At 65.5% G+C, this 55,294-nt stretch carries 58 protein-coding genes and 1 pseudogene (1 of these 59 cut by a window edge); 37 read left to right on the forward strand and 22 right to left on the reverse strand.

Features of this window, described 5'->3' with window-relative positions:
- Positions 1-405: 405 nt before the first annotated feature.
- The 4 genes from ACFQ24_RS09325 to ACFQ24_RS09340 all read right to left on the reverse strand — a co-directional run bounded on the left by ACFQ24_RS09325 (position 406) and on the right by ACFQ24_RS09340 (position 3,115).
- Positions 406-597, reverse strand: a complete 192-nt coding sequence (locus ACFQ24_RS09325) for a hypothetical protein (RefSeq protein WP_380910586.1) — start codon at positions 595-597, stop codon at positions 406-408.
- Positions 598-1,335: a BglII/BstYI family type II restriction endonuclease gene (locus ACFQ24_RS09330; RefSeq protein ID WP_380910588.1), complete on the reverse strand. Its 738-nt coding sequence runs from the start codon at positions 1,333-1,335 to the stop codon at positions 598-600. It abuts the gene before it with no gap.
- Positions 1,336-1,347: 12 nt separating this feature from the next.
- Positions 1,348-1,995, reverse strand: coding sequence for an MT-A70 family methyltransferase (locus ACFQ24_RS09335; protein ID WP_380910590.1), 648 nt, complete (start codon positions 1,993-1,995; stop codon positions 1,348-1,350).
- 67 nt (positions 1,996-2,062) lie between these two features.
- Positions 2,063-3,115, reverse strand: coding sequence for a ribonucleotide-diphosphate reductase subunit beta (locus ACFQ24_RS09340; RefSeq protein WP_380910592.1), 1,053 nt, complete (start codon positions 3,113-3,115; stop codon positions 2,063-2,065).
- Positions 3,116-3,216: 101 nt separating this feature from the next.
- On the opposite strand from ACFQ24_RS09340, the gene ACFQ24_RS09345 reads away from it, so the two are divergent.
- Entirely contained in the window at positions 3,217-3,480 is a 264-nt protein-coding gene (locus tag ACFQ24_RS09345; RefSeq protein ID WP_380910594.1) for a DUF2171 domain-containing protein, read from the forward strand.
- A gap of 49 nt (positions 3,481-3,529) precedes the next feature.
- Here ACFQ24_RS09345 and ACFQ24_RS09350 read toward each other — a convergent pair whose 3' ends face one another.
- Complete coding sequence (locus tag ACFQ24_RS09350) at positions 3,530-5,440, reverse strand: ribonucleoside-diphosphate reductase subunit alpha (protein WP_380910687.1); 1,911 nt, start codon at positions 5,438-5,440, stop codon at positions 3,530-3,532.
- Between the two features lie 491 nt (positions 5,441-5,931).
- Between ACFQ24_RS09350 and ACFQ24_RS09355 the strand changes: the two genes are divergently transcribed.
- The 3 genes from ACFQ24_RS09355 (at position 5,932) to ACFQ24_RS09365 (ending at position 8,580) form a co-directional block, all read left to right on the forward strand.
- Positions 5,932-6,591 carry a glutathione S-transferase family protein gene (locus ACFQ24_RS09355; protein WP_380910596.1) on the forward strand — a complete coding sequence of 220 codons (660 nt, stop codon included), beginning with the start codon at positions 5,932-5,934 and terminating at the stop codon, positions 6,589-6,591.
- Between the two features lie 82 nt (positions 6,592-6,673).
- Positions 6,674-8,194: a fumarate hydratase gene (locus tag ACFQ24_RS09360; RefSeq protein ID WP_380910598.1), complete on the forward strand. Its 1,521-nt coding sequence runs from the start codon at positions 6,674-6,676 to the stop codon at positions 8,192-8,194.
- A gap of 137 nt (positions 8,195-8,331) precedes the next feature.
- Positions 8,332-8,580 (forward strand): hypothetical protein, encoded by a 249-nt coding sequence (locus ACFQ24_RS09365; RefSeq protein WP_380910600.1) that lies wholly within the window; start codon positions 8,332-8,334, stop codon positions 8,578-8,580.
- Positions 8,581-8,667: 87 nt separating this feature from the next.
- Here the strand turns inward: ACFQ24_RS09365 and ACFQ24_RS09370 are convergent, their stop codons facing one another.
- Positions 8,668-10,962, reverse strand: a complete 2,295-nt coding sequence (locus ACFQ24_RS09370; protein WP_380910602.1) for a TonB-dependent receptor — start codon at positions 10,960-10,962, stop codon at positions 8,668-8,670.
- A 255-nt stretch (positions 10,963-11,217) separates the two neighbouring features.
- Between ACFQ24_RS09370 and ACFQ24_RS09375 the strand changes: the two genes are divergently transcribed.
- The 3 genes from ACFQ24_RS09375 to ACFQ24_RS09385 all read left to right on the forward strand — a co-directional run bounded on the left by ACFQ24_RS09375 (position 11,218) and on the right by ACFQ24_RS09385 (position 15,039).
- Positions 11,218-12,285 (forward strand): DUF3667 domain-containing protein, encoded by a 1,068-nt coding sequence (locus tag ACFQ24_RS09375; RefSeq protein WP_380910604.1) that lies wholly within the window; start codon positions 11,218-11,220, stop codon positions 12,283-12,285.
- 93 nt (positions 12,286-12,378) lie between these two features.
- Positions 12,379-13,740 (forward strand): methyl-accepting chemotaxis protein, encoded by a 1,362-nt coding sequence (locus ACFQ24_RS09380; protein WP_380910606.1) that lies wholly within the window; start codon positions 12,379-12,381, stop codon positions 13,738-13,740.
- Positions 13,741-13,821: 81 nt separating this feature from the next.
- A complete protein-coding gene (locus ACFQ24_RS09385) occupies positions 13,822-15,039 on the forward strand; it encodes an MBL fold metallo-hydrolase (RefSeq protein ID WP_380910608.1) in 1,218 nt (405 codons plus the stop codon).
- 11 nt (positions 15,040-15,050) lie between these two features.
- Here ACFQ24_RS09385 and ACFQ24_RS09390 read toward each other — a convergent pair whose 3' ends face one another.
- The 3 genes and pseudogenes from ACFQ24_RS09390 to ACFQ24_RS09400 all read right to left on the reverse strand — a co-directional run.
- A complete protein-coding gene (locus ACFQ24_RS09390; protein ID WP_380910610.1) occupies positions 15,051-15,554 on the reverse strand; it encodes a DUF3617 domain-containing protein in 504 nt (167 codons plus the stop codon).
- 73 nt (positions 15,555-15,627) lie between these two features.
- A complete protein-coding gene (locus ACFQ24_RS09395; protein ID WP_380910612.1) occupies positions 15,628-15,906 on the reverse strand; it encodes an HNH endonuclease in 279 nt (92 codons plus the stop codon).
- Positions 15,907-16,110: pseudogene (locus ACFQ24_RS09400) on the reverse strand (DUF3617 domain-containing protein); the annotation flags it as partial. It lies immediately after the preceding gene.
- Positions 16,111-16,181: 71 nt separating this feature from the next.
- Between ACFQ24_RS09400 and ACFQ24_RS09405 the strand changes: the two are divergent.
- The 4 genes from ACFQ24_RS09405 (at position 16,182) to ACFQ24_RS09420 (ending at position 19,885) form a co-directional block, all read left to right on the forward strand.
- Entirely contained in the window at positions 16,182-16,970 is a 789-nt protein-coding gene (locus tag ACFQ24_RS09405; protein ID WP_380910614.1) for a hypothetical protein, read from the forward strand.
- 160 nt (positions 16,971-17,130) lie between these two features.
- The gene (uvrB, locus tag ACFQ24_RS09410) at positions 17,131-19,314 is read left to right on the forward strand and encodes an excinuclease ABC subunit UvrB (RefSeq protein WP_380910616.1); all 2,184 of its coding nucleotides are present in this window, start codon (positions 17,131-17,133) and stop codon (positions 19,312-19,314) included.
- A gap of 65 nt (positions 19,315-19,379) precedes the next feature.
- On the forward strand, positions 19,380-19,667 hold the full coding sequence (locus tag ACFQ24_RS09415) for a type II toxin-antitoxin system HicA family toxin (protein WP_380910618.1): 288 nt from the start codon (positions 19,380-19,382) through the stop codon (positions 19,665-19,667).
- A complete protein-coding gene (locus tag ACFQ24_RS09420; protein WP_380910620.1) occupies positions 19,664-19,885 on the forward strand; it encodes a type II toxin-antitoxin system HicB family antitoxin in 222 nt (73 codons plus the stop codon). The genes ACFQ24_RS09415 and ACFQ24_RS09420 overlap by 4 nt, the downstream gene beginning before the upstream one ends.
- Before the next feature lie 4 nt (positions 19,886-19,889).
- Here ACFQ24_RS09420 and ACFQ24_RS09425 read toward each other — a convergent pair whose 3' ends face one another.
- From ACFQ24_RS09425 to ruvA, 3 genes are all read right to left on the reverse strand, one after another.
- The gene (locus ACFQ24_RS09425; RefSeq protein WP_380910689.1) at positions 19,890-21,632 is read right to left on the reverse strand and encodes an AMP-dependent synthetase/ligase; all 1,743 of its coding nucleotides are present in this window, start codon (positions 21,630-21,632) and stop codon (positions 19,890-19,892) included.
- A gap of 141 nt (positions 21,633-21,773) precedes the next feature.
- A complete protein-coding gene (ruvB, locus tag ACFQ24_RS09430) occupies positions 21,774-22,796 on the reverse strand; it encodes a Holliday junction branch migration DNA helicase RuvB (RefSeq protein WP_380910622.1) in 1,023 nt (340 codons plus the stop codon).
- A complete protein-coding gene (gene ruvA / locus ACFQ24_RS09435; RefSeq protein ID WP_380910624.1) occupies positions 22,793-23,401 on the reverse strand; it encodes a Holliday junction branch migration protein RuvA in 609 nt (202 codons plus the stop codon). Before ruvA ends, ruvB begins: the two co-directional genes overlap by 4 nt.
- 129 nt (positions 23,402-23,530) lie before the next feature.
- Here ruvA and ACFQ24_RS09440 point away from each other — a divergent pair, with 129 nt between their 5' ends.
- Both ACFQ24_RS09440 and ACFQ24_RS09445 read left to right on the forward strand, forming a co-directional pair.
- Positions 23,531-24,109 carry a peptidase S14 gene (locus ACFQ24_RS09440; RefSeq protein ID WP_380910626.1) on the forward strand — a complete coding sequence of 193 codons (579 nt, stop codon included), beginning with the start codon at positions 23,531-23,533 and terminating at the stop codon, positions 24,107-24,109.
- A 41-nt stretch (positions 24,110-24,150) separates the two neighbouring features.
- Complete coding sequence (locus tag ACFQ24_RS09445; RefSeq protein WP_380910628.1) at positions 24,151-24,777, forward strand: DUF1345 domain-containing protein; 627 nt, start codon at positions 24,151-24,153, stop codon at positions 24,775-24,777.
- 6 nt (positions 24,778-24,783) lie between these two features.
- Here ACFQ24_RS09445 and thiL read toward each other — a convergent pair whose 3' ends face one another.
- The 4 genes from thiL to hisG are packed head-to-tail and all read right to left on the reverse strand — an operon-like array spanning position 24,784 to position 28,157.
- Entirely contained in the window at positions 24,784-25,698 is a 915-nt protein-coding gene (thiL, locus tag ACFQ24_RS09450) for a thiamine-phosphate kinase (protein ID WP_380910630.1), read from the reverse strand.
- A 50-nt stretch (positions 25,699-25,748) separates the two neighbouring features.
- Positions 25,749-26,195: a transcription antitermination factor NusB gene (gene nusB, locus ACFQ24_RS09455; protein WP_380910632.1), complete on the reverse strand. Its 447-nt coding sequence runs from the start codon at positions 26,193-26,195 to the stop codon at positions 25,749-25,751.
- Between the two features lie 20 nt (positions 26,196-26,215).
- Positions 26,216-27,505, reverse strand: coding sequence for a histidinol dehydrogenase (gene hisD, locus ACFQ24_RS09460; protein ID WP_380910634.1), 1,290 nt, complete (start codon positions 27,503-27,505; stop codon positions 26,216-26,218).
- Positions 27,495-28,157, reverse strand: a complete 663-nt coding sequence (gene hisG / locus ACFQ24_RS09465; protein WP_380910636.1) for an ATP phosphoribosyltransferase — start codon at positions 28,155-28,157, stop codon at positions 27,495-27,497. Before hisG ends, hisD begins: the two co-directional genes overlap by 11 nt.
- Positions 28,158-28,297: 140 nt before the next feature.
- On the opposite strand from hisG, the gene ACFQ24_RS09470 reads away from it, so the two are divergent.
- Positions 28,298-28,633: a hypothetical protein gene (locus ACFQ24_RS09470; RefSeq protein WP_380910637.1), complete on the forward strand. Its 336-nt coding sequence runs from the start codon at positions 28,298-28,300 to the stop codon at positions 28,631-28,633.
- A 73-nt stretch (positions 28,634-28,706) separates the two neighbouring features.
- Here the strand turns inward: ACFQ24_RS09470 and mnmA are convergent, their stop codons facing one another.
- Positions 28,707-29,828 carry a tRNA 2-thiouridine(34) synthase MnmA gene (mnmA, locus tag ACFQ24_RS09475; RefSeq protein WP_380910638.1) on the reverse strand — a complete coding sequence of 374 codons (1,122 nt, stop codon included), beginning with the start codon at positions 29,826-29,828 and terminating at the stop codon, positions 28,707-28,709.
- A 162-nt stretch (positions 29,829-29,990) separates the two neighbouring features.
- Between mnmA and ACFQ24_RS09480 the strand changes: the two genes are divergently transcribed.
- The 3 genes from ACFQ24_RS09480 (at position 29,991) to ACFQ24_RS09490 (ending at position 31,169) form a co-directional block, all read left to right on the forward strand.
- The gene (locus ACFQ24_RS09480) at positions 29,991-30,332 is read left to right on the forward strand and encodes a hypothetical protein (RefSeq protein ID WP_380910640.1); all 342 of its coding nucleotides are present in this window, start codon (positions 29,991-29,993) and stop codon (positions 30,330-30,332) included.
- A 62-nt stretch (positions 30,333-30,394) separates the two neighbouring features.
- Positions 30,395-30,694 carry a CtrA inhibitor SciP gene (gene sciP, locus ACFQ24_RS09485; RefSeq protein ID WP_066763818.1) on the forward strand — a complete coding sequence of 100 codons (300 nt, stop codon included), beginning with the start codon at positions 30,395-30,397 and terminating at the stop codon, positions 30,692-30,694.
- Positions 30,695-30,914: 220 nt separating this feature from the next.
- Positions 30,915-31,169: a GlsB/YeaQ/YmgE family stress response membrane protein gene (locus ACFQ24_RS09490; RefSeq protein ID WP_380910691.1), complete on the forward strand. Its 255-nt coding sequence runs from the start codon at positions 30,915-30,917 to the stop codon at positions 31,167-31,169.
- A gap of 69 nt (positions 31,170-31,238) precedes the next feature.
- Here ACFQ24_RS09490 and ACFQ24_RS09495 read toward each other — a convergent pair whose 3' ends face one another.
- Positions 31,239-31,487, reverse strand: coding sequence for a GlsB/YeaQ/YmgE family stress response membrane protein (locus ACFQ24_RS09495; RefSeq protein ID WP_380910642.1), 249 nt, complete (start codon positions 31,485-31,487; stop codon positions 31,239-31,241).
- Positions 31,488-31,694: 207 nt separating this feature from the next.
- On the opposite strand from ACFQ24_RS09495, the gene ACFQ24_RS09500 reads away from it, so the two are divergent.
- From ACFQ24_RS09500 to ribH, 9 genes are all read left to right on the forward strand, one after another.
- On the forward strand, positions 31,695-32,864 hold the full coding sequence (locus tag ACFQ24_RS09500; RefSeq protein ID WP_380910644.1) for an efflux RND transporter periplasmic adaptor subunit: 1,170 nt from the start codon (positions 31,695-31,697) through the stop codon (positions 32,862-32,864).
- A 90-nt stretch (positions 32,865-32,954) separates the two neighbouring features.
- Positions 32,955-36,116 carry an efflux RND transporter permease subunit gene (locus ACFQ24_RS09505; protein ID WP_380910646.1) on the forward strand — a complete coding sequence of 1,054 codons (3,162 nt, stop codon included), beginning with the start codon at positions 32,955-32,957 and terminating at the stop codon, positions 36,114-36,116.
- Between the two features lie 68 nt (positions 36,117-36,184).
- Positions 36,185-37,450, forward strand: coding sequence for a DUF445 domain-containing protein (locus ACFQ24_RS09510; protein WP_380910648.1), 1,266 nt, complete (start codon positions 36,185-36,187; stop codon positions 37,448-37,450).
- Between the two features lie 210 nt (positions 37,451-37,660).
- Positions 37,661-38,344, forward strand: coding sequence for an energy transducer TonB (locus ACFQ24_RS09515; RefSeq protein WP_380910693.1), 684 nt, complete (start codon positions 37,661-37,663; stop codon positions 38,342-38,344).
- A gap of 53 nt (positions 38,345-38,397) precedes the next feature.
- A complete protein-coding gene (locus tag ACFQ24_RS09520; RefSeq protein ID WP_380910650.1) occupies positions 38,398-38,901 on the forward strand; it encodes a hypothetical protein in 504 nt (167 codons plus the stop codon).
- Positions 38,898-39,884: a bifunctional diaminohydroxyphosphoribosylaminopyrimidine deaminase/5-amino-6-(5-phosphoribosylamino)uracil reductase RibD gene (ribD, locus tag ACFQ24_RS09525; protein WP_380910694.1), complete on the forward strand. Its 987-nt coding sequence runs from the start codon at positions 38,898-38,900 to the stop codon at positions 39,882-39,884. The genes ACFQ24_RS09520 and ribD overlap by 4 nt, the downstream gene beginning before the upstream one ends.
- A 34-nt stretch (positions 39,885-39,918) precedes the next feature.
- The gene (locus ACFQ24_RS09530) at positions 39,919-40,530 is read left to right on the forward strand and encodes a riboflavin synthase (RefSeq protein ID WP_380910653.1); all 612 of its coding nucleotides are present in this window, start codon (positions 39,919-39,921) and stop codon (positions 40,528-40,530) included.
- Between the two features lie 71 nt (positions 40,531-40,601).
- Positions 40,602-41,885: a 3,4-dihydroxy-2-butanone-4-phosphate synthase gene (gene ribB, locus ACFQ24_RS09535; RefSeq protein WP_380910655.1), complete on the forward strand. Its 1,284-nt coding sequence runs from the start codon at positions 40,602-40,604 to the stop codon at positions 41,883-41,885.
- Positions 41,886-41,897: 12 nt separating this feature from the next.
- Positions 41,898-42,323 (forward strand): 6,7-dimethyl-8-ribityllumazine synthase, encoded by a 426-nt coding sequence (gene ribH, locus ACFQ24_RS09540; RefSeq protein WP_380910657.1) that lies wholly within the window; start codon positions 41,898-41,900, stop codon positions 42,321-42,323.
- 38 nt (positions 42,324-42,361) lie between these two features.
- Here the strand turns inward: ribH and ACFQ24_RS09545 are convergent, their stop codons facing one another.
- The gene (locus ACFQ24_RS09545; protein WP_380910659.1) at positions 42,362-43,444 is read right to left on the reverse strand and encodes an alkene reductase; all 1,083 of its coding nucleotides are present in this window, start codon (positions 43,442-43,444) and stop codon (positions 42,362-42,364) included.
- Between the two features lie 80 nt (positions 43,445-43,524).
- Between ACFQ24_RS09545 and ACFQ24_RS09550 the strand changes: the two genes are divergently transcribed.
- The 6 genes from ACFQ24_RS09550 to ACFQ24_RS09575 all read left to right on the forward strand — a co-directional run bounded on the left by ACFQ24_RS09550 (position 43,525) and on the right by ACFQ24_RS09575 (position 48,163).
- Complete coding sequence (locus ACFQ24_RS09550) at positions 43,525-44,406, forward strand: DMT family transporter (RefSeq protein ID WP_380910661.1); 882 nt, start codon at positions 43,525-43,527, stop codon at positions 44,404-44,406.
- Between the two features lie 10 nt (positions 44,407-44,416).
- Positions 44,417-45,079 (forward strand): COQ9 family protein, encoded by a 663-nt coding sequence (locus ACFQ24_RS09555; RefSeq protein ID WP_380910663.1) that lies wholly within the window; start codon positions 44,417-44,419, stop codon positions 45,077-45,079.
- A gap of 90 nt (positions 45,080-45,169) precedes the next feature.
- Positions 45,170-45,439: a FeoA family protein gene (locus ACFQ24_RS09560; protein WP_380910665.1), complete on the forward strand. Its 270-nt coding sequence runs from the start codon at positions 45,170-45,172 to the stop codon at positions 45,437-45,439.
- Positions 45,436-47,286 (forward strand): ferrous iron transporter B, encoded by a 1,851-nt coding sequence (gene feoB, locus ACFQ24_RS09565; protein WP_380910667.1) that lies wholly within the window; start codon positions 45,436-45,438, stop codon positions 47,284-47,286. The genes ACFQ24_RS09560 and feoB overlap by 4 nt, the downstream gene beginning before the upstream one ends.
- Positions 47,287-47,312: 26 nt before the next feature.
- A complete protein-coding gene (gene ssb / locus ACFQ24_RS09570) occupies positions 47,313-47,900 on the forward strand; it encodes a single-stranded DNA-binding protein (RefSeq protein ID WP_380910669.1) in 588 nt (195 codons plus the stop codon).
- A 131-nt stretch (positions 47,901-48,031) separates the two neighbouring features.
- Complete coding sequence (locus ACFQ24_RS09575) at positions 48,032-48,163, forward strand: hypothetical protein (protein ID WP_380910671.1); 132 nt, start codon at positions 48,032-48,034, stop codon at positions 48,161-48,163.
- A 7-nt stretch (positions 48,164-48,170) separates the two neighbouring features.
- Here the strand turns inward: ACFQ24_RS09575 and ACFQ24_RS09580 are convergent, their stop codons facing one another.
- The 3 genes from ACFQ24_RS09580 to ACFQ24_RS09590 all read right to left on the reverse strand — a co-directional run bounded on the left by ACFQ24_RS09580 (position 48,171) and on the right by ACFQ24_RS09590 (position 49,900).
- Positions 48,171-49,049 (reverse strand): UTP--glucose-1-phosphate uridylyltransferase, encoded by an 879-nt coding sequence (locus ACFQ24_RS09580; RefSeq protein ID WP_380910696.1) that lies wholly within the window; start codon positions 49,047-49,049, stop codon positions 48,171-48,173.
- 73 nt (positions 49,050-49,122) lie between these two features.
- Positions 49,123-49,596: a hypothetical protein gene (locus ACFQ24_RS09585; RefSeq protein ID WP_380910698.1), complete on the reverse strand. Its 474-nt coding sequence runs from the start codon at positions 49,594-49,596 to the stop codon at positions 49,123-49,125.
- Positions 49,597-49,726: 130 nt separating this feature from the next.
- Positions 49,727-49,900 carry a DUF1674 domain-containing protein gene (locus ACFQ24_RS09590; protein WP_380910673.1) on the reverse strand — a complete coding sequence of 58 codons (174 nt, stop codon included), beginning with the start codon at positions 49,898-49,900 and terminating at the stop codon, positions 49,727-49,729.
- A 103-nt stretch (positions 49,901-50,003) separates the two neighbouring features.
- On the opposite strand from ACFQ24_RS09590, the gene htpX reads away from it, so the two are divergent.
- From htpX to ACFQ24_RS09615, 5 genes are all read left to right on the forward strand, one after another.
- The gene (gene htpX, locus ACFQ24_RS09595; protein WP_380910675.1) at positions 50,004-50,927 is read left to right on the forward strand and encodes a zinc metalloprotease HtpX; all 924 of its coding nucleotides are present in this window, start codon (positions 50,004-50,006) and stop codon (positions 50,925-50,927) included.
- Positions 50,928-50,985: 58 nt separating this feature from the next.
- Entirely contained in the window at positions 50,986-52,296 is a 1,311-nt protein-coding gene (locus ACFQ24_RS09600) for an RsmB/NOP family class I SAM-dependent RNA methyltransferase (protein WP_380910677.1), read from the forward strand.
- A gap of 31 nt (positions 52,297-52,327) precedes the next feature.
- On the forward strand, positions 52,328-52,819 hold the full coding sequence (locus ACFQ24_RS09605) for a diguanylate cyclase (RefSeq protein WP_380910679.1): 492 nt from the start codon (positions 52,328-52,330) through the stop codon (positions 52,817-52,819).
- 89 nt (positions 52,820-52,908) lie between these two features.
- The gene (gene rpe / locus ACFQ24_RS09610; protein ID WP_380910681.1) at positions 52,909-53,571 is read left to right on the forward strand and encodes a ribulose-phosphate 3-epimerase; all 663 of its coding nucleotides are present in this window, start codon (positions 52,909-52,911) and stop codon (positions 53,569-53,571) included.
- Positions 53,568-55,294, forward strand: the 5' portion of a protein-coding gene (locus ACFQ24_RS09615; protein ID WP_380910683.1) for a heparinase II/III family protein. The gene runs 40 nt beyond the window's last position; only the first 1,727 of its 1,767 coding nucleotides appear in the window; the start codon lies at positions 53,568-53,570; its stop codon lies off the right edge, out of view. Before rpe ends, ACFQ24_RS09615 begins: the two co-directional genes overlap by 4 nt.

The following is a 55,294-nucleotide window of genomic DNA, read 5'->3' on the forward strand; positions in this document are numbered from 1 at the left end:
CGCAGTCCTTTGCGGCTATGCTCATCTCGAGCAATGCCAGTCCATGCCATTGATCACTCCATCTCTCGCAAGGACGGCGTGAATCATAACATGCTGGTATTGCTCAACAACTTTTGGATCGGGCTCTGAGGGCAAGAACCCGCAGGTGTGATCTATGTTGCATGAACGGAACAAAACCGGCCGTTCAGCCCAATGTCAGGGAGCAACGCGGCGGCCACGAAAATAGGATTTCCCCCGCTTAACTTCGCATAGTTCCCGCAGGATCGTGGCTTTTCTTTCCTACCGGCGCATCATTGTTGCGCGGACGGAGCTTTGGCCGATCCGCGTTCTCCGACACATTATTTGCCATTGAAAGGGCGGAATAGGACAGGGGGCAGCGTCGGGATGCCCCTCGTCGCGCGAGCGTCAGAGCGCGTTGGCGATGGCAGCGCGCTGGTCGTTGGTGAGGCCATCGGCGGCGGGCACGTTGGGGGCATCGGCGGGCTTGTCCTCAGCCGTTCCCACGAAGTTGATCGCCGTCAGGATCACCAGCACCGCCCGGATCAGCGCGAACCAGCGGCTGGTGAAGAGGGTGCGGAGACGGGGTGTGGGGAGCAATCAGGCCGCCATATCGATAATGGAGCCAGGCAAACCGATCAGGATCAATGGGCAGGGATTCCCAACGCCCCTGGCGATCCGATCTTGCAACTTTGACCAATGAGTCGTTGCTTGGCCGAATTTGTCAGACGTAAACTTGCGTGACCATGCCTTGGCGAACGGGAGCCCGCGCTCTAAGTCCTTACAGATTTGATCTCTTTGCGGTTTGGTGGGTGAACCTGCACCAAACTGCTCCAAGCCATTGAAATCTAGGATTGTGCGATCTGAAGCAAATTGCTCTATCCGTTCTCGCATGGTGGCCTGCATTTCAGAGCCGCGTGTCACGATACCACCGACACTGATGGCTCCTTCAGCGTGAAGTCGTTTGAAATTTTCAAGATCGCGGTCAAAGAACGGATCTTTGTTATTCCATTCTATTTCGAAAGCGATCGTGCCCTTCGCGGCCCGCCTCACATGATCGATCTCGTGGCTGATGGACTCCTTTGGCACTCCATCGACCGTTTTGGTCATTTCAAAGTTATGCTTTGTCCAATTGAGCGCAGCCAACCCTCGGCGAAGCCGCTGCGTCATTTTTGCCTCCCCGCCGCCTCCGCCGATAACCTCGGAGATCGGTAGCGATATATTCAGAAGCGCGCTCTCTAACTCGCCAATCTGTTCATGAAAGTCATGAAGCATGATCGCTTCCGCATGACTGGTAAATTGTATTTCGAAACCACTATCTCGGAGGCGCTCAAGCATGGATCAAAGCAATCATTCAGCTGCAATAGCACTATTATAACTATAGGTGTCCCACGTCGGCCTATAGCTCTCGTCCGCCTGATTGCCCCACACGTCCCATCCCTTACGAGCGCCTCGACTGAACATTTCGAGCCGGGGTCCCCAGGAACAGGCCTCGATGACTTCATATTGCTCGTCTGGTTTGCGGCTATGCTCGCGCTTGCGGGTCTGGATCATATTCACTTGGCTTCGGCCAGGAGAAAGCGTTCGGGCGTTTTTTCCACGAACGCCGAACAGCAGCAGTTCGGTCACATTACGGAAGTAAAAACCCACGCCGCGCCCATCCGATCCCCCATCTTTGCGGACCTTGTGCCAGACGATGTTTGAAATATAGCGGAAGCCCCAAGCGTTCATCACCTGAAGCCCTTCCGGCAGCAGCGCATTTGGCACCCAGAGATAAAGATGCGAAGGATCGGCCGCGATATCGCATACCGGCAGCGCGCAAATCTCATCCAGCGTCATTGTACCATAGCGGTTCAGGCGCTTATGTTCCGGCGCAACCTTGCCGGTTCGGTTTTGAAACTGCCACGGAGGATCGGCGAGGATGGTGCCATATTGCTTGGCCCGCGCGGTGGCGAGAAGATCGACGTGAGAGTCGGGAAGGTGGGCGGATGAGAACATAAGGAGATCTTGGCAGAAGCGGAGGGGCGGATCAATCCGCAAATGCGGACTGATCCAAATTCGCGACCTACTCCGCCGCGATCCCCGCGGCCTTGAACATGTCCGGGCCTTCTTCGTCAGCGTTGGCGGCTTCTGTGCCCTTGATCTTCTGGCGGCGGTCGAAGGCATCCCAGACGTCGTTCCACTGGCCGCGGGTCGCGGCCTTCGAATATTCGGTGGCGCGGGTTTCGAAGAAGTTGGCATGCTCCACGCCGTTCAGCAGCGGGGTGAGCCAGGGGAGCGGGTGCTCCTCAATCATGTAGATGGGCTTCAAACCCAGCTGCCCCAGCCGCCAGTCGGCGATGTAGCGGACATATTTCTTGATGTCCTTGGGCGTCATGCCAGGCACCGGCCCCATTTCGAAGACGAGGTCGATGAAGGCGTCCTCGATCCGGACGGTCTTCTGGCACATGTCCATGATGTCGTCCTTGACCGCCGGGGTCAGGCAGTCGCGTTCCTTGACGAAGGCGTGGAACAGGCGGACGATCCCTTCGCAATGGAGCGTTTCGTCGCGGACGGACCAGCTGACGATCTGGCCCATGCCCTTCATCTTGTTGAAGCGCGGGAAGTTCATCAGCATCGCGAACGACGCGAAGAGCTGCAGCCCTTCGGTAAAGCCGCCGAACATCGCCAGCGTCTTGGCGATATCCTCGTCCGTATCGACGCCGAACTGGGCGAGATAGTCGTGTTTGTCCTTCATCTCCTTATACTGCATGAAGGCGCTATATTCGGTTTCGGGCATCCCGATCGTGTCGAGCAGATGGCTGTAAGCGGCGATGTGCACCGTTTCCATGTTGCTGAACGCGGTCAGCATCATCTTGACCTCGGTCGGCTTGAACACGCGGCCGTACTTCTCGTGGTAGCAATCCTGCACCTCCACGTCCGCCTGGGTGAAGAAGCGGAAGATTTGCGTGAGCAGGTTGCGCTCGTGATCGGAGAGCTTCTGCGCCCAGTCGCGGCAATCCTCACCCAGGGGCACTTCCTCGGGCAGCCAGTGGAGCTGCTGCTGGCGCTTCCAATATTCATAGGCCCAGGGATATTCGAAGGGCTTGTAGACCTTGGAGGCTTGGAGAAGAGGCATGACGGATACTCCGGGCGAATTCGTTACGAATGAAGGGCGGTTGCAACCGGGCCGAGGGCGGGACGTTCAGTCGCCGTCCCCTCAGCAACAGGAGAGCAATGATGGTCGACCTCAGCCAAATCAAGGAACATGCCGAAGTCATCGGCGCCGACGGCGTCCATGTGGGCACCGTCGACCATGTCGATGGAGACCGCATCAAGCTGACCAAGAAGGACAGCGGGGCGCAGATCGAGGGCGCTACGGGCAGCCATGAAGGGCATCATCACTATATCAGCCAGGGCCTGATCGCGGAGGTCGAGAGCGACGGCACCGTGCGCCTGAGCGCCAATGCCGACGTCGCGGTGACGTTCGAAGAGGAAGAATGAGGCGGCAGGCGCGGCGGATCGCTCCGCCGCGCCGCTCACCGCGCCATGCTTATTGGCAGGCGAGACATTCATCATAGTCGGTGGTCTCGCCGATTTCGAACTTGGGGGCGTCGATCGTGTTGTCCGCTTCCACCCCGCCGGCAAAGCCCGCGCGCTGCACCGACTTCGACCGCAGATAGTAGAGCGACTTGATGCCCAGTTCCCACGCGCGGAAATGGAGCATGAGCAGGTCCCATTTCTCCACATCCGCCGGGATGAACAGGTTCAGTGACTGCGCCTGGTCGATATAGGGTGTGCGGTCGGCCGCGAGTTCGAGCAACCAGCGCTGGTCGATTTCGAAGCTGGTCTTGAACACGTCTTTTTCCTCGGGCGTCAGGAAGTCGAGATGCTGGACCGATCCGCCCCGCTCCAGGATGGAGTTCCAGACGGCCGTGCTGTCCTTGGCCTTGGCGACCAGCAGCTTTTCGAGGTACGGGTTCTTGACCGCGAAGCTGCCCGACAGCGTCTTGTGCGTGTAGATGTTGGCCGGGATCGGCTCGATGCAGGCCGACGTGCCGCCGCAGATGATGCTGATCGACGCGGTGGGCGCGATCGCCATCTTGCAGCTGAACCGCTCCATCACGCCCTGATCGGCGGCGTCGGGGCACGGGCCGCGCTCATGCGCCAGCAGCATCGACGCTTCGTTCACCTTGGCATTGATATGCTTGAAGATGCGAAGGTTCCACGACTTGGCCATGGCCCCTTCGAACGGGATGTTGCGCGCCTGAAGGAAGCTGTGGAAGCCCATGACGCCCAGGCCCACCGAGCGTTCGCGGCTGGCGCTGTACTTGGCGCGCGCCATTTCGGGCGGGGCGCGGTCGATATAGTCCTGAAGCACATTGTCGAGGAAGCGCATGATGTCTTCCGCGAAGGTCGGGTGATCCTTCCACTCGTCCCAGGTTTCGAGGTTCATCGACGACAGGCAGCAGACCGCCGTGCGATCGTTGCCGAGGTGATCGCGCCCGGTGGGGAGCGTGATTTCCGAACAAAGGTTCGAGGTCGAGACCTTGAGGCCCAGGTCGCGATGATGCTTGGGCATCATCCGGTTCACCGTGTCGGAGAAGACGATATAGGGCTCGCCGGTCGCGAGCCGCACTTCGACCAGCTTCTGGAACAGGGCGCGGGCGTTGACCGTGCCGCGCACCGACTGGTCCTTGGGGCTGCGCAGGTTGAATTCCGCGCCGTCGCGCACCGCCTCCATGAACTCGTCGGTCAGCAGCACGCCATGGTGCAGGTTCAGCGCCTTGCGGTTGAAGTCGCCGCTGGTCTTGCGGATTTCCAGGAACTCCTCGATCTCCGGGTGGGAGATGTCGAGATAGCAGGCGGCGGACCCACGACGCAGGCTGCCCTGACTGATCGCGAGGGTCAGCGAATCCATCACCCGGACGAACGGAATGATGCCGCTGGTCTTGCCATTGAGGCCCACCGGCTCGCCGATGCCGCGCACATTGCCCCAATAGGTGCCGATGCCGCCGCCGCGCGAGGCGAGCCAGACATTCTCGTTCCAGGTGTTGACGATGCCTTCCAGGCTGTCGTCGACGCTGTTCAGGTAGCAGCTGATCGGCAGGCCGCGCCCGGTGCCGCCGTTCGACAGGACCGGGGTGGCCGGCATGAACCAGAGCTTCGAGATATAGTCGTAGACGCGCTGGGCATGGTCGGCATTGTCGGCATAGGCGGCGGCGACGCGGGCGAAGAGATCCTGATAGCTTTCGCCGGGCAGCAGGTAGCGATCGTTCAGCGTGTCCTTGCCGAATTCGGTCAGCAGCGCGTCGCGCGAGCTGTCCGTCTCCACATGGAAGCGGCGCGCCTGGATCGCCGAGGAGGAAATGACTTCCGCCGTTTTCTTGCTAGGCTTCGCAGGCGCGGCCGGCGCATTGCTCTTTGCCGTTTCCAGCGGGGCCGTTTCCAGCAGGTCATCCATCACAGTCGCCACGTCGCCACCTTGTCCACTATCTCGAAAATCCATCGCAGCCCCCGAATGTTCCTGTTTCGTTCGATTCGGTCAAGCGGGTCGCGGAGTGAGCCGCGCATCCTATCATGAACCGCACCGCCCGGGGGACGGAAAAAGGCCCAACTGAAGGTATCGCGGGGACGAAAGTCCGGTCGCCAAGATAATGTCCTGACGCTGCGATCACAATCTATTGGGTAACCCCCGTTAACCCGATACAAGGGATAGTGCCATAGCCGCTCAAAGGCGCAAGAGGGTAAATGACGGTTCAGAGACTCGATTCATCGACAGAATGACTCCGTTAATCGAGCTGCGGCGCAGCGACGCGCGGACTTCCCTGCCCCCTGCAAAAGGCAAGAGGGATTGCGCGAAGAAAAAATAAATTGAGCCTTGCCACGCAAAAGGCGGCATGTCCGATTCTGCCGATACACCATGGCTTGGGGATGCCTACCGATGGAGCCGCTATGATCCTCTATTATCATCCCCTTTCCTCCTATTGCTGGAAGGTACTGGTCGCGCTCTACGAAAGCGGCGTGCCCTTCGAGCGGCGGATATTGGCGGACGAAGCGGCCGCGGCGGAATGGCAGGCGCTCTGGCCGCTGGGGAAGTTCCCGATCCTGCGCGATCCGGTGCGCGGCGAAACGGTCGCCGAAGCGAGCATCATCATCGAATATCTGGCGCTGCACGATCCCGGCTCCTTCCGCCCCATCCCCGCCGATCCCGACGCGGCGCTGGAGGTACGGCTGATGGACCGGCTGTTGGACAATTATGTGATGACGCCGGTGCAGGCGCTGGTGGCCGACCGGCTGCGGCCGGAGGACCGGCGCGATCCGATGGCGGTGGAGCAGGCGCGCGCCTTGCTGGAAAGGGCCTATGCCCTCATCGAGTCGCGCATCGAAGGGCGGGTGTGGGCGGGGGGCGATGCCTTCACCCTGGCCGACTGCGCGGCGGCGCCCGCGCTCTTCTACGCCGACGCGATCGTTCCGCTGGGCAAGGATTGCCCCGCGCTCACCGCCTATCTCGACCGACTAAAGGCCCGGCCTAACGTCGCGCGGGTTCTGGAAGAAAAGCAGCCCTATTGGTCGATGTTCCCCTTCGCGGACGGGCCGCTGGCGGCGCATTGACCCGATCGGCCAAAACCCTATAGCCGCGCCTTGCGACGACCCGCCGTGCAGGGCGGGCGGCAAGCTATAGGGAATGGGTAAGATGACCGTCATCAAGACCGCAGATCTGATCGAGAGCGTGGCTGACGCGCTCCAGTTCATCAGCTATTATCACCCGATGGATTATATCCGCGCGCTGGGCAAAGCCTATGAGGCGGAGGCCAATCCGGCGGCGAAGGACGCCATCGCCCAGATCCTGACCAACAGCCGCATGTGCGCGGAAGGGCACCGCCCGATCTGCCAGGACACCGGCATCGTCAACGTGTTCATCAAATGGGGCATGGACTGCCGCCTGGACGACAATGGCCGCTCCATGCAGGAGGTCGTCGACGAAGGCGTGCGCCGCGCCTACCTCAACCCCGAAAACCGGTTGCGCGCTTCCATCCTGCGCGATCCCGCTTTCTCGCGCCAGAACACCAAGGACAACACGCCCTGCGTCCTGAACGTCGAGATGGTGCCGGGCAGCAAGGTGATCGTGGATGTCGCGGCCAAGGGCGGCGGGTCCGAGAACAAGACCAAGTTCAAGATGATGAACCCGAGCGATTCGATCGTCGACTGGGTGCTGGAGATGGTGCCGCAAATGGGCGCCGGCTGGTGTCCGCCCGGCATGCTGGGCATCGGCATCGGCGGCACCGCGGAAAAGGCAGTGGCGCTCGCCAAGGAAAGCCTGATGGACCCCATCGACATGGGCGAACTGAAAGCCCGTGGCCCCCAGAGCAAGATCGAGGAACTGCGGATCGAGATTTTCGACAAGGTGAACGCGCTCGGCATCGGCGCGCAGGGCCTTGGCGGGCTTGCGACCGTGCTCGACGTCAAGATCCACGACTATCCCTGCCATGCGGCGGGCAAGCCGGTGGCGATGATCCCCAATTGCGCCGCCACCCGCCACGCCCATTTCACGCTGGACGGCTCTGGCCCTGCCTATCTGGAAGCGCCCAAGCTCAGCGAATGGCCGCAGGTCGACTGGAAGCCGAGCAAGGAAGCGATCCGCGTCGATCTCGACACGCTGACGCCGGAGCAAGTCCAGAGTTGGAAGCATGGCGACCGGCTGCTCTTGAATGGCAAGATGCTGACCGGACGCGACGCCGCGCACAAGCGGATCGCGGACATGTTGGCGGCTGGCGAGAGCCTGCCGGTCGATTTCAAGGGACGCGTCATCTATTATGTCGGGCCGGTCGATCCGGTGCGCGACGAGGTGGTTGGCCCCGCCGGCCCCACCACCGCCACGCGCATGGACAAGTTCATGGACATGATGCTGGAACAGGGCCTCGCCGCCTGCGTCGGCAAGGCTGAGCGCGGCCCCGCCGCGACCGAATCGATCGCAAAGCACAAGAGCGCCTATTTGATGGCCGTGGGCGGCGCGGCCTATCTGGTCGCCCGCGCGATCAAGGAGGCGAAGGTCGTGGGCTTCGAGGATCTGGGCATGGAGGCGATCTACGAATTCACGGTCGAGGACATGCCCGTCACCGTCGCGGTCGACAGCGAAGGCCAGAATGTCCACCGCCTCGCCCCGCTGGTGTGGCAGGAGAAGATCAAGCGCGAGGGACTGCTGGAGCAGGCCTGATCGCCGGGACGCGCTCCATCGCCAAATGGAGCGCGTCGCAGGAACTGCCTAACCTCGATCAGTCCCTCCTGATTCAGCGGAACGGGGGCTGATCTTCCGCATTGTGTCCGGCATCCCCTAGCCGGAGCCTTTGCCTCATGCCCTTCACCCAACTCGACCCTCCCCTGCCCGTCGACATAGAGGGCAAGGGAAAGGGCTTCGCCTTCGCCGTCATCGATTACGGCCAGGAACATAATCTGATCTGGGTGACGGGCCTGTCCGACAGCGGCGAGATCTGGTGTGCGCCCAATCCGAAGGTGCGGCTGCAGACCAACTGGACGATGGGTCGGACCCCGCCCGCGCCGGATTGGGAGAGCGTGACGCTCGCCCCCATCAATCCGAGCTGACGCCTGAAAAAAGCGCGCCGCCCAGGCTGGACGGCGCGCTGACTTGTTTCTCGACTTCGCTCGAAACGAACGCAGTGAAGAACCGCGTTACAGCTTGCCGCTCAGCGACACGCCGATGATGCGCGGTTCGTTGAACACCGCCGCCATATAGTTTTCGATCACGCCCTTGAGATTCTTCTCGCCGGTGATGTTCCGGGCGAAGGCGGCGATCTCATATTTGCCGTCCGGCGCGGTGTAGCCAAGCTTCAGGCCGCCCTCGAAGTCGCCCTTCGAATAGAACTCCTTCGTCCGGTAGAGCACGAAGTTGGTATAGCCCTGGATGTTCCAGTCGGTCGACGCGAACAGCTTGCCGCCGTTGCCGAGCGGGATGTCGTAGCGCGCCGCGACGTTGGCGGTATATTTGGGCGCATTGGGCAGCGGATTTCCGTCGATCTGCGCGAAGGTGTTGGCGCCGACGCGGATCGTCGGATCCTCGACCGTGCAGACCACCACGCCGTTCAGGATGCACACCTGCGCATAGACATTCTTGTCCTTGATCTTCGTGTGCAGCAGGCTGAGGCCTGCCGACAGCGTCAGATTCTCGAACGGGCGCGCTTCCAGATCGGCTTCCATGCCATAGGCGTCGGCCTTGTCCGCGTTGAACAGCACGCCGTTGCCGTTGACGTCATTGCCGTTCAGCTGGATGTCCTTCACCCGCCAGGCGAAGCCAGTCAGGTTGAAGCGCAGGCGATTGTCGAACAGGTTGGTCTTGATGCCGCCTTCGTAGGACATGATCGTTTCCGAATCGGCGGTGGTGAAGTCGCTGTTGAACACGGCGGAGCGGCCCTGGATGGTGGGACCGCGGAAGCCCCGCGCCACGCGGGCGTAGAGGCTGACTTCCGGGCTCACTTCATAAAGCGCGCTCAGATCCCAGCTCGGCTCCTTGCCGGTGAGCTTCACATAGCGACGGCCGGCATAGGTGGCGACGCCCGCCGCATTGGCGGTGGTGCGGACGAGGCGCGTTTCCTTCGTGTCCTTGGTGTAGCGCCCCCCGGCGGTGATGGTGAAGCCGGGAACGACTTCATAGCTCGCCTGGCCGAAGACGGCCCAGCTGTCATTCTTGTTGCGCAGGCGCACCCAGTTGTTGGGATTGTTCGCGGCTGTCGTCAGGAAATAGGCGCGCTGGTAGAAGTCGGTGGTGTCGCGGCTGTCGAAATACATGCCGCCCAGCTGCCACTTGAACGCCGCGTTGCCGTTGCTGGCGAGGCGGACTTCCTGGGTCAGCTGGTCGAGATCGCGCACCTGGCCCTGGCTCTGGCCGAAGCCGTTGGCGACCCCGTTCACCGGGAAGTTCGCCGCCGCGCCGCCGTCCGTGTCGCCCCGGCTGTAGCCCGAGGTGGTTTCGTAGGCGGTGATGGAGGTCAGCGTCACCGGACCCATGTCGATCGCGATATGCTCCGACGCGCCGTAGGTCTTGTACGCCTGCGGATTGTTGTTCGCCTCGTCATAGGCGACGACGCCGCGCGGTTCCGCCGACACGTCGTTCGACCCCTTCTTGAGCGCGGCGCGGTGGAACAGCGTCGATGTGCCCGAATAGTCGCGGGCATGGACGCTGGTCAGCATCGACAGCGTCTCGTTGGGCTGGAGCAGCAGCTGGAGCCGCGCATCCTTTTCCTCGAAGCCGCCCATCACGTCCTTGCCCGTCTTCGTGCCGTCGGCGCTGGGGCCTGAATAGACGTTGTCGACCCAGTCGTCGCGGCGCTGATAGAGGCCCGAGACGCGAAAGGCGAGCTTGTCGGCGACGATCGGGCCGCCCACGCCGCCGTCGAAGGTGACGGTGTTATAGCTGCCATAGCTGGCCTGCGCGCGGCCCTGCCAGTCCATCGATGGCCGGATCGTGTCGAACTTGATGATGCCGGCCGTGGTGTTGCGGCCGAACAGCGACCCCTGCGGACCGCGCAGCACTTCCACCTGATTGACGTCGAACACGGGGTTGGACTTCAGCACCACATGCTCCAGCACGACATCGTCCTGGATGATGGAGACCGGCTGCGACGCACCGAGGTAGAAGTCGATATTGCCGAGGCCGCGAATGTAGAAGCGCGGGAAGATGCGGCCCGTCGTGGTTTCGGCGTAGAGGCCGGGCACGCGCGCCGCCAGTTCAAGAATGTCGCCGCCGCCCGCGGTGAAGTTGCGCAGCTGGTCGCCCTGCACGACGCCGACCGACACCGGCACCTTCTGGAGGTTTTCGGAGCGACGCTCGGCAGTAACGACGATCTCGCTCAGCTGGTCGTCGGCCGCCGGGGCCGACGCGGCGTCCTGCGCGCCGGCGGCCAGGGGAAGGGACAGGGCGCCAAGCGCAGTGGACAGCAGCAGCGCGCGGCCGGTCTTCGAAAAGGTCACGAGGTCATTCCTTGCAAGAGATATGTGTCCGATCCGGGCCGCCTTGCGCGTCGCGCCTCTCCTATGACGCCGGCGGCCTTCGGGTCGATGGCGCGCGGCTAGGCAGGATTTGTGGCGGGATGGTGACGATCCGGGCTGGCCCGCCCCGCTTCATGTCGAAATATTGCCAGCCGTGACATTACGGCAACACAGCGGCTGTCGCAGGCGCTGCATGGCGGGCTGGAAAGCCCCCTGCAGGGCTGGTAATCCCACGGCATGACAGGGGGAATCGAAGCGGCGGGAGACGCCGTCACCGGAGCGATGCTGGCGCGGGCGGTCGAGCCCGGTCACGGCGAGGCCGCGCCTGCCCAGGCGGACGCCGACCATGGCGCCTGCCTCAACTGCGGCGCGCAAGTCCATGGCACCTACTGCAGCCAATGCGGGCAGGCGGCGCATCTGCACCGCAGCTTCGCCGCCATCGGCCATGACCTCGCCCATGGCGTGCTGCATTTCGAGGGCAAGATCTGGAAGACGTTGCCCGAACTCGCGCTGCGGCCGGGCATGCTGACGCGCCGCTATATCCATGGGGAACGCGCGAAATTCGTATCGCCCTTCGCCCTGTTCCTCTTCTCCGCCTTCCTGATGTACGCGATCTTCTCGCTCACCAGCCATCACGGCTCAGCCAAGCCCCAGGGGCCCACGATGGACAAGGGCGCGACGGCGGAACTGCGCAAGGAAGAGGCGAAGGTCGATGCGCGTATCAGGAAGATCGAAACCGAACTGGCGCAGGGCGGCCTCTCGGACAGGCGGCGGGAGACGCTGACCGAAAGGCTGGAAGATGCGCGCGAGGACCGCAAGGGCATCACCCTGGCCGGCGACATCAGCCGGTCGCTGGAGGCGGAGGGGCTGAACGGCGGCGTGGCCAAGACGGTGGGCCGGGTCGTGAACGCAGCGGCCGAAAATCCCGAATTCGCCTATTACAAGCTGAAGGCGAACGCCTATAAATTCTCCTGGGCGCTCATCCTCATATCCCTGCCCTTCCTCTGGCTGCTCTTTCCCTTCAGCCGCCGGTTCAAGATGTACGACCATGCGATCTACGTGACCTATTCGATCGCCTTCATGTCGTTGCTCTTTTCGCTGTCGATGCTGCTATCCGCGTTGCATGTGGAGGCGGGACTGGTGACCGCCGCGCTGATCCTCTTCGCCGCCTGGCACATGTACCGTCAGCTCAAGGATGCCTATGCGCTGTCGCGCGCCGGGGCGCTGCTTCGGCTGCCGCTGCTCTACGGCTTCGCCTGCGCGTCGCTTTCCCTGTTCTTCACCTTCTTGGTGATGATGGGATAGCGGCCACAGCGCTAACCCTTATTTTACCATGGTGCGATAGCGATCATATCCGTGGGAAACGAAGCACAATCGCACGCCGTGGAAAAGGCGGTCATGAAGGTCGCCAAACTGTCTGGCGACCTTGGCATCCGCACGCTCGATCTGCAGGCGGACATCAGCGAACTGGCCGAACGCGTGACGCAGCAGGCACGCACGATCGAAGCGATCAGCGGCGCCGCGACGCAGCTGTCGCGCGACGGCGACAGCGTGTCGCTCGCGGGGGAGGACGCACGGCACAAGGCCATCGCCGCCCGCGCCATCATCGATGATTCGGGCCGCCAGCTTTCCGCCGCCAACCATAATTTCGTCGACCTGATCGAACAGGTGAACCGCGTCCACAGCCGGCTCGATGGTTTTGGCGAAGCGCTCAAGACGGTCGCGCATGTGACCAGCGTCATCAGCGGCATCGCCAGCCAGACCAATCTGCTCGCGCTCAACGCCACGATCGAGGCGGCGCGCGCGGGCGACGCCGGGCGCGGCTTTGCCGTCGTCGCGGCCGAGGTGAAGAAGCTGGCGCAGGAAACCGCCGCCGCGACCCACACCATCGAACAGTCGATCGCAGCGCTGACCGGCGAGGCGGGCGGCATGCTGGACAGCATCACCCACGGCGCGCAGACCGCGCGCACCGCGCTCAACGACACCAAGAATATCGAGGCGCTAGTCGACCGGCTCGGCACGCTGATGCAGGGCCTGTCCGACAACAGCGAAGCCGTGGCGCAGCGGATCGGGTCCATGGTCGGATCGGCTGGGGAAATTCGCAGCGGCCTGTCGGCGCTCGCCAGCACGTCGAACGACAATGCCGATGGGCTGCAACGCCTGTCCGGCCGCGTCCTCACGGCCAGCGAGGACACCAACAAGCTGCTGCAATATCTGGCCGAAAGCGGCGTCGACATCCCCGATTCGCCTTATATCCGCTTCTGCCTGGACAGCGCCGCCGCCGTGGCGGGCGCGATCGAGACGGCGATCGACGCAGGCGTCGTCAGCCTGGAAGATGTGCTGCGCACCCATTATGATCCCGTCGTCGGCAGCAATCCGCCGCTTTTTTCCCATCCGGTACAGGCGGTGATGCTGCCCGCCGCGCGGGCAAGGCAGGAAATGGCGCGCGAATATCCGGGCCTGTTCGGCATGACCTTCACCGACCGCAACGCCTTCGGCGCTGTCGCCATGCCCGAACGCGCGCAGCCGCAACGGCCCGGCGACATCAAGTGGAACCTCGAATATTCGCGGCAGGGCTCGATCTTCGAGGGCGAGGATACCCGGTCGGAATGCACCACGGTCAAGCCCTTCCGCATCAAGGCCTATCGCCGCCTGACCGCCGATGGCGACGTCATCCTGCTGAAGCAGGTGATCGCGTCCATCCATGTGAAGGGGCGGCACTGGGGCATCCTGCAAATGGCCTATCGCGACCAGGGCTGATCGTATCGGGCTGATGCGTCGCGCTCTTGCCGGCGACGCATGGCGCGCTATGTGCGGACCGTGACCGCAGCGGGAGCCGCCATGAGCCGCCTTATCATCATCGTCAAAGCCGCCGGCGTCGCTCTGCTGTTCCTGATCGTCGCGCTGTGCCTCATGGTGACGATCGTTCCGCCTTTCCTGGACCGCATCTATTATCAGGGGCCGGTCAGCCGCCATTATGACGGCGCGCATTTCTTCAATCCCGATGGCGAGATCGACATGCCCGCGCCGCCGGGGACCAGCCGTCAGGGCTTCATCCTGCGCTGGCTGCTGGGCGATGACGACCGGCCGCAATGGCCCGAAGCGATCGCGGTCAAGCCCGCGCGTCCCGCGCCCTTCGCCGCGCCGCGGGGCATGACGGCGACCTGGGTCGGCCATGCGACCGTGCTGGTGCAGGCGGCGGGCCTCAACATCCTGACCGATCCGATCTGGTCCGACTATGCCAGCCCCTTGCCACCGTTCGGCCCGAAGCGCATCGCCCAGCCCGGCATCCGCTTCGACGACCTGCCACGGATCGACCTAATCGTCATCAGCCACAATCATTATGACCATATGGACCTGCCTACCCTGAAAAGGCTGTGGGAGCGGGACCGGCCCAAGATCGTCACCAGCCTCGGCAACGACACGATCCTGAAGGCGAACGGCATCCCTTCGACGGCACTCGACTGGGGCCAGTCGGTCAGCGGCGCGGCATTGAACGGCCTTGCTCCGCAGGCCGTGGTCCAGTGCGGCAATTACGAACATTGCCCCGACTATCGCGTCCATGTCAGCCGCAACCATCATTGGGGCAGCCGCTGGGGCACGGACCGCAACCGGGCGCTCTGGTCCAGCTTCGTCATTGAAACGCGGGCGGGAAACATCTTCTTTGCGGGCGACACTGGGGCGGGCGACATGGGCTGGCCCTATGAAGCGCGCCGCTTCGGCCCGATCCGGCTGGCGCTTATCCCCATTGGGGCCTTCCGCTTCTGGAAGGGACAGATGCAGTCCGACGCGCATATCGGCCCGTTGCAGGCGGTCGAGATATTCAAGCGGCTGGGGGCGTCGACCGCAATTCCCATCCACTGGGGCACGTTCCACCTGTCCTACGAACAATGGGACACGCCGCCGCGCATGCTGGAACTGGCGCTGCGCTGCGAGGGGATTGAGCGCAAGCGTTTCGCCCCGCTGCGCATCGGCCAGACGCTCGCCGTTCCGACGACAAGCCCGATTGAACGAGGGCCGGGCCGGTGCGACGAGCGGGCGATCCGCGCGCTCGAATAGCGGCGGGTCTGCTAAGCCTTGGGGCAATCGCCCGTGCGTTGGCCCGTCAGGTCATGGGTGGTGCGCAGCACGGGCTGGCCACCCTCCGTCTTCGTCATGGTCGTGCCCAGCGTCAGCGTGTCGGCGGTGTAATTGCCTTCCACCGCAATCTCTGCCGTCCCGGCCCCCGCCTTGCAGGACAGGGTGGCGATCAGCCGTCCCTTGCGCAGCATCTTGTCCTTGTAGCTGCATTCGGTCCCTTCCGCGCCGGCCAGCGCATTGGGATCCGGCACGCCATCCTTGTCGACGGCCAGGCACAGCTTATCCTCGCCAATCTGTTTCAAGGCCTGCTGATATTCGGCCGGCGTGACGGTGGGCGTGTTGTATCCGGTGGTCCGGCGTGTCAGTTCCCACTGCCCGCCTTGCATCACGATCGGCTTCTCCTCGGGCTGCGGCGCCGGCGCGGGATCGCTCCCGCAGGCGGCCAGTCCCATCGCCAGCATCAGCGGCATCGCCGCTCCACGCATGTCTCGCATATCCTCTCCCCTGTTCTCGTCACGGAACATGGAACGGAGGCTCTACCCGGCGGCGCAAAAGCGCAAGCGAAAATCAGCGCCGCCGCCGCGTCGGCGCATGGAAGTCTGCTGGCTTGTCGGCGATCCAGGCGAGGAAGCGCGCGATGTCCGCCTGCGCGCGCAGGGCTTCGGCATCCGCATAGCGGCGCGCCAGTTCCGCATTGCCGATCGTCGCATGGATGGTGCGGTGGCAGATGGGATGCACCGGCACCGTCGTCCGGCCGCCCCTGCTTTTTGGCAAGGGATGATGCCATTCCACCCGTGACCCCAGCGGCCGTCCGCACAGCCAGCAGGCGAGCGGCGCGTCAGCCATCTATTCGCCCGACGCGCACTCCGCGCCGATCCACTTGCCTTCCGACCGCGCGGTCATCGCCATGGCGTGCGCGCCGCCGTCCATCTTCATGTCCATGTCGATGGCATAGCGGTCGGGTGCGTAGGTGCCGGACATGGCGGCGTTCATCGTGCCGCCATTGCCCTTGCAGGAGACCTGTCCCGTCACCTTGCCGCCGGTGGCGGAAAAATGGGACGACGTTACTCATCCGTTACCTACCAAGTGAAAAAGAGGGCCGCGCGAGCGACCCTTTTAAGTTGGATTATATCGATTTCAGCGGGAGCGCCAATGCGAGCAAACATGCTCGACGCGCGTTAGAAAGGGCGATATCCTTTTTTAATGCGCATAAAAAAGAGCCAACGCGCCTATCTGCGGTCGCGACGACTTGGAATTATTCTCCTGCGAGCAGCGGACTTCAGCAGACTGTGGCAGCGTTAAAGCAATATGGGTTGTTGGATGAGGTGCGGGGCGAGGGCGAGAGGAGACTTCAAATATCTGATCTCGCTAGAACGATCCTCGCTGATCAACGCCCCGGCGCGCGAGATCGGGGCATTTTAGAAGCCGCTACCAAGCCTCGACTAATCCAAGAATACGTTGCCAAATGGGTTCCGCATCGACCAAGCGATAGCCACTGCCAGAGCGAACTAGAGTTCGACAAAGGGTTTGTTTCGGCTGCTGCGCGGCAATTCCTAAAGGTGTTTGACGAGACAGTCGCGTATGCAGGACTGGATAAGCGTGATAGCATCTCAGATGACGCAAGTGTCTCTGATGGTGTCGAAACCAGCGAGGATGGTAGCGGGTCGATTGAGCATGACTTGCGCGGTAGAGCGAAGTCTGCCGCGCCCGTCGTGAATGCGAAGGGCAAGCCATTGTCCGAACGCCTGCAGGTAGTAACGACGGGTAATCAGTTAACGGTTTCTGCCGCGCTCATAAATGGCCGGGAGGTCGACAAGCTCATTAGAATTCTTCAAGCGAACAAAATACTGCTGGATGACGACGATGATAGCGAGTTTATTACTGTATCGGGCAAAGTCTCCACCGCTTAACTCAGCAATCTAGCGCCCTACGGATTACGTCATCAGATATTGAGGACATAGAGTCTGATACCTTACTACAATAAAACGCTATATGATATTCTTTGAGAGGGTTGGTACGCCATGTTCGAAGATGGATTGCGTCGTAGCCCCAAGCCCCCATATTGCCGCCATGGCCATTCAAATCCGCACCGACCTGTCCGAACCGGAAACCGGGCAGAGCTTCATCCCGCACCGCCCGGCGCGCCCCGAGAAGAGCGAGGGCGGGCGGGCGTTCAAGCTGGTGAGCGACTATGAGCCTTCGGGCGATCAGCCGACCGCGATTGCGGAGTTGGTGGCAGCGGCCAAAGCGGGCGAGCGCGATCAGGTGCTGCTGGGCGTCACCGGTTCGGGCAAGACCTTCACCATGGCGAAGACGATCGAGGCGATGCAACGCCCGGCGTTGATCCTTGCCCCCAACAAGATCCTCGCAGCGCAGCTCTATGGCGAGTTCAAGAGCTTCTTCCCCGAAAACGCCGTCGAATATTTTGTCAGCTATTATGACTATTATCAGCCCGAAGCCTATGTGCCGCGGTCCGACACCTATATCGAAAAGGAGTCGAGCGTGAACGAGAGCATCGACCGGATGCGCCATTCGGCCACCCGCGCGCTGCTCGAACGGGACGATGTCATCATCGTGGCGTCCGTTTCCTGCCTCTATGGCATCGGTTCGGTCGAGACCTATTCGGCCATGACCTTTTCGATGAAGAAGGGTGGGATCGAGGACCAGCGGGAAATCATCCGCAAGCTCGTCGCGCTCCAGTACAAGCGCAACGATGCCGGCTTCGCCCGCGGCAATTTCCGCGTGAAGGGCGACAATCTGGAGATTTTCCCCTCGCACTACGAGGACACGGCCTGGCGCGTCAGCTTCTTCGGCGACGAGATCGAGGAGATCGTCGAGTTCGATCCGCTGACCGGCAAGAAGATCGCGAGCCTCGACTATGTGAAGGTCTTTCCGAACAGCCACCACGTCACCCCCGGCCCGACGCTCAAGCAGGCAATGGAGGCAATCCGGTTCGAACTGACCGAGCGGCTCAAGGAACTGGTCGCGGAGGGCAAGCTGCTGGAAGCGCAGCGGCTGGAGCAGCGCACCAATTTCGACCTTGAGATGATCGCGGCGACCGGCAGTTGTGCGGGGATCGAGAATTACAGCCGCTTCCTCACTGGCCGCCTGCCGGGCGAGCCGCCGCCGACCTTGTTCGAATATCTCCCTGAAAACGCGCTGCTGTTCGTCGACGAAAGCCACCAGACCGTGCCGCAGATCGGCGCGATGGCGCGTGGCGACCACCGGCGCAAGATCACGCTGGCCGAATATGGCTTCCGCCTGCCGTCCTGCATCGACAACCGCCCGCTGCGCTTCAACGAATGGGATGCGATGCGGCCGCAGACGGTCAGCGTGTCCGCGACACCCGGCCCGTGGGAGATGGAACAGACCGGCGGCGTGTTCAGCGAACAGGTGATCCGTCCCACTGGCCTCATCGACCCGCCGGTCGAGATCAAGCCGGTCGAGGATCAGGTCGATGACCTCATCAACGAATGCCGAAAGGTCGCGGCGCAGGGATATCGCACGCTCGTCACCACGCTGACCAAGCGGATGGCGGAAGACCTCACAGAATTCATGCACGAGGCGGGGATCAAGGTGCGCTACATGCACAGCGACGTCGAAACGCTGGAGCGCATCGAGCTGATCCGCGATCTTCGTTTGGGGGTTTATGACGTGCTGATCGGCATCAACCTGCTGCGCGAGGGGCTGGATATTCCCGAATGCGGGCTGGTGGCGATATTGGACGCGGACAAGGAAGGCTTCCTGCGCTCCGAAACCTCACTGATCCAGACGATCGGCCGCGCCGCTCGCAACGTGGAGGGCCGCGTAATCCTCTATGCCGACCGCATCACCGGATCGATGGAGCGCGCGCTCAACGAAACCTCGCGCCGGCGCGAGAAGCAGCAGGCCTATAATCTGGAACACGGCATCACGCCGACCACAATCAAGCGCAACATCGGCGACATCATCGCCCATGTGGCGAGCAAGGATCAGGTCACGGTGGATACCGGGTTGGAGGACCGGCCGCACATGGTCGGCCACAATCTGCGCGCCTATATCGAGGATCTGGAAAAGAAGATGCGCGCCGCTGCCGCCGACCTGGAGTTCGAGGAAGCCGGCCGCATCCGCGACGAAATCCGCAAGCTGGAGGCGGAGGAATTGGGACTTCCGGTGGAGCAGCAGGTCGCTGCACCGAGGGGGCGGGCGACCGAAGGAAAGCCCGGCACGCGGAAGCTGCGATACGGGAAGGTGCAGAAGAAGTTCGGGCGGTGAGACGCCCATAAATACAAACAGGTCAGAGTTCTTAACGACGGTAAACAGCGATTCAAATCGGTGCCATGAAATGGCAGAAGAAGGATCGAAAGGATTTCCCGTTGGTCAAACCCGCCAAACTTCTTGAACGCCTGCTGCTAGGCCAGCGCTCGCTCTCCTTCCGCGATCTGGAGCGCCTGCTCCGTGCCCTCGGCTTCGATCTGGATCGCACCACCGGCAGCCACCGCCAATATGTGCACCCCAAAGTACCGCGCTCGTTTCCTATTCAACCCGATGGAAAGGACGCCAAGCGCTACCAAATCCGGGAACTGCTTGAACTGGTGGAGGCCTACGGACTATATATCGAGGAATGAACGAGCCGCATTATCACATCAATCTTTTCTGGTCGGCGGAAGATGAGTGCTGGATCGCGGACGTGCCCGATCTCAAACCATGCTCGGCTCATGGCGACACTCGAGCGGAAGCTCTCGCCAACATCAACGATGCTATCGAAGGCTGGCTGGCCGTTGCGCAGGATCGCGGCTTTCCGATTCCGGACGCCCGTTACCGCCCCGCCATCTACGCCGCCTGACCCCTCACCCCTTGTACAGCGCGTCCAGCCGCTCCGCGTAGACCTTGCGGATCACATGCCGCCGGATCTTCATGGACGGCGTCATCTGCTCATTCTCGATGGTGAAAGGTTCGTCGGCCAGGATGAAGCGGCGGACACGCTCGATCACCGACAGGTCGTCATTCACCCGGTCCACCGCCGCGCGTAGCGCCGCCATATAGGCGGGGTCCGCCGCCGCCTGTGCAACGGCGACGCCCTTTGCCTCCGTCCATTCGCGCGTCCATTCGGCATCCGGCACGATCAGGCCGACCAGATGCGGCCGCCGGTCGCCATGGACCATCGCCTGCCCGATTTCAGGCTGGAGCGTCAGCATCCCTTCGACCTTCTGCGGCGAGACATTGTCGCCCTTGTCGTTGACGATCAGATCCTTCTTGCGGTCGGTGATGCGGATGCGGCCCTTCGCGTCGAATTCGCCGATGTCGCCGGTATGCAACCACCCGTCCTTGAGCACCCTCTCACTTTCCGCCGGGTTGCGCCAGTAACCATGCATGACCAATTCGCCGCGCACCAATATTTCGCCATCTTCCGCGATCTTCACCTCCACGCCGTCGAGCGGCGGGCCGACCGTGTCCATGGCGATGCCCGCGCTCGGCCGGTTGCAGCTGATGACCGGACCCGCCTCGGTCTGGCCATAGCCCTGCAGCAGCGTCAGGCCCATGGCATCGAAGAAGAGGCCCACATCGGGGTTGAGCGGCGCGCCGCCCGACACCAGCGCCTTCATCCGCCCACCGAAGCGCGCACGGATCTTGGGGATCAGCGTACGCGAAAGCAGCAGCTTCATCGGCGCGTCGAGGATGCTGCCCTTGCCCGCCTGCTCCTTCGAAGCGATGCGCAACGCCTGCGACAGGAGATAGGCAGGGAATTTTCCCTGCTTTTCGATCGACTTAATGACGCGGGTGCGCAGCACCTCGAACAAGCGGGGGACGACGACCATGATGGTCGGCCGCGCCTCCTCGATATTGCTGGCGAGCTTCTCCAGCCCTTCCGAATAGTAGATCTGGCCGCCCAGCAGCATCGGCATGAACTGGCCGCCGCTATGTTCATAGGCGTGGCTGAGCGGCAGGAAGGACAGGAACACTTCCTCGCCCCAGCCGAAATCCTCCGCCACGACCTTGCCCGCGCCTTCGCAATTGACGAGGATCGCGCCATGATGCTGCATCACGCCGCGCGGCGCGCCGCCGGTGCCGCTGGTGTAGATGATGCAGGCAAGGTCGCTGCGCTGTGCTGCCTGGGCGGCGGCGCAGGCTTCGACATCGGCGGGGTGCGCGGCGATCAGGTCGCTCCACAGATGGCAGGCGCATGTGCCTTGCGCCCCGCGCAGCGGCTCCATGCCGATGACGAAGCTCGCCTGGCTGCGGACCACGGCAGGCATCAGCGCCTGTGCCAACTTCGCCGTCGATACGATCACGGCGCGCGCGCCGCTGTCGGTCAGGATATGCTGATGATCGCGCGTGGTGTTGGTGGTGTAGGTCGGCACGGTCACGCAGCCCGCCGCCATGATGGCAAGGTCGGCGATGCAGAATTCCGGCCGGTTCTCGCTCACCAGCATGACCGGATCGCCCGGCCGCAACCCCTGCGCCTTCAGCGCCGCAGCCAGCGACGCCACCTGGCGCGCGACTTCGTTCCAGCTGAGCGGTTGCCACTGCCCGCCCGTCTTGCGCCACAGGAAGGGCGCGTCGCCCTGCTCCCGCGCGCGGGTGAAGAACATGGTCACAAGGTTGGGGAATGTCTCGATCGCCCTCAAGGCTCGACTCCTGCGCTTTTCGGCGCGTCTGATGCGCGCCCTCATCCTGGCGACGGCTATAACCGTGCCTTGCCGTAACGGCCATGGGGTTTGACGGTTTCCGCCTTAATCGAACAGGCCGGTCTGCACGTCCTGCGGCGGGTTGAGGCCAAGATGCTTCCATCCCGGACCGTTGAGGCAACGGCCCCGGGCCGTACGGGCGATGAGGCCGAGCTGGATCAGATAGGGTTCGATCACTTCCTCGATCGTGTCGCGCGCTTCCGAAAGGCCCGCTGCCAGCGTCTCCACACCCACCGGCCCGCCGCGATAGATGTCGGCGATCATCATGAGGTAACGACGGTCCATGAGGTCGAGACCCAGCTGATCGACTTCCAGCCGTTGCAGCGCCGCGTCGGCGACCGGGCGGTCGACGGCGGGCGCGCCCGCCACATTGGCGAAGTCGCGTACCCGCCGCAGCAGCCGCCCGGCAATGCGCGGGGTGCCGCGCGAGCGGCGCGCGATCTCGACCGCGCCGTCCGAAGTGATCGGCAGGTCGAGCAGCCGCGCGGCGCGGCGCACGACCTTCTCCAATTCCTCGACGGTGTAGAATTGCAGGCGCACGGGGATGCCGAACCGGTCGCGCAGCGGCGTCGTCAGCAGCCCCTGCCGCGTCGTCGCGCCCACCAGCGTGAAGCGGGGCAGGTCGATGCGCACGGACCGAGCGGACGGCCCCTCCCCGATCATCAGATCCAGCGCGCGATCCTCCATCGCGGGATAAAGCACTTCCTCGACCGCCGGATTGAGGCGATGGATTTCGTCCACGAACAGCACGTCGCCCTCATCCAGATTGGTGAGCAGCGCGGCCAGATCGCCCGACTTGGCGATGACCGGGCCAGATGTCGCACGGAATCCCACGCCCATCTCCTTCGCCACGATCTGCGCCAGCGTGGTCTTGCCAAGGCCCGGCGGCCCGAAGAAGAGCACATGGTCGAGCGCATCCCCGCGCGACTTCGCCGCCTGAATGAAGATACGCAGATTCTCTCGCGCCGCCTGCTGCCCCACGAACTCGTCGAGCGACTTGGGGCGCAGCGCCGCATCGACGTCCTCGGGACGGCGGGATGGAGTAAGGAGGCGATCGTCCTCGCTCACTTCGCTGCCTTCCGCAGCGCAAGGCGCACCAGCGCATCGAGGCTCGCGCCTTCGCCCAGTTCCTCCTCCGCCGCGGCGACCGCGCCGCTGGCTTCGGCGGGCTTGAAGCCCAGATTCTGCAAGGCGGAGAGCGCATCGGCGCTCATGCTGCCGACCGGCACTGCCACAGCGCCGCCCATACCCACCGGCCCGCCGACAGGCGTCGCGCCGATCTTGTCCTTCAGTTCGTTGACGATGCGCTGGGCGAGTTTTGGCCCGACTCCGTTCGCGCGCGCGATCATCGCCTTGTCGCCCATCGCGACGGCGCGATGCAGTTCCAGCGGCTCCAGTGCGGAGAGGATGGCGAGCGCCACGCGCGATCCCACGCCCTGCACATGGGTCAGCAGCCGATACCAGTCGCGTTCCTCGGCGCGGGCGAAGCCCACCAGCCGGATCGAATCCTCCGCCACCAGCATTTCGGTGTGGATCGTCACCGCCTCCCCCACCGGCCCCAGCGCCGCGAGCGTGCGCGAAGAAGCCCCCACCAGATAGCCGACGCCGCCCACGTCGATGATGGCATGGTCGATGCCGGTGCTGTCCAGCCGCCCTTTCAGCTTCGCGATCATATGGTGCGCCCCATGGTCATGATCTGTTCTTTACAGCCTCTTCGCAATCGCGCCAGTCGGAAAGCGCGGCACCTTTTGCCGCCCCGTGCGTAGTGCAGCCCGACCTTCGCCCTCCTAAAGGATTTACGCATGTTAATGACGAGCGCGCCGCTGCTTGGCCCCAAGGATTTCGAATTTCCCGCGATCACCCTGTCGGGGATCGTGGATCACGGCATGTATCTGCATTTCCGCAACTGCCTCACCAGCGCGCCGCAGCAAGGGCTGGTCGTGGTGGAGATTTCTACGCTGGGCGGCGACCCGGAAATCGCGCGCATGATGGGGGAGGACATCCGCTTCCACTCCGATCTCTATCCAGATCGACGCCTGGTCTTCCTGGGCAAGACGGCGGTCTATTCGGCCGGGGCGACCTTCATGAGCTTCTTCGCGACCGAGAATCGCTATCTGACGCGCGGCACGCGCCTCATGATCCACGAGCGGCTCATCACCAAGACAATCAACCTGTCGGGGCCGCTTTCCACCTGCATCGCGACGCTCAAGGCAAACCTGCACGAGATCGAATCTTCGATCACGATCCAGAATGAAGGGTTTCAGAACCTGATCCTGGGGTCGGACGTCACCATGGACGAACTGCTGCAGAAGGCCCCGGAAAACTGGTATCTGGAAGCAAATGAGGCACAGGTGCGCGGCTTGATCGCAGCGGTGCTGTAAGGCCCCTTGCCAATCGGCGCGCCTGGCCCTTTGATGGGAACATGGGCGCGTCGAAGATCTTCCCCTGGCGTTACGGCATGTTCCTCGCCCTGCTGGGGAGCGTGGCGCCGCTGGCATTGTGGCTGCCATGGCATGAGGCGGTGATGGCGGGCTTCGATGTCGCCGCCCTGGCCTTCATCCTGTCCATCGGCCGGCTGATCGACGCCGCGCCCGCCACCATGCGGCGCAAGGCGGCCGCCAACGACGCCAATCGCGAACTGATGCTGCTGATGACCGGGATCGTCTGCCTCGTCATCCTGGTCGCGGTCGGCGTGGCGATCAGCCAGCATGGCGGCCCGGACGCCGCGTCCATCGCGCTGCTGCTGGCGACCTTGCTGATCGCGTGGATCTTCTCGAACCTCGTCTATGCGATGCACTATGCGCATGCCTATTATCTGCCCGACAGCCGGGGGAAGGACGGCGGCGGCCTCGATTTCCCCGATACGCCCGAGCCGCGTTACTGGGACTTTTTCTACTTCGCCTTCACGCTGGGCATGACATTCCAGACGTCGGACGTCGCCATGACCAATGGCGCGATGCGGCGGATCGCGCTGTTCCACTGTTTCGCGGCCTTCCTCTTCAACCTCGGCATCCTTGCCTTCACGATCAACGTGCTGGGCGGAAGCTGACGCCGGTCAGCCATGTTCCCAGCCGAGCCGATCGGGTAAAGGCATGATCGTCCCGTCGATCTTCAGCGTCAGGCCCGACCCCCGCTCCATCCGGCCGACCGGAATGGCGCGGAGCGGCGGCTTGACGCCGGCCGGCAGGGTGAAGAGAAGTTCATAATCGTCGCCAGCGCGCGCGGCGGCGATCTGCACGGCGGTGCTCGCCCCCCGCGCCTTCTCCAGCGCGCGCGACAGCGGCACATGGTCGATCGTGACGGCCAGCCCGCTCGCCTCCGCCAGCCGCGCGGTATCGATCAGCAGGCCGTCCGACACATCCATCATCGCGCTGACATGCGGGGCGAGCAGCGCGCCTTCCGCAAGGCGGGGCCGGGGCCGGCGACAAGCGTCGACCAGCGGTCCGGCCGCCGCCGGATCGGCCCGCAGCAGATCCAGCCCCGCGCCTGCGTCGCCCACCGGGCCGGTCAGGTAAAGGCGGTCGCCGGCCCGTGCGCCCCCCCGGACCGGCACTGGCCCGGTCGCTTCTCCGATCGCCGTCAGGCTATAGCTGCGCGCCGACCCTTCCGGCATCTTCACCGTGTCCCCGCCCAGCAGCGGCATGGCATGGCGCTCCAGCGCCTCCCCCAGCCCCTCCAGAAAGGCCGCGTCCCATGCGTCGTCGCCCGACAGCGCATAGTTGAGCAGACAGCCGAGCGGCTTGGCCCCCTTCGCCGCCAGGTCCGACAGGTTCACCGCCGCCAGCTTCCATCCTATGTCGGCGGGCGGATCGGTCGGGAGATAGTGGATGCCCTCCACCATCGTGTCGCTGGTCAGGATCAGCCGCGCCCCACCGACCGGCAGCACTGCCACATCGTCGCGCAGCTCCTGCGCCGCGGGATCGTTCGCCAGCAGGCGCAACAGGGTGAGGAAACGGGATTCGGCCGACATGGGCACAGCCTAGCCGGTCGGGCGCATCGCGGCAAAAAGTGCGATCGGCCCTAGGCCCGCACGTCCTTCGCCACACCGTCCAGCAGGCCGTTGACGAAGCCCGCCTCCCGCTTGTCGTAGAAGGCGTGGGCGACATCGACATATTCGCTGATGACGGTGCCGGTGCCCACATCCTTGCGGGCGAGCAGTTCGTAGGTGCCGGCGCGCAGGATCTGGCGCATCGGCTTGTCCAGCCGATCGAGGCTCCAGCCGCTCGACAGGCGCGCAGCGATCAGGGCGTCGATCTCCGCGCGGCGCTTGTCCACGCCGGTCACGATATCGTCGAAAAAGGGTTCCTCAGCCTGCGCATAGGTCACATCCTCAATGGTCGCGCCCAGCCGGTGCTGATGGAATTCGTGCAGCAGCGTGGCGAGCGGCGTGCCTTCCATTTCGATCTGGTAGAGCGCCTGCACCGCAGCAAGGCGCGCGGCGGAGCGGGATTTGGATCGGTCGTTCATGAATTTTCCGTACGAGACATTTAGGGGAGGCGCAACGCCACCGAAGCGGCGTGCGCGGGCAGCCCCTCCGCCTCCGCCAGCGCGACGGCGGCAGGGCCGATCGCACCCATGGCCTGCGGCGTGAGGCTGAGGAAGCTGGTGCGTTTCATGAAGTCGAGCACGGACAGGCCGGAGGAAAAGCGCGCGCGGCGGCCGGTCGGCAGCACATGGTTCGGCCCCGCGACATAGTCGCCCACCGCCTCGGGCGTCATCCGGCCAAGGAAAACCGACCCGGCATGACGCACCTGCGCGAACAGGGGTTCGGGATCGTCCACCGCCAGTTCCAGATGCTCGGGTGCCAGGGCATTCACCAGCGGCATCGCCTCATCAAGGTCGCGGACCAGGACGATCGCGCCGTTGGCGTCCCAGCTGGTGCGCGCGACCGCGCTGGTGGACAACGCCGGGATCTGCCGCTCCACCGCCGCCGCGACGGCATCGGCGAAGGCCGCGTCGTCGGTGAACAGGATCGACTGGCTGGTCGGGTCATGCTCCGACTGGCTAAGCAGGTCGGCGGCGGTCCATTCGGGATCATTCCGCCCGTCCGCGACCACCACGATCTCCGAAGGCCCAGCGACCATGTCGATGCCGACCACGCCGTAAAGCTGGCGCTTGGCTTCGGCCACCCAGGCGTTGCCGGGACCGGTAATGACGTCCACGGGCCTGATCCGGTCGGTGCCATAGGCGAGCGCCGCGACCGCCTGCGCCCCGCCCACACGCCAGATCTCCTCGATCCCCGCGATCTGCGCAGCCGCCAGTACCAGCGGATTGATCTCGCCACCGGGGGTCGGCGTCACCATGGCGATGCGCCGCACGCCCGCCACTTTCGCGGGGATGACGTTCATCAGCAGCGAGCTGGGATAGGCGGCGCGTCCGCCCGGCACGTAGAGGCCGGCCGCATCCACCGCGCTCCACCGAGCGCCCAGCCGCACGCCGGCGCTGTCCACGCCGTCGCTATCCTGCGGCTTCTGCTTTTCATGATAGACGGTGATGCGCGCGGCGGCGAGTTCCAGCGCGTCGCGCAGGGTCGTGGAAATGCCCTCCAGCGCCGCCCGCGTCTCGGCTGCCGTCACCGCCCAGCCGCTGACGTTCAGGTCGTGCCGGTCGAACCGCCGCGTATAGTCGGCCAGCGCTGCGTCCCCTTCCGTGCGCACGCGCCGGATGATGGCGGCCACGTCGCGCGACACATCCTCGTCCGCCTCGCGCCGCGCATCCACCAGCGCGGTGAAGGCGGAGGCAAAACCCGCATCGCGGCTGTCGAGTCTAAGCGGCATCCTTCACCTCCACGGCGGCGCGGAACGCCTCTACCAGCGGGGTGAGGTCCGCCGACCGCATCTTGTACGCAGCGCGGTTGACGATCAGCCGGGCCGAAACGGGCATGATGACGCTGGTTTCGACGAGGCCGTTGGCCTTGAGCGTCGCGCCGGAGGAGACGAGATCGACGATGCGGCGGGACAGGCCCAGCGACGGGGCCAGCTCCATCGCGCCGTTCAGTTTCACGCATTCGGCCTGAAGTCCCCGCGCCTCATAATAGCGGCGGGTGAGGTGCGGATATTTGGTGGCGACGCGCACATGGCTCAGCGCCGCCTCGTCCTCGTCGGCGGAACCGGCCGGCTCCGCCACCGACAGGCGGCAATGGCCGATGTCGAGGTCGATCGGCGCATAAAGCTCGGAATAGTTGAACTCCTCCACCACGTCCGATCCGACGATGCCGATCTGCGCCGCGCCATGCGCGACGAAGGTCGCCACGTCGAAGGCGCGGACGCGGATGATCGACACGTCCGGCCGGTTGGTGGCGAAGCGCAGCGCCCGGCTCTTCTTGTCATGGAATTCCGCCTCCGGCTCGATGCCGGCTTTGGCGAGCAGGGGCAGCGCCTCGTCGAGGATGCGGCCCTTGGGAATGGCGAAGGTAAGCGGGCGAGTCATGACCGCCGCGCCTTACGCGCGAGGGCAGGAAAGGGCAAGGTTGGGGGGTGATTGAGGCGCGAGCTGCTTCACTATAAGATGAGGAATATGCCCTATCAGCCGACTCCATTCGGATTTCGCACGTTAGGCTATATGGCCGGATGCGTAGCGGCAATTTTCTTGCTGCCAGTATTCATCGTCGTAAAGCTGGCTATGATGCCGTTCGAGAAGCCAAGAATCTCTCAGCTTGGCAGGTTGTAGGTTATCTTGAGGCCTTCATCGATGGAACCGATGGCGATTGGGACTGGGATAATTTTACCACTATTCCCATAGCCGATCCTCGATTGGACAATATCAGAGATCGGGTTGCTGCTCTTGATGTCCCATTGAGCAATAGAGATATCCCAGCATTGACAGCGCTACTTGCTGAGGCGAAAAAAATTGCTGCGGAAGATCATGTAAAATCAAGTTCTTACCCATCGTCATCCCGGCCTTGAACCGGGATCCCGCTTCTTCTTGCGGATCAGAACAGGCAGCGGGATGCCGGATCAAGTCCGGCATGACGATCGGCTACGCCGCCTCCGCCAGAGCAGGCTCCGTGCTCGCGATCCAGCCGCCGCCCAGCACCCGGTCGCCGGCGTAGAGCACCGCCGCCTGCCCCGGCGCGACGCCATATTCGGCCGCGTCGAAAATCAGCCGGTCGCCCTCCAGCCGGGCGGGAACCGGCTTCGCCATCGACCGCACCTTGGCTGTGAGCGGCCCGGTAAAGTCGCCGCCCAGCCAGTTGATGTCGGTCAGCCGCGCGCCCGATACGGCGAGCGCCGCCTTCGGCCCCACGACCACCCGGCGCGCCTCCGCATCCAGCCGCACGACATAAAGCGGCTCGGCCTGCCCGCCGATCTCCAGCCCCTTGCGCTGGCCCACCGTATAATGGATCAGCCCCTTGTGCCGGCCGAGCAGCCGGCCGTCGACATGGACGATCTCGCCGCCCTCGTCCGCGTCGGGGCGCAGCTTGCGCACCACCTTCGCATAGTCGCCATCGGGCACGAAGCAGATGTCCTGGCTATCGGGCTTCAAGGCCACCGACAGGCCCAGCTCAGCGGCGATCTCACGCACCTGCGGCTTTGGCATGCCGCCCAGCGGGAAGCGCAGATAGTCGAGCTGCGCCTGCGTCGTGGCGAAGAGGAAATAGCTCTGATCGCGCGCCGGATCGGCGGCGCGGTGCAGCTGCGCGCCCTGCGGCCCCATCACGCGCTGCACATAATGGCCGGTCGCCAGGCAGTCCGCGCCCAGATCGCGCGCGATCTGGAACAGGTCGGTGAACTTAACCCCCATGTTGCACTTCACGCAGGGGATGGGCGTGCGCCCCGCCATATATTCGTCGGCGAAGTCGGCGATCACCGAATCGCGGAAGGCGCTTTCATAGTCGAACACATAATGGGCGATACCGATGCGGTCGGCCACGGCCCGCGCGTCGCGAATGTCCTGCCCGGCGCAGCAGCTTCCGGTGCGGCCCACCGCCGCGCCATGGTCGTAGAGCTGGAGCGTCACGCCGATCACCTCCGCGCCGGTCCGCGCGGCGAGCGCTGCGACCACGCTCGAATCCACGCCGCCTGACATGGCAACGACGATGCGCCGCTGGCCAAGCGGTTCTTCCAGGTCAAATCGGGCGGGCGGAAACGGAGGCTGCATGCGCGCGCATATAGTGCGGCGGCCCGTCCGGCGCAAAAGTTAACGGAAAAGCGCACGGAATTAACCCCTGAGGGACATAACGGCCGATCGGCCGGTCGAACCGGCGCTGAAAAAGGGGGCGAGTTTACGGAGCCTTATCCATTCTTCGCTAGAAGCGGGGTCATGGATTTGAGCTTTCTTCGGGGTGGCGGACTGAAACCCGCCGCCACCCTTCCGCTGGGCCGGGTGCGCGTACCGGTCTGGCCGTTCCTGCGGGCTGCCACGGCAGCGGCGCAGGCGGCCAGCCCGACCGCGCAGGCGGTGGCCGGCGTCCTGCGGGGGCAGGATCGAGAGAGCGACTGGATTCAGGAACTGGCGCATGTCTTCGCGCCGGATTCCAGCGGCAGGATCGAAGCCGTGCGACTGGCGGGCAGTTTCAACCCGTTGATCGCCAACCGTTTAATCGGGGGCAAGGAAGATGAAGGCGGTGTTTACCGTGGGGCTTTAGCTGATGTTCAGGGCTGAATGCACATAACGGTTCGCACTGCTGAAGTTGGCTACGCCAGCGCCGCAAATTGAGGGTAAGAATGATCCAGAACCAGAAAATCAGGCCCGCCCAGGTCGTGGGGCCCCTCGGAGAACCGCTGACTCTCGACAGCCTGCCGCCGGCCGACACCACCCGCTGGGTCGTGCGCCGCAAGGCTGAAGTGGTGGCCGCGGTCAATGGCGGCCTGCTGAGCGTCGATGAGGCTTGCGCGCGCTACAATCTGACGCTTGAGGAATTTGCCGGCTGGCAGCGCGCGGTCGATCGGTCGGGCATGCACGGCCTGCGGGTGACGCGCATCCAATATTACAAGTCGCTCTACGAACGGCAGCAGAAATACTGATCGGACGCCGGGTCGCACCGGGCACGGATGAAGGGGCCGCCGGACACGATCCGGCGGCCCTTCTCGTTTGATCGATGCCGCGATGAGCAAGCGAGCAAAAACGGCGGGAAGCCAAGATGGTTTCCGGGCCGGAATCATTTCTCCCCCGATGGAACAGGACGCCGCCTTCTCCGTTGAACGATGCACCCAACCCGCTGGGGGCGTGGTCAAGGAGAGTAACATGGGCATCATTCTGTGGCTTGTTGTAGGCGGCATCATTGGCTGGCTCGCCAGCATGGTCATGCGCACCGACGCGCAGCAGGGCATCCTGCTCAACATCGTGGTCGGCATCGTCGGCGCATTCATCGGCGGCCTGATCTTCAGCGGCGGCTCGATCAACGAAGGACTGACGCTGTACAGCTTCCTGGTCTCGCTGGTCGGCGCGATCATCCTGCTGGCGATCGTCAACCTGGTCCGCCGCGGTTCGGTGCGCTAAACCCGCGCCACTGGACATCTTTCAAAAGGGCCGTGCCGGCATGACGGCGCGGCCCTTTTCATATGCGTGTCACCGCCGTCCGGCGGACAGGCGATAAACGGCCAGAATCGCGATCGCACCCAGCACCGCCGCGACGAAGCCAGCCCGTTCGCCCTGTGCATAAAAGCCCATCAGCCGCCCCACGAAGCCCGCAAGCAACGCCCCTGCGATCCCCAGCAGGACGGTGACGATGCAACCGCCCGGATCGCGCCCCGGCATGACCAGCTTCGCCAGCGCGCCGGCCAGCAGGCCGATGAATATCCATGCCAGCAGGTCCACTCCGCGCTCCTTCCCATTTGCACCGCAGCCGGGAAACCGATGCGATACCGTTATGAACGAAACAGGGCGCGCCTTCCACCCCCCTTTGGGGTATGTTCCTCCTGTGCCGCCGCGTCACGGACCGTGACGAATGGGGCTTGAGGCCGGTGATATATTCATATAACACAGTCGGGAGATCGGGCAAACCGCCGGAGAGATGGGGACGGCATGAATTACGAGACGCGGCTGCTGGGAGATACGGCGGTCATCATCGATGAAGATGCCGCACGCGCACGGCGCAAGCGGCTGTTGCTGGCGGGGGGCGGCGTGGCGGCGCTGCTTGTCGTGGCCGCGGCGTGGATCTCGACCCGCGGCGGCGAATCGGCCCCCGCCGCGCAATCGGCCCCCGCGCCCGTCGTCACCGTCGTCAGCCCCGGCCAGTCCATGGTGGCCCGCACGATCAGCGCCACCGGATCGCTCGCCGCGCGAGTCGATATGCCCGTCGGCGTGGTGGGCGAAGGCGGCATGGTGACGCAGGTGCTTGTGCAGCCGGGCGACTGGGTGCGCGCGGGCCAGACGCTCGCCACCGTCGAACGGTCCGTCCAGACCGAACAGGGCCGCTCCCTCGCCGCGCAGGTGGAGGTCGCCCGCGCCGACGCCAAGCTGGCGCAGGCCCAGCTCGACCGCGCCAAGGCGCTGGTCGGCCGCGGCTTCATCAGCGCCGCCGACATCGACCAGCGCACGGCGACCCGCGATGCGGCGCAGGCGCGCGTCGCCGTCGCCGTCGCCCAGTTCAACGAACAGCGCGCCCGCACCGGCCGGCTGGACATTCGCGCACCGGCTGCTGGCCTCGTCCTCACCCGCGGCGTCGAGCCGGGCCAGATCGTGGGGTCGGGCAGCGCCGTGCTGTTCCGCCTGGCAAAGGGCGGCGAGATGGAAATGCGCGCGCAGGTCGCGGAAAGCGACCTTGCCACCCTGCGGCCCGGCAACAGCGCCACGGTGACGCCGATCGGCTCCAGCCAGAGCTTCGCCGGCCGCGTGTGGCAGGTGTCGCCGGTGGTCGATCCGCAAACGCGCCAGGGCATCGCCCGCATCGCCATCCCTTACGACCCGGCCATCCGTCCGGGCGGCTTCGCCTCCGCGACGATCACCAGCGGCTCGGGCAGTGCCCCGCTGCTGCCCGAATCGGCTGTGCAGAGTGATGAAAAGGGCAGCTACGTCTATATCGTCAACGGCAAGAACCAGGTGGAACGGCGCAACGTGACGGTGGGCCAGGTGTCCGACGCCGGCGTGGCCGTGACCAACGGCATCACCGGCAGCGAGAAGATCGTGACGTCGGCCGGCGCCTTCCTGACGCCCGGGCAGAAGGTGAAGCCGGAACTGGCCAAGGGCCTCTAATATCGTCGCATGTGCCCGCAACAGGCGCGGGGACATGCGGCCTGCAAGGATTGCGGACCGCCAGCGGGCGGCCGGTGAAGGAAGCGCGTCATGAATTTTCGCAATATTTCCGCATGGGCGATCCGCAATCCGGTGACGCCGCTGGTGCTGTTCGCCGCCCTCGTGATGGCCGGCATCGTCAGCTTCCTGCGGATGGACGTCAACAATAACCCCGACGTCAGCTTCCCCATGGTCAGCGTGACCGTGGTCCAGCCGGGGGCCGCGCCGACCGAGCTGGAAACACAGGTGACGCAACGGGTCGAGGCCGCCGTGCGCGGCATCAGCGGGGTGGAGGACATCACCTCCTTCGCGTCCGAAGGCCAGTCGCTCACCAACGTCCAGTTCCAGATCGGCACGCCGGTCGATCGCGCCGTCAACGACGTCAAGAACGCCGTCGACCAGATCCGCAGCGACCTGCCGCAAGGCATCCTGGAACCACAAGTGCAACGCATCGACGTTGATGGCGGTCCGATCGCCTATTTCAGCGCCGAAGCCACCGACATGACGCTGGAACAGCTGTCCTGGTATGTCGACAACACCGTCGCCAAGCGGCTGCTGGCGGTCAGCGGCATGGCGGCGGTCAAGCGCAGCGGCGGCGTCAGCCGGGAAATCCGGGTCATCCTCGATCCCGCCAAGCTCCAGGCCTATGGCATCACCGCCGCGCAGGTGAACGGCCAGTTGCAGCAGGTGAACATCAACGCGGCGGGCGGCCGCACCGAAATCGCGGGTGCCGAGCAGTCTATCCGCGTCCTGGGCAACGCACGCAACGCTCATTCGCTGGGCGAGACGCAGATCGCCATTTCCGGCGGCCGCACCGTTCGCCTCTCCGACCTCGCCACCGTGCGCGACATGTATGCCGAACAGCGCAGCCTGTCGCTGATGAACGGGCGGCAGGTCACCAGCTTCAGCATGGAAAAGTCCAAGGGGTCGTCGGACGTCACCGTCTATGACGAGGCGATGAAGGTGCTGGACAAGCTGAAGAAGGAAAATCCAAAGGTCCAGTTCAAGCAGCTCTACACCAGCGTCGAATATACGCGCGGCCAGTATCACAGCGCCATGTCGGCGATGATCGAGGGCGCGGTGCTGGCGGTCGTCATCGTCTTCCTCTTCCTGCGCGACTGGCGCGCGACGATGATCTCCGCGCTGGCCATCCCCTTATCGGCGATCCCGTCCTTCTGGTTCATGGACATGATGGGCTTCACGCTGAACGGCATTTCGCTGCTGGCGCTGAGCCTGGTGGCGGGCGTGCTGGTCGACGACGCGATCGTGGAGATCGAGAATATCGTGCGCCACATGCGCATGGGCAAATCCGCCTATCAGGCGTCGATCGACGCGGCGGACGAGATCGGCCTCGCCGTGCTGGCCACCACCATGGCGATCGTCGCGGTGTTCCTGCCGGTCGCGCTGATGCCGGGCCTTGCCGGCCAGTTCTTCATCCAGTTCGGCATGACCGTGGTCGTCTCGGTCCTCATGAGCCTTGCCGTGGCGCGCCTCATCACGCCGATGATCGCCGCCTATTTCCTGAAGGCCCATGGCGAGGAGACGCATGGCGAAGGCTGGCTGATGGACCGCTATATGTCGGTGCTGCGCTGGTCGCTGGAGGACGTGCGGGCGAAGGAACGGCGCGCGCGCGGCGGCTTCCGCAACAGGCTCGCCGGCTTCTTCACCGACCATCGTGTGTGGACTTTGGGCGCGGGCGTGCTGGCCTTCGTGGCCACGATCATCGCCTTTGCGACGCTGCCGATGACCTTCCAGCCGACCACCAACACCGACTTCAGCCAGGTGAAGATCGAGACGGTGCCGGGCAGCACGCTGGCGCAGACCACCGCCGTCACGCGCAAGGTCGCCGACCTGCTGGCCGCCGACACCGACACGGTGGACGCCGCCTTTGCCGACATCAATCCGACCAGTGCCGACATCTTCCTGACGCTGAAAAAGGACCGGCCGCTATCTTCGGTGGAATGGGAACGCAAGGTCGCGCCCAAATTCCAGACCATCGCCGACGCTCGCGTGAACTTCCAGTCGCAGTCCGGCGGCGGCTTCGGCCGCGATGTCATCATGATGTTCGGATCGGACGATCCGGCGCTGCTGGAACGGACCGCCAACCAGCTGGTCAAGGAAATGGCCGGGCTGCGTGAGCTGCGCGATCCGCGCGTGCAGGGCGACATGCAGCGGCCGGAAATCATCATCAAGCCCCGTCTGGACCTGGCCGCCAGCATGGGCGTGACCACCTCGGCGCTCAGCCAGTCGATCCGCATCGCGACGATCGGCGATATCGACCAGAATGTCGCCAAATTCTCGCTGTCCGACCGCCAGATCCCGATCCGCGTGGCCCTGTCGGAGGACAGCCGGCGCGACATCGGCACCATCCAGAACATGCCCGTGCCGACCGTGTCGGGCGGCACCGTGCCGCTGCGCGTGGTCGCCGACATCAGCTTCGGCGCGGGGCCGACGCAGATCCGCCGCTACAACCAGATCCGCCGCGTCGTCGTGGGCGCCGACCTCGCCCCTGGCCTCGTCACCAGCCAGGCCACGACCAAGATCAACGCGCTGCCGACGATGAAGGCCATCAACGAGGGCCGCCTCCAGGGCGTGCAGAAGATCAACGCGGGCGACGCCAAGTGGCAGATGGAGATGCTTCAGAATTTCGTCATCGCGGTCTTTTCGGGCGTACTCCTGGTGCTCGCGGTGCTGGTGCTGCTCTATAAGCGGATCATGCCGCCCTTCGTGAACCTGGGTTCGCTGCTGCTCGCCCCGCTGGGCGGCGCGATCGCGCTGCACATCGCCGGCCAGCCGCTGTCGATGCCGGTGTTCATCGGCCTCCTCATGCTGCTCGGCATCGTCGCCAAGAACTCGATCCTCGTCATCGATTTCGCGCTGGAGGAGATGGAGAAGGGCGTGCCGAAGAAAGCGGCGATCATCGATGCCGGGCACAAGCGCGCCCAGCCGATTGTCATGACCACGGTCGCGATGGTCGCGGGCATGGTTCCCACCGCCCTCTCGCTGTCGGGCGACGCGGCATGGCGCGCACCCATGGGCATCACGGTGATCGGCGGCCTCATCCTGTCCACGCTGCTGACGCTGGTGATCGTGCCGGCGGTGTTCAGCCTGGCGATTGGCCTCGAAAGCTGGATCGGTCCGAAGCTCGGCCGCGGTCTTCTGACCTACAAGCCCGAGCATAAGCATGGCGGCACGGTCCAGCCGGCCGAATGACCTTCAACAGGGTCGCTCGAAAGATCGGGCTTGCCTGAACGAAACGGCCGCGTAACCGTTTGACGGTCATGACGCTGCTCCGCCTGCCCCGCTCCGCCTCCGCCGTCCAGCCGCATCCGGCGCGGCGGATGCGGCTGGTGGCGACGGGCATGCTGATCGCCATGGCGGCGCTGTTCGCCGCCGCACGCGCCGCCGCCCATCTCCACCCCGCCATCGGCTTCGTTCAGGCCTTCGCCGAGGCCGCGATGGTCGGCGGCCTGGCCGACTGGTTCGCGGTCACTGCGCTGTTCCGCCATCCGATGGGCCTGCCCATTCCCCACACCGCCATCATCCCCCGCAACAAGGACCGGATCGGCGACACGCTGGCGGTGTTCCTGCGCGACAATTTCCTTACCCCCGCGGTGGTCGCGCGGCGGATGCGGCACATGGATGTCGCCGCCGCCGCTGGCCGCTTCCTCGCCAGTCCCTCCGGCGGCGATGGACGATTGCGCGAGGGCGCGTCGCGCCTTGCCGCCGACATATTGGAGGCTCTGGGCCAGGAACGGCTGGGCGGCATGGTGAAGGGCGCAATCGGCCAGCGGCTGCGCGCCATCGACATGGCGCCGCTGATCGGCCAGGCGATCGAGGCGGCGATGCGCGACGGCCGCCACGCGCCGGTGATGGATGCGGTGATCGGCTGGGCAGACCGGGCGCTGGAAGCGAACGAGCATCTGATCCGCCAGATGGTCCACGAACGCGCAGGCAAGGTGCTGCGCTGGACGGGGCTGGACGAAAATCTCGCCAATGCGATCCTGTCCGGCCTGCGAAAGATGCTGGCCGACATGGCTGCCGACCCGGAGCATGGATTTCGCCTCAAGGCCGAAGAAGGAATGGCGAAGCTCGCCGCCGACCTGCAATTCGATCCCGACATGAAGGCGAAGGTCGCGAAGGTGCGCGACGAGATACTCGACAATCCGGCGATGCAGCGCTGGATCGAGGGCATGTGGGAACAGGCGCGCGCCGGGTTGCTGCGCGCCGTCCGCGATCCGGGCAAGGCGATGGCGGGACGGTTCGGCGAAGCGCTGCGGGCGCTGGGCGGCACGCTGCAACAGGAAGCGCGGCTGCGGATCGTCATCAACCGCTTCGTGCGCCGCGCGGCGGTGGGCGCGACGGCCAGCTATGGCGACGCCATCGTCCGCCTGGTGAGCGATACGGTGCGCGGCTGGGACGCCGGCACGGTGACGACCCGGCTGGAACAGGCGGTGGGCCGCGACCTCCAATATATCCGCATCAACGGCACGCTGGTCGGCGGGCTGGTCGGCCTGGCGATCCACATGATCGATACGCTGCTATAGCGACAAATATCGAGACAGCGAAATGGACAGCCGAACGCAGCCGCAAAGCGCGGTTCCTCGACCTGCGCCATCCGCCGTCCGATGCTCATACAAAATTAATGTTGCAACATATCATAGAATGATGTTGTATCATTTCATCGCAGCCTCGGACCGGCTGGTCGGCGGCGTGCGAGAAGGAGAGGATGCCAACAGATAAAGAGGAGCCGAATGATGCGACTCATGGGGCTACAGACGACAGGCGCTGATGGACGATCCCGCTATGGCGCGGCGCGCAGGTCGCCGCTGGGACTGGGCGGCACGATTGCCGTCCATGCGCTGCTGGTGGGCGGATTCCTGCTGCTGCCAAAGGAAGTGATCGACATCGTCCGCCCTTCCCCGCCGATCGAAACCTATCCGGTTCCCGAAGACGCGCCACCGCCGGAAATCACGCCCGACCAGCCGGTCGACACCAAGACGCCGCAGACGTCCCGGCCGCAACCGCCGACCGCCACCGATCCCGTCATCACGCTGCCCACCAATCCCGTCTTTCCCGGCACGAGCGATCCCGGCGATTCGCTCAAACCGGTCGATCCCTACGTCCCCCCACCGCCGATCCCCGATCCTGTTCTGACCGAGGCGCAGATCGATCCGCGCGCGCTGCCCGGCTTCCAGCCTGACTATCCCGGCACGATGATCCGGCAAGGGATGGAGGGCAAGGTCACGGTACGCGTCAGCATCAGCGCGCAAGGGCGCGTCACCGCGATCGAAAAGATCAGCGCCACAGACGACAGCTTCTGGCTGGCGACGCAGCGCCACGCTCTGCGCCAGTGGCGCTTCCGTCCCGCGACGCGCGATGGCGTGGCGGTTTCCTCCACCAAGGTGCTGACGGTGCGCTTCACCCTGACCGATCGATAGCCCCGCAGGCCGCGCCCCGGTGGCGCGGCCCGCCTCCGTCAGGAGACGCCCGCATGACCCCTTTTGCATCCGGGGCCGCCATCGCCTATATGGGCCGCATGGCGATCTTTCCCCGTCCCGTTTCTCCCAAGAGCGCGCTCGGCGATTTCTGGAGCTATTTCCGGCAGCAGCGGCAGCATAAATGGCCGCTGCTCGGCCTGTCGGTCGCGCTGACATGGGTCATCGTGTGGACCTTCGTGATCGACGCGAACACCAACACCATGCCGACCCGCAACAAGATCATCTATGTCGAAAGCTGGGACGCCAACCGCTCCGACGCGGCGATCATCCTCCAGCAGAAGATCGACTTCGCCAAGCGCGAGGCGGCGCTGGTCAGGCAGCAGCAGAAGATGCAGGGCTATGCCGACGCCTTCGGCATCGAATGGCGTGACGAGGAAAAGCGCAACACCGCCAAGCGCAAGGAAGCGGTGAAGGCAATCGACGCGATGCTGGACGAGCGGCTGGCCAAGGCCGAATCGGCGCAGAAGGACGCCAAGGCCGGCGTGGCCCAGCCCTGAACCATTCTCCCGCCGACGACCGGCGCTACATGGCCGCCGCCATCGCCCTGTCCGGGCGCGGGCGGGGCCTTTCCACCCCCAATCCCAACGTCGGCTGCCTGATCGTCCGCAACGGCCGCGTGGTCGGACGCGGCTGGACGCAGAAGGGCGGCCGCCCCCATGCCGAGGCGCAGGCGCTGGAACAGGCGTCGGACCGGGCGCGGGGGGCGACGGCCTATGTCACGCTGGAACCCTGTTTCCACCTGTCGCCGCGCGGGCCGCGCTGCGCCGACCTGATGGCGCGCGCCGGCGTCGCCCGCGTCGTCATAGCCCTGCGCGATCCCGACCCGCGCACCGACGGACAGGGCGCCGCCTGGCTGCGCGACCGCGGCATCGCGGTCGAGATGGGCCTGATGGCGCAGGAGGCGGCGCGCGCGATGGGCGGCTTCGTGCTGCGCCAGATGCTGGGCCGGCCGCATGTGACGCTGAAGCTCGGCCTCTCGCTCGACGGGCGGATCGCGCTGGCGGACGGTTCCAGCCGGTGGATTACCGGACCTGACGCACGCGCGCACGCCCATATGGAGCGGGCGCGGCACGACGCCATCCTGGTGGGCGGCGGCACGCTGCGCGCCGATGCGCCCCGCCTCGACGTGCGCCTGCCGGGCCTGGAAGATCGCTCCCCGCGCCGCCTGCTGCTTACGCATGGCGACGCGCCGGCCGGGTGGGGCTGCATCGCAGCGCCGGAGGAGATCGCCACCCTGGACCGCGTCGATCATCTGCTGGTCGAAGGAGGCGCGGCCGCGGCGGCGGCCTTCCTGCGCGCGGACCTGGTCGACCGGCTGCTGCTCTACCGCGCACCGATCCTCATCGGCGACGGGCTGGCGGGGATCGGCGACATCGGCCTTGCCGATCTGGGCCAAGCGCATGGCCGCTGGCGCATGATAGACACGCGCGTGCTGGGCGTCGACCGGCTGGAGGTTTACGAGCGGGTTCGGAGCGCTTAGATCACGCGCCACCTTCACCGTACAGGATCGATCCATGTTCACCGGCATCATCACCGACATCGGCACGATCCGCGCCCATGAGCAGCGCGGCGACCTGCGCCTCGTCATCGGTTGCGGCTACGAGATGGACGGCGTGGCGATCGGCGCGTCCATCGCCTGTTCGGGCGCCTGCCTGACCGTGGTTGAAAAGGGCGCGGACTGGTTCGCGGTCGACCTGTCCGCGGAGACCGTGGCGCGCACCGCGCCGGGCCTTTGGGCCGAGGGCGGGCGGCTGAACCTGGAGCGCGCGCTGAAAGTCGGCGACGAGCTGGGCGGCCATATCGTGACCGGCCATGTCGATGGCCTGGGCACCGTGGTCGGCGTGTGCCCGGAAGGCGACTCGCACCGCGTCGGCTTTGCCGTGGACGCCGCGCTTGCGCCGCTGATCGCACCCAAGGGCAGCATTACCGTGGATGGCGTGTCGCTGACGGTGAACGAGGTGCGCGATGTGGAGGGCGGCGCGCATTTCTCCGTCAACCTGATCCCGCACACCTGGGACGTGACGACGCTCGGGCGGCTGGCCGAAGGGGCGAAGGTCAATCTGGAGATCGACGTGCTGGCCCGCTATCTCGACCGGATGCAGACCGTTCGCGCCCGCACAATGTGATTCGGCCTTGATTTAATCACATTGCAATGTGATATGCGCTCCATTCCCGCCAGAGGGAAGGAGTCCTGCCCATGTCATCCCTGCTTCTCGATACCGTCCGCAGCCTCGTCACCGAAGGCGGCATGTCCCGGTCCGGCCTTGCCCGCGCCGCCGGCCTCCACGCCAATTCGCTGCGCAAGCTGGGCGAGTCGGACTGGAACCCGACCGCCGACACGCTGGGCAAGCTGGAGGCCTATCTGCTGAAGCGCGAAGGCGGCACCGCGCTCGCCAGCCCTGAAGAAATCATCAACGAAGCGCGCAACGGCCGCATGTTCATCCTGGTCGACGACGAGGATCGGGAGAATGAGGGCGACCTCGTGATCCCTGCGCAGATGGCGACGCCCGACGCGATCAACTTCATGGCGACGCATGGTCGCGGCCTCATCTGCCTCGCCCTGACCAAGGACCGCGTCGAGCATCTCGGCCTCGACCTCATGAGCCGCAACAACGGCACGCGGCACGAAACCGCCTTCACCGTGTCGATCGAGGCGCGCGAGGGCGTCACAACCGGCATTTCCGCCGCCGACCGCGCCCGCACCATCTCCGTCGCGATCGACGGGTCGAAAGGGCGCGCCGACATCGTGACGCCCGGCCATGTCTTTCCGCTGGTGGCGAAGGATGGCGGCGTGCTCGTCCGCACCGGCCATACCGAAGCGGCGGTGGACGTCGCCCGGCTTGCCGGCCTCAACCCGTCCGGCGTCATCTGCGAGGTGATGAAGGACGACGGGACCATGGCCCGGCTCGACGACCTCATCCCCTTCGCGCAGAAGCACAAGATGAAGATCGGCACTATCCGCGATCTCATCGCCTATCGCCGCCGCCACGACCATATGGTCGAACGGCGCGCCGAAACCGCCTTCACCAGCAAATGGGGCGGCGAATGGAAAGCGATCAGCTTCTACAACAAGGCGACCCACAGCGAGCAGCTGGTGCTGCAGAAGGGCCATGTCGTCCCCGACCAGCCGACCCTGGTGCGCATGCATCAGCTGTCGCTGCTGGACGATGTCTATGGCGCGGTGGGGCAGCGCAGCGACCTGCTGGCCAAGTCGATGGAGATCATCGGCCGCGAAGGCGCGGGCCTCATCGTCATCCTGACCGGCAACGAGGACGGCGATTTCGTCAGTCGCTGCGTGAAGGCCAAATCCGGGCAAGCCCCGGCCGGCATGGACGAACTGCGCAACTATGGCGTGGGCGCGCAGCTGCTCGCGGAACTCGGCGTGCACGACATGATCCTGCTTACCAATACCCATCCCAGCCTTGTCGCGCTTGACGGCTACGACTTGTCCGTGGTGGGGCAGCGCCCGATCGAACTGTAAGGATCCCTATTCATGGCCAAATTCCTGATCGTCGAGGCGCGCTTCTACGACCATCTCAACGACCTGCTGATCGAAGGCGCCAAGGCCGCGCTGGACGAGGGCGGTCACCGTTACGAGGTTGTGACCGTGCCGGGCGCGCTGGAGATACCGGGCGCGGTGGCATTGGCGGCGGAAACGGGCCGCTATGATGGCTTCGTCGCGATCGGCGTGGTGATCCGCGGCGAAACCTATCATTTCGAGGTGGTATCGAATGAAAGCGCGCGCGGTCTCATGGCACTCAGCATGGACGGCATCGCTATCGGCAACGGCATCCTGACGGTCGAGAATGAGGAACAGGCGCTGGTGCGCGCCCGCCCCGATCAGAAGGACAAGGGCGGCGAAGCGGCTAAGGCCGCCGTCGCCATGCTGGCCCTGCGCGAAAAGTTCGGCATCGCCTGACGGGATGGCGGGGCTCCCGTAAGAGCCCCGCCGCGTCTTTACGCCACCTGTTCGAGCGCCGGATAGTCGGTATAACCTTCCGCACCCTGCGTGTAGAAGGTCTTGGGATCCCACATATTGAGCGGCGCGCCGGTGCGCAGGCGATCGACCAGGTCGGGATTGGCGATGAACGGCCGGCCGAAGGCGATGCCGTCCGCCAAGCCCGCATCCAGGTCAGCCTGCGCGCTGTCGGCCGTATAGTCGCTGTTGAGGATCAGCGGTCCGCTATAATGCTGGCGGATGACCGGCGACAGCCGGGGCACATCGCTCGCGCCATAGGTGCCGTGCGGCTTCAATTCCCGCAGTTCCAGGAAGGCGATGCCCAGCGCGTCGAGCGCCTGCGCCGCCACCGGGAAGAGGCTGGCGGGGTCGCTGTCGTCCGTTCCCTGCGTATCGCCGTTGGGCGACAGGCGCACGGCGGTGCGGTCCGCGCCGACCGCGCTGGTCAGCGTGCCGACCACTTCGCGCAGCAGGCGGACGCGGTTTTCGACGCTGCCGCCATAATCGTCGTCGCGCTGGTTGACGCCATTGCGCAGGAATTCGTCGATCAGATAACCGTTGGCGGCGTGCAGCTGCACCCCGTCGAAGCCGGCGGCGATCGCATTGCGCGCGGCGGTCGCATAGCTGTCGAGCAGCTGCGGGATTTCGGATACCTCCAGCGCGCGGGGCGTCTCATAATCCTTGTTGCCGTCATAGGTGTGCGCATGGCCCGGCGCGGCGACCGGGCTGGGCGCGACGGGCTGCTCGCCGGTGACGCTGCTGTGGACCATGCGGCCCATATGCCAGAGCTGCGCGACGATCCGCCCGCCCGCATCGTGAACGGCATCGGTCACGCGCTTCCACCCGTCGACCTGTTCCTGATTCCACAGGCCCGTGGCGAACGGCCAGCCCAAGCCCTGCCGCGAAATGCCGATCGCCTCGCTGATGATGAGGCCCGCGCACGCGCGCTGGCGGTAATAATCCGCCATCAAAGGCGTCGGCACATGGTCCCGCGTTCCGCGCGCACGGGTCAGCGGCGCCATGAGGATGCGGTTGGGCGCGTGGATCGCGCCAAGCTGGATGGGATCGAACAGCGTCGTCACGAAAATCTCCCTACGCACAGGATCAATAAAGTTGCATATTGCAACGGGACTTGGTGCGAAAAGCCAGCTAGGGAGCCTGCATGCCGTCGTCAACCCCTGCCCCCATAATGCCCGCTCCCCGCTTCGCGTTCCCGGCGCTGATCCTTGCCAATATCATATTGGCGCTTGGCCCGGTGCTGGTCCGGCTGACCGACGTAGGCCCCATGGCTGCGGCCTTCTGGCGGTTGGCGCTGGCTTTGCCCATCCTCGCCGTGCTGGCCATGCCCGGCGTGCGGCGCGCGGGATTGCGGCCCGCCCAATGGACGATGATGGCGATCGCCGGCCTGCTGTTCGCGGCCGACCTTGCCAGCTGGCACCTTGGCATCGCTCATACAAAGGTCGCCAATTCCACGCTGTTCGGCAATGCCAGCGCGCTCGCCCTGCCGCTCTGGGGCATGATCGTGCTGCGGCAGCGCCCCGCCCCGCTCCAGGTCGCCGCCCTCCTCCTGGCCAGCGTGGGCGCGGCGATCCTGATGGGCGGCAGCTATGAACTTTCGCCGCGCAACCTCCATGGCGACCTGCTCTGTTTGCTCGCCGGGCTGCTCTACACCGCCTATCTGCTGGTCATCCAGGACGCGCGCAAGACGCTCGACAGCTGGTCGGTGCTGGCGCTCGCCAGCGCGGCCGGCGCGCCGCCGCTGCTCGCCGCCGCGCTCTTGATGGGCGAACGGACGATGCCGGGCGACTGGACCTGGGTCGTCGTGCTGGCCCTCTCCAGCCAGGTAATTGGGCAGGGGCTGCTGACATACGCCATCAACTGGTTCTCGCCGCTGGTGCTGGGGCTCAGCCTGCTGGTGCAACCGGCCGTTTCAGCGCTGCTTGGCTGGCTGCTGTTCGACGAATGGCTGAGCGTCGCGGATCTTTGGGGCGCCGTGGCGGTGTCGATCGCGCTGGTGCTTGTGCGCCTGCCCACGCGGGCCTAGATTGTCGGGCATGAGCGACATGCATGACCTGACGCTGGACGAAATCCGCGTCCTGCTGGCCCCCGTCCTGCCGCGCCACGCCGCGTTCGACGGCTGGCGGCCCCAGGCCGTGGCGATGGCAGCGCAGGAAAAGGGTGTCGACTCCGACATTGCCCAGCTCGCCTTCGGCAAGGGCGCGGTGGACATGATCGACGCCTGGTTCGCCCATGTCGATGCCGCGATGCTGGCGCCGCTGCCGCCCGAAACGCTCGCCGGCCTGTCGATCCGTCGCAGGATCATCGCCCTGGTCGAAGCGCGGCTCGACCTGCTCGCGCCGCATCGGGACGCGCTGCGGCGGGCGCTCGCCATCCTTGCCTTACCCGTCAACGCGCCCCGCGCCGCGAAGCTCGCATGGCGCGCGGCTGATACGATATGGCGCGCGGCTGGCGACGTCGCAACGGACCTCAACCATTATAGCAAGCGTGCCACGCTGACTGCCGTCTACGCCTCCACCCTGCTCGTCTTCCTGGACGACGAGAGCGAAGGCCACGCCGACAGCCGCGCCTTCCTCGCTCGCCGGATCGAAGACGTGATGCGCTTTGAAAAGGCGAAGGCGCAATTCACCGGCGCGGCCGGCGGCGAGCGGCTCAGCCTGTCCCGCTTCATCGGCCGCCTGCGCTATCCCGCGATCTGACGCGCCCGCACGCCCGCAGACGATTCCCGCTGGCCTTTCGCAAAAGATATTGATAGTCGCTCGCAGAAACCGCCAGCGAGTATCGCGTCCTTGCGCCTCACCGACCTGCCCCTGCGCCAGCCCGCCTATGTCGATCTGATCGACTGGTCCGCCCTGTCGGCGACCGAAGGCCAGCGGCTGCGCGAATTCGGCCTATGCGAAGGCGCCAGTGTCGAGGCACTGCACCATGGCGGCCTGTTCCTCAGAGGCCCGATCGCCTGCCGCATCGGCCGCATGACCATCGCGATGCGGCGCAGCCACGCCGCCGCCGTCACCGTGCGGATCGGCCCCGACGATGCCGACGGGACGCTGGCGGGATGAGCGCCCTGCCCCTCGTCGCGCTGGTCGGCAATCCCAATGCGGGCAAGAGCGCGCTGTTCAACGCGCTTACCGGCGCGCGGCAGAAGCTGGGCAATTATCCCGGCGTCACGGTGGAGCGGAAGGCAGGGCGGCTGGCGCTGTCGGACGGCCGCCCGGTCGAGCTGGTTGATCTGCCCGGCACCTACAGCCTCGACCCCACCAGCCCCGACGAGCAGGTGACGCGCGACGTGGTGATGGGCCGCCAGGCGGGCGAGCGCCGGCCCGACGCGCTGGTCGTCGTCGTCGACGCCGCCAATCTCGACAATCACCTCCGCTTCGCGCTGGAACTCGTCGCACTCGGCCTGCCGACCATCGTCGCGCTCAACATGGTCGATCTCGCCACCCGCGACGGGCTGGAGCTGGACGCCGCCATCCTCTCGCGCGAACTGGGCGTGCCGGTCGTATCCACCGTGGCCGTCCGCAAGCGCGGGCTCGACCATCTCCGCCAGGAATTGGAGGCGATGCTGGGCACGGACGCGGCTGCGCGCCCGGCTCCCCCCGCCCGCGATTTCGATACGCTGCGCCGGGAAGCGCGCCGCATCGCCCGCGCGACCATCGTGCGCGAAACCCCCTCCCGCCGGCTGACCGCCGCGGTCGACCGGGTGGCGCTGCATCCCTTCTTCGGCCTGCTGCTGCTGCTCGGCCTGCTCTTCATCATGTTCCAGGCGGTCTTTTCCTGGGCGACCTTGCCGGCCGACATATTGGAAAGCTGGGTGACGGCGCTGGGGCAAGCCGTGACGGTGGTCCTGCCGCCGGGCATCATTCACGATTTCCTGTTGCAGGGCGTGGTCGGCGGCGTTGGCGCGGTGATCGTGTTTTTGCCGCAAATCCTGATCCTCTTCTTCTTCATCCTGATGCTGGAGGCGACCGGCTATATGGCGCGCGCCGCCTTCCTGATGGACGGGCTGATGGCGCGGGTCGGCCTGTCTGGCCGCGCCTTCATCCCGCTCCTGTCCTCCTTTGCCTGCGCGGTGCCAGGGATCATGGCGACGCGCACGATCAGCGACCCGAAGGACCGCCTCACCACCATATTGATCGCCCCGCTGATGACCTGTTCGGCGCGGCTGCCCGTCTATGGCCTCATCATCGCCGCCTTCATCCCGGCGCGCGACGTGGGCGGCGGGGTCGGCCTGCAAGGGCTGGTGCTGTTCCTGCTCTATGTCGCAGGGATCGTCGGCGCGATGTTGGCCGCATGGGCGTTGCGGCTGACGGTCGCCAGGGGCACGAGCGGCGGCTTCCTCATGGAAATGCCCAAATATCAGTGGCCCCGCCCGCAGGACATAGTGATCGGCCTGTGGCAGCGCGCGGTCATCTTCCTCAAGCGCGCGGGCACGATCATCCTCGCCACCAATGTCGTGCTTTGGGTGCTCGCCAGCTTCCCGCAGGCGCCCGAGGGCCGCAGCCAGGTGGACTACAGCATCGCGGGCCGGATTGCGTCCGGCATCCATCTACTGGTGGCGCCGATCGGCTTCAACCGTGACATCTCGCTCGCCCTGCTGCCGACCATGGCCGCGCGCGAGGTGGCCGTGTCGGCGATCGCCACCGTCTATGCGATCGACGCGGGCGACGATGAGGAGGCCGTGAGCCAGCAGCTGGGCGACCGGTTGAAGCGGCAATGGCCGCTGCCCACCGCGCTTGCCTTCCTCGCCTGGTTCATCTTCGCGCCCCAGTGCATCTCGACCATCGCCGTCACCCGGCGCGAAACCAACGGATGGAAATGGCCGCTCTTCATGGTCGGCTACCTCTTCCTCCTCGCCTATGTCGCCGCCGGCCTCACCTACTGGACCGCGACGGCAGCGGGACTATAAGGGCCGATCAACGTATCGGAGGAATCATGGCAGGCTCGGTCAACAAGGTCATTCTGGTCGGCAATCTGGGCGCCGACCCGGAGGTCAAGAGCTTCCAGAACGGCGGCAAGGTGTGCAATCTGCGCATCGCCACGTCCGAAAGCTGGAAGGACCGCATGTCGGGCGAGCGCAAGGAGCGCACCGAATGGCACACCGTCGCCATCTTCTCCGAAGGACTGGCCGGAGTCGCCGAACGCTTCCTGCGCAAGGGCTCCAAAGTCTATCTGGAAGGGCAGCTGCGCACCCGCAAGTGGCAGGACAATAACGGCAACGACCGCTACTCGACCGAAGTGGTGCTGCAGGGGCCGAGCGCGGTGCTGACCATGCTGGACGGCGCGCCGGGCGGCGGCGGCCAGGGCGGCGGCTATGGCGGGGGCGGTGGCGGGCGCTCGCAGGGCGTGAGCGACTGGAGCGGCGGGTCCAGCGGCTTTGGCGGCGGCGACTATGACGATTTCGGCGGCGGCTCGTCTGGCGGTTCGGGCGGCAGCTTCGGCGGCGGACGCTCGCAGGGCAGCGGCGGACGCGCTGGTGGACCCAACTTCGACAACGACCTGGACGACGAAGTTCCGTTCTGAACGCGGCGGACCGTCAGGAGATCAGGAAAGGCGGCGGCTTTGGCCCGCCGCCTTTTTCATGAAGCGCGCCGATCACAGTCATCATGGATATGCATGGGACACGGAGACTGCCCCGCCCTATATTGCGAGGCATGAGCAGGATCGAACGCGCCATCGCCGTCCCCGTGCGGCAGATCGTCAACCCGGTGGAGCTGACAGTGGGCAGCGCCATCGCCCTGTCGGGCGTGGCGCTGCTCGCGGTCCATGTGGCGGCGCTGCTTTAAGCGCGGCTCAGCGCGCCAGTTCTTCCTGCGCGAAGGCGCGGATGTGTGCGCTCAGGTCGTCGCGCTCCAGCGCCAGCGCCAGATTCGCCTCGATATAGCCGGCCTTCGATCCGCAGTCGAAGCGGCGCCCGTCGAAGGTGACGCCGTGGAAGGGCTGGCGCCCGATCATCGCCGCCATCGCGTCGGTCAGCTGGATCTCGCCACCCGCGCCCTTTTCCTGCGTTTCCAGGATCTTCATCACCTCGGGTTGGAGGATATAGCGCCCCGGCAGGATCAGGTTGGACGGCGCGGTGCCGAGCTTGGGCTTCTCGACCAGCCCCTTCACTTCCGTCAGCGCGCCGTCTCGCGCGCCCGGATCGATCACGCCATAGCTTGGCGTCTGGTCCATCGGGATTTCGAGCGCGCAGACGAGGTTGCCGCCCACCTTGTCATAGGCGTCGACCATCTGCTTCATGCAGCCCTGCCCCGGCGCGCCCTTCATGAACTCGTCGGGCAGCAGGATGGCAAAGGGTTCGTCGCCGATGATGTCGCGCGCCACCCAGATGGCATGGCCCAGGCCCAGCGGCTCCTGCTGGCGCAGGAACACCGCGTTGCCCGGCGCGAGCCGCGTTCCTTCCAGCGCCGACAGATCCTTGCCCCGTTCGCGCTGGGTGACTTCGCATTCGAAGGCGATGTCGAAATAATCCTCGATCGCACCCTTGCCGCGTCCGGTGACGAAGATCATCTGCTCGATCCCCGCCTCGCGCGCCTCGTCGACGGCATATTGGATCAGCGGGCGGTCGACGACCGGCAGCAGCTCCTTGGGCACGGATTTGGTGGCCGGCAGGAAGCGCGTGCCGAGGCCCGCGACCGGGAACACCGCCTTGCGAATCGGCTTGTTCAAGATTTACCCCCTTGGATGAAACGACCGGGCACTGGTTTGCCGCACTTGCGAAAAAGGTCAAGCGTGGCGCTATGGATCATACCGCCAGCAAGCGGTTTGCGACCGTTTCCAGCGACGCGATTTCGCCTTCCAACTGATCCAGCCCGATATGCTGAAGGTTGTTGCGCGAATCGCGGCAGGTGAAGCCGCCCGGCTCGGGCTGGTGGAAGCCCTGGATGATGAGCGCGCGAAACCGGTCGATTCGCTGCATGTCACGCTCGATATCGGCGATCTCCGTCAGCGCGCTGGCGTTGCGGCGGTCGCGCATCGCCACCATCGTCCGCAATTCGGTCATCAGCTTCGCCATGCTTGGCCGGGTGCGCGCGCCCACTGTCCGCACGTCGCCCATCGCTTCCCGCAACTGCGATATCTTCGCTTCCAGACTTTGCTCCAGCATGGTCCAGGCGCAGACCAGACGCCCCACCGCGCACAACAGCGCCGCATCCTCCGGCGCATAGTCCGAAACCGTTTTCACGTTCATGTCAGAAACCAGATGTACGCCCACGCCCATACTCCTCAATGGACGCAGCCATTCCAACCGCAGGCGCGAAAGGCCAGAGCGGCAAGGGGCTGCTCCCCGCACCAAGGGCACGGACCATCGGCAGCCGTGCCAAATCGACGGTGAAGCGTGCGCCTATGCCTCAGAAATCTATGGCGATTCCCTTCCGCTCCCAATCGCCATAGCGCACCGGGCTCAGTTCCTCGTCATGGCGGGACGGCGCATCGATCGGGTCGGGCTGCGGCACCGGGGGACTTTTGGACAGATGCTCGGGCGGCTTCACATGCGCGGGGCGCTTGCCATTATATTGTCCCATGGTGCGCGACTTCCTTGATTGCGCGGATCGATTGAGTCGGGGACCAATCCATCCCATATTCAGCATGTGCCCGCTATCTGGGCGGCAGAGGAGTGCATTGCAAGTGAACGGGATGAAGACCGCCATGCTGCTAGCGGCGCTGACGGCGCTGTTCATGGCGCTTGGCTATACGCTGGGCGGCAGCGGCGGCGCCGTCATCGCGCTGCTGATGGCAGCGGGCATGAACCTCTTCACATTCTGGAATGCAGACCGGATCGTCCTGTCGATGCACAATGCGCGGGAGGTCGATGCGCAGAGCGCGCCCGATTTCCACGGTCTCGTCCGCGATCTGGCGCAGCGCGCCGGGCTGCCCATGCCGCGCGTCTACCTGATCGATCAGGACGCGCCCAACGCTTTTGCGACCGGCCGCGATCCGGACCATGCCGCCGTCGCCGCCACCACCGGCCTGCTGTCGATGCTGAGCCGCGAGGAGGTGGCGGGCGTGATGGCGCATGAACTCGCCCATGTGAAGAACCGGGACACGCTCGTCATGACGATGGTCGCGACCATCGCCGGTGCCATTTCCATGCTCGCCAATTTCGGCCTCTTCTTTCGCGGCGGCGACCGGGAAGGCCATGGCAATATCGCCGCGACGCTGCTGGCGGTGATCGTCGCGCCGTTCGCGGCAATGATCGTGCAGATGGCGATCAGCCGCACGCGCGAATATGGCGCGGATCGTATGGGGGCGCAGATCAGCGGCAATCCCCGCGCGCTCGCCTCCGCCCTCGCGAAGATATCCGGCCAGGCGCAGGCGATCCCCAATCCGGTGGCGGAGCGAAACCCCGCCGCCGCCCAGCTCTACATCGTCCCGACCCATGTCAGCGAACTCTTCTCAACGCACCCGGCGACGGAGAAGCGGATTGCCGCACTGCACGACATTGCCATGGACATGGGCGCGCCGCCCCCGAGCGCCGCGCCCCGGACCTCCGCCCTCTCCCCGGTCGCAACGCCCCGCCGCCGCAGCGCGCTCGACCCCAACGGCCGCTGATGGTTCCGCATCTCTAATCGGCGTTTGCTTTGCGCGCCGATTGGCCTAACCGCAGATCATGTCCCGCCGTCCCGTTCCCAATCGCCCCGACGATGTCCCCGGCCTGCCCGCCCGCCGCGCGGCGCTCCGGCTGCTCGACGCCGTTCTCCGCCGGGGCGATCCGCTGGAACTGGCGCTGCACGGCGCTGCGCAGGGCCTGCCTCCGGCCGACCGGGCGCTGACCCATGCCATTGCAGCGGAGGTGCTGCGCCACCTGCCCGACCTCGACGCGCTGATCGACGGCGCGACCCGCCAGATTCTGCCGCCCGATGCCAAGGCGCGGATGGTGCTGCGCATCGCCCTTGCCCAGACGCTGAAGCTCGATACGCCGCCCCATGCCGCCATCGCCACCGCCCTGCCGCTGGTGGACGGCGGCCCGCGCAAGCTGGTCCATGGCGTGTTCGGCACGGTGACGCGCGGCGCGCCCGACCTGCCCGATCCGCCGACCCTGCCCGCCGATGTCGCGGAACGCTGGGCGGCGCAATGGGGCGACGCGATGCCGCAGGCGGCCGCTTATGCCTATGGCCAGCGCCCGCCCGTCGACCTCAGCCTGCGCGACTCCGATGAAACCGCGAAATGGGCCGAGGCGATGGGCGGCGCGTCCTTCGCGCCGGGCCATGTCCGCCTGCCGCCCGGAACCGAGCAGGGGACGATCGCCATCCCCGATCTGCCCGGCTTTGCCGAGGGTGCCTGGTGGGTGCAGGACATCGCCGCCTCCTGCGCCGCGCGGCTGCTGGGCGCGGGCGAAGGGCGCGTTGCGCTGGACCTCTGCGCCGCGCCGGGCGGCAAGACGATGCAGCTGGCGGCGGCGGGCTGGCGCGTGACCGCGCTCGATCAGTCCAAGAAGCGGCTGGAACGCCTGTCCGACAATCTTGCCCGCACCGGCCTCACGGCGGATGTGGTGGCAGCCGACCTGCGCGCCTGGCAGCCGGATGCGCCGGCCGACGCCATCCTGCTCGACGCTCCTTGTACCGCCACCGGCATCTATCGCCGCCATCCCGACGTGCTCCATCGCATCGGCCCGCGCCAGATTTCCGAACTGGCGGAGCTGCAAGGCGAACTGCTGGCCCGCGCGGCAGGCTGGCTCGCGCCGGGCGGCCGCCTCGTCTATGCCACCTGCTCGCTGGAACGGGCGGAGGGCGAGGAGCAGGTCGCGCGGTTTTTGGCCTCCCATCCCGGTTTCGCGCTGCTCCCCGCCACCGCCGAAGAACTCCCCACCGGCATCGCGCCCACGGCCGAGGGCTGGCTGCGCACGCTTCCCGACACGCTGACGGAAGCGGGCGGCACCGACGGCTTCTTCATCGCCCGGCTCGTCAAAAAAGCGCACTGACTTTTAACCTTGATCAAGGCATAAGACGGCCATGCGCCCGATCGAGCCTTTGCCCCTCCATCACAGCTGGCCGCTCTACGCACTACGTGAACATCTCGCGCCCGTCCTCCTTGACCACAACATCGCGCGCAATGACCAGGCGCTGGCCGAACGGGGCCTTGGTCTGTGGCAATGCGATCTTTCGGACAACAGCCTCTGCTGGACCGCTGGCGTCTATGACCTGTTCGGGCTGGAACGGGACAGCCCCGTCTCCCGCGACCGCGCCGCCTCCCTCTATGCGCCGGACTCGCGCGAGGCGATGGAGCGGCTGCGCGCCTATGCCATCCGGCACCGGCGGGGCTTCACGCTGGATGTCGATATCGACCAGGCTGACGGCGTCGGCAGATGCGCCATGCGCCTCATCGCCGCCCCGGTGCTGGACACGACGGGCGCGGTCGTCGGCCTGCAAGGCGTCAAGCAGCTGCTCCCCAGCGGCGCTATCCCCTCGACGGGTCTGGACCCGACCATTTTCGTCATGCTTTGAAGAGCTTGCGCGGCTTCGCCTGATGGCGCGCGACTCGGCTGCAAATCCCCGTTGCCCTGCGCCCCGACGGCGACTAAGGCGAACGGTTAATGACCTCTTCCATCCTCATCTCGCCGTCCATCCTGTCCGCCGACTTCGCCCGCTTGGGGGAGGAAGTGCGCGCCATTGACGAGGCAGGCTGCGACTGGGTGCATATCGACGTGATGGACGGCCATTTCGTGCCCAACATCACGATCGGCCCCATGGTTGTGAAGGCGCTGCGTCCCCACACGCAAAAGCCCTTCGACGTCCATCTGATGATCTCGCCGGTGGACCTCTATCTCGACGCCTTCGCACAGGCTGGCGCGGACATCATCACCGTCCATCCCGAAGCCGGCCCGCACATCCACCGCACCGTCCAGCATATCAAGTCGCTGGGCGTGAAGGCGGGCGTCGTCCTCAATCCCGGCACCCCGGCGAAGATGCTGGATTACCTCATCGACGATATCGACCTGATCCTGATCATGAGCGTCAATCCAGGGTTTGGCGGCCAGAGCTTCATCGAAAACCAGCTTCGCAAGATCGAAGCTTGCCGCAAGATGATCGACAAGTCCGGCCGCGACATCCGGCTCCAGGTCGATGGCGGCATCGACCTCGTCACCGCGCCCAAGGCGATCGTGGCGGGCGCGGACGTGCTGGTCGCGGGCACCGCCACCTTCCGCGGCGGGCCGTCCGCCTATGCCGATAATATCCGGAAGCTGCGGGGCGGGTGAACGAGGCCCGCCGCCTCCCCGCCCGCAAGGGCCGGAACCTTCCCGACGAACCGGAAGAGGACGGCATCGAGCAGGGCAAGCGGCTCATCCGCGTCGCGGATGACAAGGGCCTGTCGCTGACGCAGCGGATCGCCAACCAATTCTATCTGCTCAGCTGGAAGACGCCGATCCACGGTCGCCGGCTCAAGGGCAAATATCCGCTGAAACTGCTTGCCGTGCCCGACGATCAGGTGCCGGGCGATCCGCGCGCGGGCGCGGCGATCCGTGCGGGCTATTTCCTCTTCCGCGGGCAGAAACTGCCGATCGACACGCTGGACTTCGCCGCACTGTCGGTCGGCCCGGCCTTTGCCAGCTACCTGCACGGCTTCCGCTGGCTGCGCGACCTGGCCGCGAGCGCCAGCCGCGAACAGGGTGCGCCGATCGCGGAAAGCGTGATGCGCAAATGGCTGGACGCGCATCATGAAACGCCCAGCGAACCGGCCTGGCGCGCCGACAATGCGGGCTGGCGGCTGCTGTTCTGGACCGCGCACGCGCCGCTGATCCTCTCGTCCAGCGACCTCGTCTATCGATCGCTGGTGCTGAACTGCATCGCCCGCACCGCCCGCCATCTGGACCGCAGCGCCGACAAGGCGCCCATGGGCCTGCCGCGCCTTACTGCCTGGAGCGGCATCCTGGCCGCTGCGCTGCTGATCCCGGGCGGGGAAGCGCGCCGGCTGTTCGGCGAAGCGGGCCTCAAGCGCGCGATCGACAGCGGCATCCACGCCGATGGCGGCATCGTGTCGCGATCTCCGCTGGCGCAGATGGAGGCGGTGATGCTGCTTTCCATGCTGCGCGCCGTCTATGACGTGCGGCGCGAAAGCCCGCCCGCCTGCCTCACCGAAGCGCTCGCCCGCGCCGTGCCCGCCCTCCTGGGCCTCACCCATGGCGACGGCGGCCTTGCCAGCTGGCAGGGCGCGGGCGCGATCGACCCGCAATCGGTGCAGGCGGTGGTGCAGGCCAGCCGCGTGCGCGCCCGTCCGCTGCGGCAGGCGCGCGACTGGGGCTATCAGCGGATCGTCGCGGGCAGCACCATCGTTCAGGTCGACGCCGCCCCGCCGCCGGTCGCGCGCCTGGCCGAAGCCGGCTGCGCCTCCACCGGCGCAATCGAGATCAGCGACGGGCCGCTCCGCCTGATCGTCAATTGCGGCGGCGCGGCGCTGGAAGGCGCCTGGGTGCCGCGCGAGCTGGCGCAGGGGCTGCGCACCACCGCCGCGCACAGCACGCTGGTGCTGGCCGACAGCAATTCCACCGCCCTGCTGCCCGACGGCACGCTGGGCAAGGGCGTGACCGAGGTGGAGCTGACCCGGCAGGAGCTGGACAATGGCAGCCGGCTCGACATCAGCCATGACGGCTATGTCCGCCGCATGGGCTACATGCACCGCCGCCTGCTGATGCTGAGCGGCGACGGCCGGGAAGTGCGGGGCGAAGACATGCTGACACCGGCCGAACGGCGCAGGAAGCCGCAGCGCCAGCCGGTCCAGATCCGCTTCCACCTCGCGCCCGGCGTCGAACCCACGCTGACCGCAGACAATCAGGGCGCGGTGCTGCGCATCGACGGCGGCGCGCTCTGGCAGTTCCGCGCCGGCGCTGGCGTGTTGAGCGTCGAGGAAAGCCTGTGGGTCGACGGCGACGGCCGCCCCCACCCCACGCGCCAGCTCGTCGTCGGCACGGAGGCGCTGCCCGG

This window comes from Sphingobium olei (genome assembly GCF_042678845.1).
Classification (GTDB): domain Bacteria; phylum Pseudomonadota; class Alphaproteobacteria; order Sphingomonadales; family Sphingomonadaceae; genus Sphingobium; species Sphingobium olei.

Coding starts and splice junctions, on each gene's coding strand:
- ACFQ24_RS09590 (WP_380910673.1), bottom strand. CDS start 49,900: ATGGGACAATATAATGGCAAGCGCCCCGCGCATGTGAAGCCGCCCGAG.
- thiL (WP_380910630.1), bottom strand. CDS start 25,698: ATGTCGGCCGAATCCCGTTTCCTCACCCTGTTGCGCCTGCTGGCGAAC.
- ACFQ24_RS09550 (WP_380910661.1), top strand. CDS start 43,525: ATGCCGTCGTCAACCCCTGCCCCCATAATGCCCGCTCCCCGCTTCGCG.
- ACFQ24_RS09330 (WP_380910588.1), bottom strand. CDS start 1,335: ATGCTTGAGCGCCTCCGAGATAGTGGTTTCGAAATACAATTTACCAGT.
- ACFQ24_RS09575 (WP_380910671.1), top strand. CDS start 48,032: ATGAGCAGGATCGAACGCGCCATCGCCGTCCCCGTGCGGCAGATCGTC.
- hisG (WP_380910636.1), bottom strand. CDS start 28,157: ATGACTCGCCCGCTTACCTTCGCCATTCCCAAGGGCCGCATCCTCGAC.
- ACFQ24_RS09585 (WP_380910698.1), bottom strand. CDS start 49,596: ATGGGCGTGGGCGTACATCTGGTTTCTGACATGAACGTGAAAACGGTT.
- ACFQ24_RS09350 (WP_380910687.1), bottom strand. CDS start 5,440: ATGGATGACCTGCTGGAAACGGCCCCGCTGGAAACGGCAAAGAGCAAT.
- ACFQ24_RS09340 (WP_380910592.1), bottom strand. CDS start 3,115: ATGCCTCTTCTCCAAGCCTCCAAGGTCTACAAGCCCTTCGAATATCCC.
- ACFQ24_RS09335 (WP_380910590.1), bottom strand. CDS start 1,995: ATGTTCTCATCCGCCCACCTTCCCGACTCTCACGTCGATCTTCTCGCC.
- ACFQ24_RS09355 (WP_380910596.1), top strand. CDS start 5,932: ATGATCCTCTATTATCATCCCCTTTCCTCCTATTGCTGGAAGGTACTG.
- ACFQ24_RS09440 (WP_380910626.1), top strand. CDS start 23,531: ATGTTAATGACGAGCGCGCCGCTGCTTGGCCCCAAGGATTTCGAATTT.
- ACFQ24_RS09490 (WP_380910691.1), top strand. CDS start 30,915: ATGGGCATCATTCTGTGGCTTGTTGTAGGCGGCATCATTGGCTGGCTC.
- mnmA (WP_380910638.1), bottom strand. CDS start 29,828: ATGCAGCCTCCGTTTCCGCCCGCCCGATTTGACCTGGAAGAACCGCTT.
- ACFQ24_RS09480 (WP_380910640.1), top strand. CDS start 29,991: ATGGATTTGAGCTTTCTTCGGGGTGGCGGACTGAAACCCGCCGCCACC.
- ACFQ24_RS09470 (WP_380910637.1), top strand. CDS start 28,298: ATGCGTAGCGGCAATTTTCTTGCTGCCAGTATTCATCGTCGTAAAGCT.
- ACFQ24_RS09345 (WP_380910594.1), top strand. CDS start 3,217: ATGGTCGACCTCAGCCAAATCAAGGAACATGCCGAAGTCATCGGCGCC.
- ACFQ24_RS09520 (WP_380910650.1), top strand. CDS start 38,398: ATGACCCCTTTTGCATCCGGGGCCGCCATCGCCTATATGGGCCGCATG.
- hisD (WP_380910634.1), bottom strand. CDS start 27,505: ATGCCGCTTAGACTCGACAGCCGCGATGCGGGTTTTGCCTCCGCCTTC.
- ribH (WP_380910657.1), top strand. CDS start 41,898: ATGGCCAAATTCCTGATCGTCGAGGCGCGCTTCTACGACCATCTCAAC.
- feoB (WP_380910667.1), top strand. CDS start 45,436: ATGAGCGCCCTGCCCCTCGTCGCGCTGGTCGGCAATCCCAATGCGGGC.
- rpe (WP_380910681.1), top strand. CDS start 52,909: ATGACCTCTTCCATCCTCATCTCGCCGTCCATCCTGTCCGCCGACTTC.
- ACFQ24_RS09420 (WP_380910620.1), top strand. CDS start 19,664: ATGAACGAGCCGCATTATCACATCAATCTTTTCTGGTCGGCGGAAGAT.
- ACFQ24_RS09500 (WP_380910644.1), top strand. CDS start 31,695: ATGAATTACGAGACGCGGCTGCTGGGAGATACGGCGGTCATCATCGAT.
- ACFQ24_RS09360 (WP_380910598.1), top strand. CDS start 6,674: ATGACCGTCATCAAGACCGCAGATCTGATCGAGAGCGTGGCTGACGCG.
- uvrB (WP_380910616.1), top strand. CDS start 17,131: ATGGCCATTCAAATCCGCACCGACCTGTCCGAACCGGAAACCGGGCAG.
- ACFQ24_RS09365 (WP_380910600.1), top strand. CDS start 8,332: ATGCCCTTCACCCAACTCGACCCTCCCCTGCCCGTCGACATAGAGGGC.
- ACFQ24_RS09385 (WP_380910608.1), top strand. CDS start 13,822: ATGAGCCGCCTTATCATCATCGTCAAAGCCGCCGGCGTCGCTCTGCTG.
- nusB (WP_380910632.1), bottom strand. CDS start 26,195: ATGAACGACCGATCCAAATCCCGCTCCGCCGCGCGCCTTGCTGCGGTG.
- ACFQ24_RS09395 (WP_380910612.1), bottom strand. CDS start 15,906: ATGGCTGACGCGCCGCTCGCCTGCTGGCTGTGCGGACGGCCGCTGGGG.
- ssb (WP_380910669.1), top strand. CDS start 47,313: ATGGCAGGCTCGGTCAACAAGGTCATTCTGGTCGGCAATCTGGGCGCC.
- ACFQ24_RS09390 (WP_380910610.1), bottom strand. CDS start 15,554: ATGCGAGACATGCGTGGAGCGGCGATGCCGCTGATGCTGGCGATGGGA.
- ACFQ24_RS09515 (WP_380910693.1), top strand. CDS start 37,661: ATGCGACTCATGGGGCTACAGACGACAGGCGCTGATGGACGATCCCGC.
- sciP (WP_066763818.1), top strand. CDS start 30,395: ATGATCCAGAACCAGAAAATCAGGCCCGCCCAGGTCGTGGGGCCCCTC.
- ACFQ24_RS09445 (WP_380910628.1), top strand. CDS start 24,151: ATGGGCGCGTCGAAGATCTTCCCCTGGCGTTACGGCATGTTCCTCGCC.
- ACFQ24_RS09425 (WP_380910689.1), bottom strand. CDS start 21,632: ATGTTCTTCACCCGCGCGCGGGAGCAGGGCGACGCGCCCTTCCTGTGG.
- ACFQ24_RS09510 (WP_380910648.1), top strand. CDS start 36,185: ATGACGCTGCTCCGCCTGCCCCGCTCCGCCTCCGCCGTCCAGCCGCAT.
- ACFQ24_RS09530 (WP_380910653.1), top strand. CDS start 39,919: ATGTTCACCGGCATCATCACCGACATCGGCACGATCCGCGCCCATGAG.
- ACFQ24_RS09380 (WP_380910606.1), top strand. CDS start 12,379: ATGAAGGTCGCCAAACTGTCTGGCGACCTTGGCATCCGCACGCTCGAT.
- ruvA (WP_380910624.1), bottom strand. CDS start 23,401: ATGATCGCGAAGCTGAAAGGGCGGCTGGACAGCACCGGCATCGACCAT.
- ACFQ24_RS09375 (WP_380910604.1), top strand. CDS start 11,218: ATGACAGGGGGAATCGAAGCGGCGGGAGACGCCGTCACCGGAGCGATG.
- ACFQ24_RS09415 (WP_380910618.1), top strand. CDS start 19,380: ATGAAATGGCAGAAGAAGGATCGAAAGGATTTCCCGTTGGTCAAACCC.
- ACFQ24_RS09555 (WP_380910663.1), top strand. CDS start 44,417: ATGAGCGACATGCATGACCTGACGCTGGACGAAATCCGCGTCCTGCTG.
- ribB (WP_380910655.1), top strand. CDS start 40,602: ATGTCATCCCTGCTTCTCGATACCGTCCGCAGCCTCGTCACCGAAGGC.
- ACFQ24_RS09605 (WP_380910679.1), top strand. CDS start 52,328: ATGCGCCCGATCGAGCCTTTGCCCCTCCATCACAGCTGGCCGCTCTAC.
- ACFQ24_RS09600 (WP_380910677.1), top strand. CDS start 50,986: ATGTCCCGCCGTCCCGTTCCCAATCGCCCCGACGATGTCCCCGGCCTG.
- ACFQ24_RS09505 (WP_380910646.1), top strand. CDS start 32,955: ATGAATTTTCGCAATATTTCCGCATGGGCGATCCGCAATCCGGTGACG.